This window comes from Psychrobacter sp. DAB_AL43B (genome assembly GCF_900168255.1).
GTDB lineage: Bacteria > Pseudomonadota > Gammaproteobacteria > Pseudomonadales > Moraxellaceae > Psychrobacter.
Window position 1 is genome coordinate 2478788 of sequence record NZ_LT799838.1, and the last position, 57671, is coordinate 2536458.

Annotated in this window: 49 protein-coding genes and 3 tRNA genes (2 of these 52 running past the window's edge); 21 read left to right on the forward strand and 31 right to left on the reverse strand. The window is 41.4% G+C overall.

The genetic code is table 11. The features are described 5' to 3' along the window. Positions 1–350 carry the 5' portion of a MarR family winged helix-turn-helix transcriptional regulator gene (locus DABAL43B_RS10510; protein WP_079692321.1) on the reverse strand. Its footprint begins 100 nt before the window's first position, so only the first 350 of its 450 coding nucleotides appear in the window; it begins with the start codon at positions 348–350; its stop codon lies off the left edge, out of view. Between the two features lie 290 nt (positions 351–640). Between DABAL43B_RS10510 and DABAL43B_RS10515 the strand changes: the two genes are divergently transcribed. Beyond that, entirely contained in the window at positions 641–1003 is a 363-nt protein-coding gene (locus DABAL43B_RS10515) for a DUF3817 domain-containing protein (RefSeq protein ID WP_079692322.1), read from the forward strand. Positions 1004–1469: 466 nt separating this feature from the next. Here the strand turns inward: DABAL43B_RS10515 and DABAL43B_RS10520 are convergent, their stop codons facing one another. The 3 genes from DABAL43B_RS10520 to DABAL43B_RS10530 form a co-directional block, all read right to left on the reverse strand. Further along, positions 1470–1964, reverse strand: coding sequence for a hypothetical protein (locus DABAL43B_RS10520; protein WP_079692323.1), 495 nt, complete (start codon positions 1962–1964; stop codon positions 1470–1472). A gap of 307 nt (positions 1965–2271) precedes the next feature. Further along, positions 2272–3216 carry a DMT family transporter gene (locus tag DABAL43B_RS10525; protein ID WP_079692324.1) on the reverse strand — a complete coding sequence of 315 codons (945 nt, stop codon included), beginning with the start codon at positions 3214–3216 and terminating at the stop codon, positions 2272–2274. A 47-nt stretch (positions 3217–3263) separates the two neighbouring features. Further along, the gene (locus tag DABAL43B_RS10530) at positions 3264–3752 is read right to left on the reverse strand and encodes a M48 family metallopeptidase (RefSeq protein WP_079692325.1); all 489 of its coding nucleotides are present in this window, start codon (positions 3750–3752) and stop codon (positions 3264–3266) included. 420 nt (positions 3753–4172) lie between these two features. Between DABAL43B_RS10530 and DABAL43B_RS10535 the strand changes: the two genes are divergently transcribed. From DABAL43B_RS10535 to DABAL43B_RS10545, 3 genes are all read left to right on the forward strand, one after another. Continuing rightward, a tRNA-Asn gene (locus tag DABAL43B_RS10535) sits at positions 4173–4248 on the forward strand. A 202-nt stretch (positions 4249–4450) separates the two neighbouring features. Continuing rightward, the gene (locus DABAL43B_RS10540) at positions 4451–4780 is read left to right on the forward strand and encodes a CopG family transcriptional regulator (protein ID WP_079692326.1); all 330 of its coding nucleotides are present in this window, start codon (positions 4451–4453) and stop codon (positions 4778–4780) included. A 312-nt stretch (positions 4781–5092) separates the two neighbouring features. Further along, positions 5093–5827 (forward strand): hypothetical protein, encoded by a 735-nt coding sequence (locus tag DABAL43B_RS10545; RefSeq protein ID WP_227516677.1) that lies wholly within the window; start codon positions 5093–5095, stop codon positions 5825–5827. A gap of 117 nt (positions 5828–5944) precedes the next feature. On the opposite strand, the gene DABAL43B_RS10550 is transcribed toward DABAL43B_RS10545, so the two are convergent. The 4 genes from DABAL43B_RS10550 to DABAL43B_RS10565 form a co-directional block, all read right to left on the reverse strand. Next, positions 5945–6733 (reverse strand): hypothetical protein, encoded by a 789-nt coding sequence (locus tag DABAL43B_RS10550; protein ID WP_079692327.1) that lies wholly within the window; start codon positions 6731–6733, stop codon positions 5945–5947. Between the two features lie 261 nt (positions 6734–6994). Continuing rightward, positions 6995–7085 (reverse strand) — tRNA-Ser (locus DABAL43B_RS10555). Positions 7086–7177: 92 nt separating this feature from the next. Continuing rightward, positions 7178–8353: a type I glyceraldehyde-3-phosphate dehydrogenase gene (locus tag DABAL43B_RS10560; RefSeq protein WP_079692328.1), complete on the reverse strand. Its 1176-nt coding sequence runs from the start codon at positions 8351–8353 to the stop codon at positions 7178–7180. Positions 8354–8476: 123 nt separating this feature from the next. Further along, a complete protein-coding gene (locus tag DABAL43B_RS10565) occupies positions 8477–10402 on the reverse strand; it encodes an AAA family ATPase (RefSeq protein WP_079693098.1) in 1926 nt (641 codons plus the stop codon). 299 nt (positions 10403–10701) lie between these two features. On the opposite strand from DABAL43B_RS10565, the gene DABAL43B_RS10570 reads away from it, so the two are divergent. The 4 genes from DABAL43B_RS10570 to DABAL43B_RS10585 all read left to right on the forward strand — a co-directional run bounded on the left by DABAL43B_RS10570 (position 10702) and on the right by DABAL43B_RS10585 (position 15722). Further along, positions 10702–12228, forward strand: a complete 1527-nt coding sequence (locus DABAL43B_RS10570; RefSeq protein ID WP_079692329.1) for an aldehyde dehydrogenase family protein — start codon at positions 10702–10704, stop codon at positions 12226–12228. Positions 12229–12326: 98 nt separating this feature from the next. Next, a complete protein-coding gene (gene adhP / locus DABAL43B_RS10575) occupies positions 12327–13355 on the forward strand; it encodes an alcohol dehydrogenase AdhP (protein WP_079692330.1) in 1029 nt (342 codons plus the stop codon). Positions 13356–13566: 211 nt separating this feature from the next. Next, a complete protein-coding gene (locus DABAL43B_RS10580) occupies positions 13567–13893 on the forward strand; it encodes a DUF779 domain-containing protein (RefSeq protein WP_079692331.1) in 327 nt (108 codons plus the stop codon). Between the two features lie 185 nt (positions 13894–14078). Beyond that, the gene (locus tag DABAL43B_RS10585; protein ID WP_079692332.1) at positions 14079–15722 is read left to right on the forward strand and encodes a GMC family oxidoreductase; all 1644 of its coding nucleotides are present in this window, start codon (positions 14079–14081) and stop codon (positions 15720–15722) included. 96 nt (positions 15723–15818) lie between these two features. Here the strand turns inward: DABAL43B_RS10585 and DABAL43B_RS10590 are convergent, their stop codons facing one another. Beyond that, entirely contained in the window at positions 15819–16841 is a 1023-nt protein-coding gene (locus DABAL43B_RS10590; protein ID WP_079692333.1) for an NERD domain-containing protein, read from the reverse strand. Between the two features lie 265 nt (positions 16842–17106). Here DABAL43B_RS10590 and DABAL43B_RS10595 point away from each other — a divergent pair, with 265 nt between their 5' ends. Next, positions 17107–17709 (forward strand): YceI family protein, encoded by a 603-nt coding sequence (locus DABAL43B_RS10595; protein WP_079692334.1) that lies wholly within the window; start codon positions 17107–17109, stop codon positions 17707–17709. Positions 17710–17933: 224 nt separating this feature from the next. Beyond that, positions 17934–18926: a DUF4424 family protein gene (locus tag DABAL43B_RS10600; protein ID WP_079692335.1), complete on the forward strand. Its 993-nt coding sequence runs from the start codon at positions 17934–17936 to the stop codon at positions 18924–18926. Positions 18927–18972: 46 nt separating this feature from the next. Here the strand turns inward: DABAL43B_RS10600 and DABAL43B_RS10605 are convergent, their stop codons facing one another. From DABAL43B_RS10605 to serS, 3 genes are all read right to left on the reverse strand, one after another. Beyond that, positions 18973–19593: a hypothetical protein gene (locus DABAL43B_RS10605; RefSeq protein WP_079692336.1), complete on the reverse strand. Its 621-nt coding sequence runs from the start codon at positions 19591–19593 to the stop codon at positions 18973–18975. A 159-nt stretch (positions 19594–19752) separates the two neighbouring features. Further along, on the reverse strand, positions 19753–21750 hold the full coding sequence (gene tkt / locus DABAL43B_RS10610) for a transketolase (protein ID WP_079692337.1): 1998 nt from the start codon (positions 21748–21750) through the stop codon (positions 19753–19755). Between the two features lie 278 nt (positions 21751–22028). Continuing rightward, a complete protein-coding gene (gene serS, locus DABAL43B_RS10615) occupies positions 22029–23315 on the reverse strand; it encodes a serine--tRNA ligase (RefSeq protein ID WP_079692338.1) in 1287 nt (428 codons plus the stop codon). A 436-nt stretch (positions 23316–23751) separates the two neighbouring features. Between serS and DABAL43B_RS10620 the strand changes: the two genes are divergently transcribed. Both DABAL43B_RS10620 and DABAL43B_RS10625 read left to right on the forward strand, forming a co-directional pair. After that, positions 23752–24411 carry a YcxB family protein gene (locus DABAL43B_RS10620; protein ID WP_079692339.1) on the forward strand — a complete coding sequence of 220 codons (660 nt, stop codon included), beginning with the start codon at positions 23752–23754 and terminating at the stop codon, positions 24409–24411. A gap of 352 nt (positions 24412–24763) precedes the next feature. After that, positions 24764–25249 (forward strand): Dps family protein, encoded by a 486-nt coding sequence (locus DABAL43B_RS10625; protein WP_079692340.1) that lies wholly within the window; start codon positions 24764–24766, stop codon positions 25247–25249. A gap of 98 nt (positions 25250–25347) precedes the next feature. Here the strand turns inward: DABAL43B_RS10625 and DABAL43B_RS10630 are convergent, their stop codons facing one another. The 3 genes from DABAL43B_RS10630 to DABAL43B_RS10640 all read right to left on the reverse strand — a co-directional run bounded on the left by DABAL43B_RS10630 (position 25348) and on the right by DABAL43B_RS10640 (position 28323). Next, positions 25348–26055, reverse strand: a complete 708-nt coding sequence (locus tag DABAL43B_RS10630; protein ID WP_079693099.1) for a DUF2057 family protein — start codon at positions 26053–26055, stop codon at positions 25348–25350. A gap of 55 nt (positions 26056–26110) precedes the next feature. After that, positions 26111–26923, reverse strand: a complete 813-nt coding sequence (hda, locus tag DABAL43B_RS10635; protein WP_079692341.1) for a DnaA regulatory inactivator Hda — start codon at positions 26921–26923, stop codon at positions 26111–26113. 293 nt (positions 26924–27216) lie between these two features. Continuing rightward, entirely contained in the window at positions 27217–28323 is a 1107-nt protein-coding gene (locus tag DABAL43B_RS10640) for an AI-2E family transporter (protein ID WP_079692342.1), read from the reverse strand. 373 nt (positions 28324–28696) lie between these two features. Between DABAL43B_RS10640 and purM the strand changes: the two genes are divergently transcribed. Further along, a complete protein-coding gene (gene purM, locus DABAL43B_RS10645) occupies positions 28697–29746 on the forward strand; it encodes a phosphoribosylformylglycinamidine cyclo-ligase (protein ID WP_079692343.1) in 1050 nt (349 codons plus the stop codon). Beyond that, a complete protein-coding gene (gene purN, locus DABAL43B_RS10650; protein ID WP_079692344.1) occupies positions 29746–30447 on the forward strand; it encodes a phosphoribosylglycinamide formyltransferase in 702 nt (233 codons plus the stop codon). The genes purM and purN overlap by 1 nt, the downstream gene beginning before the upstream one ends. A 165-nt stretch (positions 30448–30612) precedes the next feature. Here purN and DABAL43B_RS10655 read toward each other — a convergent pair whose 3' ends face one another. Both DABAL43B_RS10655 and DABAL43B_RS10660 read right to left on the reverse strand, forming a co-directional pair. Then, positions 30613–32001, reverse strand: a complete 1389-nt coding sequence (locus DABAL43B_RS10655; protein WP_079692345.1) for an NAD-dependent succinate-semialdehyde dehydrogenase — start codon at positions 31999–32001, stop codon at positions 30613–30615. 371 nt (positions 32002–32372) lie between these two features. After that, entirely contained in the window at positions 32373–33362 is a 990-nt protein-coding gene (locus DABAL43B_RS10660; protein ID WP_079692346.1) for a LysR family transcriptional regulator, read from the reverse strand. Between the two features lie 703 nt (positions 33363–34065). Here DABAL43B_RS10660 and DABAL43B_RS10665 point away from each other — a divergent pair. Then, positions 34066–35655, forward strand: a complete 1590-nt coding sequence (locus DABAL43B_RS10665; RefSeq protein WP_079692347.1) for an isocitrate lyase — start codon at positions 34066–34068, stop codon at positions 35653–35655. Positions 35656–35764: 109 nt separating this feature from the next. Here the strand turns inward: DABAL43B_RS10665 and DABAL43B_RS10670 are convergent, their stop codons facing one another. Then, a complete protein-coding gene (locus DABAL43B_RS10670; RefSeq protein WP_145952532.1) occupies positions 35765–37063 on the reverse strand; it encodes a DUF4349 domain-containing protein in 1299 nt (432 codons plus the stop codon). 182 nt (positions 37064–37245) lie between these two features. Between DABAL43B_RS10670 and DABAL43B_RS10675 the strand changes: the two genes are divergently transcribed. Then, positions 37246–38853 (forward strand): CYTH and CHAD domain-containing protein, encoded by a 1608-nt coding sequence (locus tag DABAL43B_RS10675; protein ID WP_079692349.1) that lies wholly within the window; start codon positions 37246–37248, stop codon positions 38851–38853. Positions 38854–38981: 128 nt separating this feature from the next. On the opposite strand, the gene DABAL43B_RS10680 is transcribed toward DABAL43B_RS10675, so the two are convergent. Beyond that, entirely contained in the window at positions 38982–39602 is a 621-nt protein-coding gene (locus tag DABAL43B_RS10680; protein ID WP_079692350.1) for a nitroreductase family protein, read from the reverse strand. 261 nt (positions 39603–39863) lie between these two features. Further along, positions 39864–40433: a L,D-transpeptidase gene (locus DABAL43B_RS10685; protein ID WP_079692351.1), complete on the reverse strand. Its 570-nt coding sequence runs from the start codon at positions 40431–40433 to the stop codon at positions 39864–39866. 144 nt (positions 40434–40577) lie between these two features. On the opposite strand from DABAL43B_RS10685, the gene DABAL43B_RS10690 reads away from it, so the two are divergent. After that, positions 40578–41849, forward strand: a complete 1272-nt coding sequence (locus DABAL43B_RS10690; protein ID WP_079692352.1) for a hypothetical protein — start codon at positions 40578–40580, stop codon at positions 41847–41849. Positions 41850–41987: 138 nt separating this feature from the next. On the opposite strand, the gene DABAL43B_RS10695 is transcribed toward DABAL43B_RS10690, so the two are convergent. Then, positions 41988–43226: an argininosuccinate synthase gene (locus DABAL43B_RS10695; protein WP_079692353.1), complete on the reverse strand. Its 1239-nt coding sequence runs from the start codon at positions 43224–43226 to the stop codon at positions 41988–41990. Positions 43227–43592: 366 nt separating this feature from the next. Here DABAL43B_RS10695 and pyrC point away from each other — a divergent pair, with 366 nt between their 5' ends. The 4 genes from pyrC (at position 43593) to DABAL43B_RS10710 (ending at position 46270) form a co-directional block, all read left to right on the forward strand. Further along, positions 43593–44663 carry a dihydroorotase gene (gene pyrC, locus DABAL43B_RS10700; protein WP_079692354.1) on the forward strand — a complete coding sequence of 357 codons (1071 nt, stop codon included), beginning with the start codon at positions 43593–43595 and terminating at the stop codon, positions 44661–44663. A gap of 183 nt (positions 44664–44846) precedes the next feature. Beyond that, complete coding sequence (gene rnt / locus DABAL43B_RS10705) at positions 44847–45632, forward strand: ribonuclease T (RefSeq protein ID WP_079692355.1); 786 nt, start codon at positions 44847–44849, stop codon at positions 45630–45632. Positions 45633–45945: 313 nt separating this feature from the next. Then, positions 45946–46143 carry a hypothetical protein gene (locus DABAL43B_RS14185; protein WP_145952533.1) on the forward strand — a complete coding sequence of 66 codons (198 nt, stop codon included), beginning with the start codon at positions 45946–45948 and terminating at the stop codon, positions 46141–46143. Between the two features lie 51 nt (positions 46144–46194). Further along, positions 46195–46270 (forward strand) — tRNA-Glu (locus DABAL43B_RS10710). A 451-nt stretch (positions 46271–46721) separates the two neighbouring features. Here DABAL43B_RS10710 and DABAL43B_RS10715 read toward each other — a convergent pair. From DABAL43B_RS10715 to DABAL43B_RS10760, 10 genes are all read right to left on the reverse strand, one after another. Beyond that, on the reverse strand, positions 46722–47354 hold the full coding sequence (locus tag DABAL43B_RS10715; protein ID WP_079692356.1) for a BLUF domain-containing protein: 633 nt from the start codon (positions 47352–47354) through the stop codon (positions 46722–46724). A 507-nt stretch (positions 47355–47861) separates the two neighbouring features. Beyond that, positions 47862–48686, reverse strand: coding sequence for an IspD/TarI family cytidylyltransferase (locus DABAL43B_RS10720; protein ID WP_227516678.1), 825 nt, complete (start codon positions 48684–48686; stop codon positions 47862–47864). A gap of 114 nt (positions 48687–48800) precedes the next feature. Then, positions 48801–49109 (reverse strand): FtsB family cell division protein, encoded by a 309-nt coding sequence (locus DABAL43B_RS10725; RefSeq protein WP_079692357.1) that lies wholly within the window; start codon positions 49107–49109, stop codon positions 48801–48803. A 111-nt stretch (positions 49110–49220) separates the two neighbouring features. After that, positions 49221–50537, reverse strand: a complete 1317-nt coding sequence (eno, locus tag DABAL43B_RS10730) for a phosphopyruvate hydratase (protein WP_079692358.1) — start codon at positions 50535–50537, stop codon at positions 49221–49223. A gap of 352 nt (positions 50538–50889) precedes the next feature. Continuing rightward, positions 50890–53268, reverse strand: a complete 2379-nt coding sequence (locus DABAL43B_RS10735; protein WP_079692359.1) for a heavy metal translocating P-type ATPase — start codon at positions 53266–53268, stop codon at positions 50890–50892. A gap of 351 nt (positions 53269–53619) precedes the next feature. Continuing rightward, a complete protein-coding gene (locus DABAL43B_RS10740) occupies positions 53620–53844 on the reverse strand; it encodes a heavy-metal-associated domain-containing protein (protein ID WP_011280902.1) in 225 nt (74 codons plus the stop codon). Positions 53845–53984: 140 nt separating this feature from the next. After that, positions 53985–54239: a cation transporter gene (locus DABAL43B_RS10745; RefSeq protein WP_079692360.1), complete on the reverse strand. Its 255-nt coding sequence runs from the start codon at positions 54237–54239 to the stop codon at positions 53985–53987. Positions 54240–54266: 27 nt separating this feature from the next. Continuing rightward, on the reverse strand, positions 54267–55142 hold the full coding sequence (gene kdsA / locus DABAL43B_RS10750) for a 3-deoxy-8-phosphooctulonate synthase (protein ID WP_079692361.1): 876 nt from the start codon (positions 55140–55142) through the stop codon (positions 54267–54269). Positions 55143–55413: 271 nt separating this feature from the next. Next, the gene (locus DABAL43B_RS10755) at positions 55414–57048 is read right to left on the reverse strand and encodes a CTP synthase (RefSeq protein ID WP_079692362.1); all 1635 of its coding nucleotides are present in this window, start codon (positions 57046–57048) and stop codon (positions 55414–55416) included. A gap of 212 nt (positions 57049–57260) precedes the next feature. Continuing rightward, positions 57261–57671, reverse strand: the 3' portion of a protein-coding gene (locus tag DABAL43B_RS10760; protein WP_079692363.1) for a porin. Its footprint extends 654 nt past the window's final position; 411 of the gene's 1065 nt are visible here — the last part of the coding sequence; its start codon lies off the right edge, out of view; it ends in the stop codon at positions 57261–57263.

Genomic DNA, 57671 nt, shown 5'->3' on the forward strand with positions numbered 1-57671 from the left:
GTAAGTTGCTTTCTAGCCCAATCTTCTGCTGCATCAAGCTTTACCATCACATCCTTACCTTTAGCCGTCGGCTGTAGCAACTGGCTACGACCATCTAATGGATTATCTGTCTTAAAGATTAAATCAGCTGCCAAAAGATCATTCAGCGCACGGGTAATTTGGGCTTTATCACGCTCTATTCGTTTAGCAATAGACTGTGCGGTACTTTGTAAATCATGACAGACGCATTTTAAGGTTCTAATGTGGGTGACTGATAATTCAAGTTCTTGGCGCCTGATACCTTCACGCAGTAGATTGGTATAGATGTGCATCAATTGATGTAATGTTTCACTTAATAAATTATCCAGCATAGAAATCTCTTTATTTAGTTGACACTATCAACTATACAAAAGATGATTGACTGTGTCAACTAGGTATTTGAATTGTTGGTAAGTAGCTATCTACGATTACTGCTAAATAAAAAAATATACGAGGATTGAGGCGGTTTTTCATCGTCTTCAAGAACTTAAATACGATAGACTGGCTTTTTTAAGAATAGCAGCTGACACAAACTAACGCTTCAAAGCACTGAGCAGAGCCAGTATCATAGCGACATTAAATGACCCTAAATTATTTATTGATACCATAAAAGGAAAATACCGTGTCTCAAGCTCAGCCAAATATCAAGCAAGTGCTCAATCTTAGAAAAGAACAAAACACCACGTTAAAAAACCTCACGATTATGGGTTACCTAGAAGGCACTTCTTTTTTATTATTGATCGGTATCGCCATGCCCCTAAAATACATGATGGGCATCTCAGAAGGGGTGAAATACATCGGTATGGCACACGGTATATTATTCATCGCCTACATCGTGGTACTTATGGGCGCTGCTATCAGAATAAAAATGCCTCTCTGGGCCATACCAGCGGGCGTACTTGGCTCATTCTTACCGTTTGGCCCGTTTATATTTGACCATTTTTTGAAAAAGAGCTTAAAGAAAAGCGTGAAGAAAGAAGCCTAAAACAAGCTCTGCTGCCGATGATATAAGCACACCTAATATAGGTGTGCTTACCTTGTTTAAAAAGCCGTGTCCATTAATCTGCTTGGTCAGTTTCATGCATATAAAAGCCTAACGTATTCATCAGGTTGGTTTTTTAAGATGAAATACCCCCACTACTTTTTTATTGTCATAATTTTAAATGATAGGAACAATCGAAGTTTTTTAGAGCATATCCAAAAAATGACAATAAAAAATCCAACTATAAACGCTTAATTTTAACGTCTAGAATTGGATTGATAACACAATGATATTTACTTGTTAAGCTAATAATCAGATTTCTGATTGGTCTGTCATGCGTTGGTAACTCTTCTTTATTGTCAGCGGTATTATTGCCGTTTTCTTTTACATTAGCTTCCGACTCTTTAGGGTTTTATCATCCAAGAACCTAATAAACATTACATTAATAGCTTTTTCACAGACTTCAGACTCATTTTTCATTCTTCTTTTTAGCTTGTTTTTTCTTGTCAGACTTATCTTTCTTGTCAGATTTATCTTTCTTGTCAGATTTATCTTTCTTGTCAGATTTATCTTTCTTGTCAGATTTATCTTTCTTGTCAGATTTATCTTTCTTGTCAGATTTATCTTTCTTGTCAGATTTATCTTTCTTGTCAGATTTATCTTTCTTGTCAGATTTATCCTTCTTATCAGACTTATCTTTCTTATCAGACTTATCTTTCTTATCAGACTTATCTTTCTTATCAGATTTATCTTTCTTGTCAGATTTATCTTTCTTGTCAGATTTGTCCTTCTTGTCAGATTTATCTTTCTTGTCAGATTTATCTTTCTTGTCAGACTTGTCCTTCTTGTCAGACTTGTCCTTCTTGTCAGACTTATCCTTCTTGTCAGAATCTAGAGTATTTTTCTTAGAAGATTCTAATAGATCACTATCCATATCTTTGTTATTTAAAGAATTATTTGACATAATTTTCACCCTTATTTATAACACTATGTAGAATATCTTGATACTCGATACTATGCCAGTGCTCTTATCTAGTCAATGTATCGATACAAATATACATCTTAAAGCGCTACTCTATTAACGTGATTTTTTATCTAACAAATAGACTTATGGTCAATCGACTGCTATTAAACAGCCTATTTCGAAGTCGTTGTTTCAACCAAATCCCATTAAGAAGATGAACGATATTTAATTTACCAAATATTAAACCATGTATGACATCGTCCATATTTTACCGAGTAGATTATTATTAATCTTCTCTATCATTATCTTATATTTCCTCTGTCGGTGATTCCGTCATTTTCACCCCACCATAGGTGACCAATATCACACCGAGCGCTATCAATGAAGCACCTAAAAACAGCCCTTCTGGTGGGGTTTCGCCTTGTAAGAAAATAGCGACAGGTACACCGACAACTGCTCCTACCGAGCCTAATAAGCTCAACAACACTGGACCACCCGTTTTTTGTAGTAAAAACAGTAGTAAAAACTGACCAGCAAAGACGAACGCTTGCACGATGATTAAACCAAGCGGTAAAAGCTCGGCTATCGGAACAGTAAGTGAGTAACTAGGAATGATACTGACTAGGCCAAGTAACCCTGAAGCGGCTATCAGCATACCGGGAGCGAGCGCGGTGGCAGAGAGATTCTTTGGCCAATACAACGTTCGATAGATATTGCCAATGGCCAGCAAAACAGGACCACAAAGAGTAAGAACAATCCAAAACACATTCGCATCTGATGCAGAAAACTTACGTGCCGCCAATACCCCTGCCCCAGCAAGAGCCGCGACCACGCCAAGCGCGCGAAGCTTGGTAAATTGCTCTATCCGAAGTACGATTGCTGCAAGATAAGTAAGGAGCGGCGGCAAGGAGATAATTAAAGCAACAAAACCTGCACCAACATGCGGAATCGCTGAGAAAAATATTAAGTTGGAAGCTGCAATACTGACTAATGCTGCAATCGAATAATACCTGAGAATGGGCTTATTTAAAGGTGGTAACTCGTGGCGTAGAAGCGCATAAGTGAACAAAATGAACGCAGCACCCGTGATCGACCAAAAGAGAAATGCCAGTGGCGTCAAACCAATCTCGCCTGCATATTTTGCTAAATTGGTAGAAATGCCGATTAAGGCGCCGCCTGCCAATAAACAAAGCAAAGGAATAATCCATGCTTTCTTACTGCCAAAACCCTCTTGCTGTGCTGACGCACTCATAGCTTATCCTACTTTTAAAACCGTCTTATTATGATAAACAAGCTAAATTACTGCTCACGCCAATGTAACCACAAACGCGTATCCAGCTCCAACTGATGATAGTCCGGTTCCATATGACAGCACAGCTGATAAAAAGCCTTGTTATGCTCTTGCTCTTTAAAATGTGCTAACTCATGCACGACAATCATACGCAAAAACTCAGGCGGCGCTTCTTTGAACAAGCTTGCCACCGTGATGCTATTATGTGATTTGAGTTTACTGCCTTGCACGCGAGACTGATAAGTATGAATACCCAGTGCATGTTTGAGCACGGTAAGCTTACTATTATAAGTCACTTGGGTCAGCGAGTTACTTTTACGCATATACTGACTTTTTATATCATTAATATACTGGTATAGCGCTTTGTCGCTTTGTATCTGGTGTCTATCTGGATAATTTTTATCCAGATAATCGCCTAATCTGCCACTACTAATGAGCATAGCGGCTTGGCTTTGAATTTGCTCAGAATAATGAGCAATATATTTTAATGTGGTCACTTTTTTATCCTTTACGTTCTACCTTTTACATTGTACGTTATTAATATTTTTTTGCTCTGATAGATAATGCCCGTTCTATTATGCAGCGATGGTTTTTATTTTCAAATAAACGATATAGTCGATACACTCTCAAAAGGATAGCAGTAGCAGGTGATTATCGGCATATTAATTTTATTTTGTATTGTCTGTCTGTCTGTCTGTGGCATTGCTGGCGTATTTCATAAAACCATGCAATAGGATACCGACTTTCAACGCCATAACCGCTGATTTTGGATGGATTACGACTATATTTATAATTAATCTCATAATAAGGTTGACAGCCTGTAGCTACTTGGCTAAAATGTGCCCCACATAACGCAAACAAGACAAGCAATTGTGCTTATTAAAGCCTTTGTAAAACTTGTCGTTATGACCATCTATTCTCCAATAGCTCAGTTGGTAGAGCAACGGACTGTTAATCCGTGTGTCCCTGGTTCGAGCCCAGGTTGGAGAGCCATATACTAAAAACCTTCATCATTCATTTGATGGAGGTTTTTTTATGGTTGACATTTTTGGCTTTTACCGTTGCACGATTAATATGGTTATTAATGCGGCTACGGTGTCCTTTTAGCTACTTTTGTTGTATGGTAAAGGCAGATGTAACCAAGTCGGCTTTGCTTGAGTGCTTTATCCCTACTCACTAATAGTAATGGTTTATTATGATACCTGTACGTATAAAAAATAAGTTTTCTGATCATCCGCAAAAAATCATGCGCCCTGTCAGCATTCGCCTATCTGAAGAGATGATTGAGCTTTTAACAGCAACTGCATCAGAGCTCGGCTTTAAGCGTATTCAAGGTTTGATTCGACTGTATATTCGTCAAGGTCTCGATCGCGATCATCAAGATTATACGCTCGCACATGATGAGGTTTTTATTGAGACATTGCGCAAAAAAGGTGTGAGCCAACGCATTATTGATGAGGCGATTGTCGTCACCCATAATAACAATATCACCCATCCATTGTCTGAGCTACAAGACAATAAGTAGCTTTTAAACGTTTAAGCAATCAATGCTGTCAATATTAATAAAGACTAAGTTAGCCTAACGGCGCTTGGTCTTTTTTTTGCAACCCGCAATAATATCTTGGACTTGATTCACTTGCGAAACCCGCTGCTCTTTTTTAAAAAATTCATTTGTCACTATCCTAAGTGATTCTACTTCAAAACTTCTTACCTCACAAAGCCGCATCTCAAAAACCTAAGATTATATTTATCGATAAATAAACATACACAACCCTTAGACGCGATAGATTAAGATAGCAGACATTACTCTCTATACAGGTTTACAAGGAGGTATCAGATGATTGGTTTATATAAACGTTTAAATAAAGCTATGTTCTTGACGCTAACTTTAGCGATGCTGCCTGTCATCAATGGCTGCTCACAGCCGCAAACTGACCCCACTAAGCAGACCATACCGACCAACTCTGATCAATGGCAAAAGAAACTGGGAGCTACGTTTGAGCGTTTACCTGAAGGTGATAGGCAGCTTTTAAGCCGCTATATGCTGCGTATGAAACTCAGCGGTGCTTATGAATCAGGTGCTATGCCGCGTATCACCATTAAGCAAGCTTTGGTACAACAGCGCGAATATGAGCGCCGACATCCAAACAATCCAACGGGTAAAAAAAGTTCGATTGTGACCAGTCAACATGCTGAAAGTGCTAATGTCCAAAATTATCCAATCGCCCTACTGCCGGTCAAAACTAGCGATAGCGATAGCTTAAACCAAGTGAAGCTCCACTTTATGCTTTCAAATCATGGCAAAGTGGCTATCGAAAGCTTCAAAGGCACACTGACCATGAAAGAAAAACGGCTGACCAAAAGCAAAAGCTTTAATGTGCCATTGACGCAGTTCGATCCACCAATCGCACCAGAACAATCTGGTAAAATAATAATCGACAGTAGTATTGAAGATATCAATGTCATGCGTGCCATTAAAAACAACACAGGGTTAAGTATCGTTATTAGTGAAGGTAAGCTGGTTTTAGCAGATGGACAGGAAATTGAGTTTGATGAGTCGTTAATAAAATAAGAAATATGATTCAGAGGATTTATAAAAAGCATCATAAAAAAAGCCCCAATCATTGCTGATTGGGGCTTTTTGCTAAGCTGACAAAGCTCTCAAATTACATCTTAGTATTTAATCACGCTAACTACCGAAAAACATACCTCTACCAGTATTATTAGTCGCACTAAGGGCTAGATTGTCGTCGCTATCGTCCAGTATTGATACTCCTGTCAAAGTTTCACCCGCAGCAGCGCAGTTAATTTGACCAAAAACAACAGTGCTTATGTAGTATCGTCCTGAAGCAGCTGGGGTAAATTTGCCTGTTATAGTACAACCTTGGCTATCACTACCCGTAAAACTACCATTATTCGTAAAGATAAGCGTTGCCGCAGTCGTCCCTGTACTACTAGTCACATTTAAAGGACCTGTAAATGTTTTATTATCAATCTGAGTAAAGGTATGTTTTTTAAAGGCTGAGGTATCGAATTTTAGATTATAGCTTATGGGATTTGAGGGCTGCTCGAAAAACGTACCGCTAATAGCGCTTGCTTTATAATTACCTGTAATCGTAATATCGCTTGAACTGCGAGAATTGCTACCATCATAGGAATAATTTTTTCCTAATGCTGTAAATTTATCATTATTAAGTAATACTGACTCATTAGTCTTCATGAAACCAGCAAGATTCTCATCACCACTTGGTTGAAGAATTTCTATATAGGTAATCCATAACTTCCTATCATCATCCACTAGACCATATAAAAGCTCATCTTCATCGTCAGTACCTTCATAGAAACCTGGCATTAGTGTAACAGTCTGTGTCGGGTCAGGATTAGGGTTAGGGTTAGTAGTAGAGTTGGAATCTGAATCGTCGCCGCCACAACCTAAAAGGACAGTGCCAGCTAATAAATACAGCGCTATTTTCTTCATTGGAGTATCCTCAGGTTATTTAACGACAAGGTAATATTAAATATATTAAACGACAATCTCATTATATTCATATAAGTACATATATACTAACTATTTAATTCTTGATTCTCACAATTTTTGTAACACCCAAGTTTTTTATAAATATAATCAGCTCATCCAAAAAAACATGAAACCAATGACTATAAATATTCACTCTATATAAATACCATTTTTAAAACATAAAAAAAGCCCCAATCATTGCTGATTGGGGCTTTTCGAATTTGGCGGAGACGGAGAGATTCGAACTCTCGAAGGGCTATGAACCCTTGTCGGTTTTCAAGACCGGTGCATTCAACCGCTCTGCCACGTCTCCATTTGTGCATCATTATAGCGATCTGAAATGAGAATGCAAGCAGTAATCTTAAAAAAGTTAAATTAATTTATTAATAGCTTTTAATTTCTTGTCTAAGACTTGCTTGAGGCAAGATGCAAGCACATATCTAGCATGCGATTGGCATAGCCCCATTCATTGTCATACCAAGCAAAAACCTTATGCTGTTCACCTACTTGCATCAGCTGTTGACCATCAATGATGAGCGATTCAGTCTGATGAATAAAGTCACTTGAAACCAATGGCTCATCGGTATAAGCCATAATATTTATCAAACTACCCTCAGTGGCAGTTTTTAATGCGTCTCTAATAGCCTCAATACTAACGTTTGGCGTATCGAACACGAAAGTCACATCAATGGCCGCCACATCAATGGTTGGCACGCGGATAGAGTGACCATTTATCTTACCTACCATATTAGGCAGCACGCGCTCCGTAGCAGCGATACTGCTTGAAGTCGTAGGAATAATATTATAACCGGAGGCTCGCGCACGCCTTAAGTCACGATGCGCTTGATCTAGCACAGTTTGATCAGCAGTCACTGCATGAATTTCAGTCATCATCGCGGACTTGACGCCAAACGCCTTCTCAAGGGTATCAATCAGCGGTACCAATGCTTGCGTGGTACAAGAGACGCTCGATATAATCGGCAAATCACGCGTCAATGTGTCGCTATTGACGCCCATCACGATACAAGCATCGACATGGTCAAAGGGAGCCGCACCGATAATTACTTGTTTAGCACCCGCCTCTATGTGCAAACTTGCCTGCTCGTATGAGCGATAATGTCCGGTACACTCAAGCACCACATCGACCTGCAAATCTTTCCATGGCAGTGTTGTCGGGTTTTCTCTTGATAATAAACGGATGCAGTAAGTGAGGTTGTTTTTGGTCAAGCACAGCTGAATGTCGTTTTCTGCCGCTGCACAGGGTTTTTGCTGACGATCGGTGATGCCATCTTGTACGATATCAGCAGTAACGCCCAATCGACTCAAGCGTCCATGTGTACTATCAAACCTGAGTAGATGCAATAACGTCTCAGCCGGCGCCAAATCATTAATCGCCACCACATGAATGGCACGTCCTAGTACCTCAAAGCGCTCTAATAACGCGCGCAATACATTACGTCCAATGCGACCAAAACCATTGATAGCCACTCGTAAAGGCTGAGTCTGGTCACTGGTCGTATGAAACCCTGCTGTAGCAGGGTTAGATGTCAAACGGTAAGTAGCACTAGAAAAATCAGGCATAACAAATTATCGCTATAAGATATAAAAAAGAATTGAGCGCTGCAAGTTCAACGCTAAAATGGAGTACAACCAATAGAATACTAACGGAACTTAAGACTTCTTATACAAATGATTTGTTAAATGCTATGGCGTAATAAAAATCAGTGCCAAGCGAATCGTATTATAGTCAATACTCTGCTTTAGATGATCATATATCGGACGCAGCTTAATACTGCCATCATCATTAAAGTCGTTTGGATTATTAGCGACTTTAATTGCCACATAGGCATTGCCAACCGCCGTCATTACCTCGTCCTCTGGACGCAGATGATCACAAGCCAAGCTTGGATCTTGAGATTTTAAGTCACCAATATGGCGCATAATCGTTGATTGTGAAAGCTGCCGTGCTTGAGAAATTTCCGCAATAGACAAGCTTTCCTCTAATAACAGCCGCGTCGCTAATAATGTACTGTCCGACTTATCAGAAACTTGATTGCCCAATTTCTGTTTTTTATCTATTTGAGCTTGCTGCTGTTCGCGGCGCTTTTTTTGTAGGTTAGCGTAGGCATCAATTATTGACTTGCTTAATGTACCGCCTGATTTAAGAATGAATTTCTCATGTGATTGCGTCATGCTCTCTTCATCAAGCATCGCATAATTTGCATCCGCTTCATCAGACAGCGCTAAAAAGCGCTTATCCGCACCGCGCGCTAGTGGATCAAGCTGCAAGCTCATGTCATTCATACCGAGCAGCTGTAAGCCTGCCAGCGACTTAAGTCGTGATAATGCCACATAACCCTGCCCAAGCTCAAAGGTACGTGACAAGTCAATTTCAGCGGCATCAAGCGTCATACCTTGCGACTTATGAATGGTAATTGCCCAAGCCAGACATAATGGCACTTGCTCATAGCTCGCCAGCACTTCACCCGTTTCATCTTCGATGATCCACTCTTCAGGCTCAGCAATAACCTCGCGTCCTGAATTGAGCCTAACCACTGGCATTTTTTGTGTCGTTGGCTTTTTAGCTTTTGGCTTCTCTTTATCTTTTTTGGCTTTTTCTTTTGCGCTTTTATTATCTTTAACTGTATCAGTACTGTCATCATCGTCTTCAATTAAATCATCACTATTGTCTTTACTGTCATCAACTTTGACGGCAGCAAAACCAATCAACTCACCCATGGTGCCGTTGGACACGCCAAGTTCGGTATTGTTTTTAATAAACATCACCTTTGAGCCAACTTTGAGAGTCAAGTCATCTTGAGTACGTACGGTCTTTTTTAGTGTCTCAACCAGCTTAGTGTCACCAACAGACGTGGCTTCAAAGCGCATCATCTCACCAGATAACGCCGCCAACTCTTTATCATTAATTTTATTAACGTTGAGATTATGTGTGTATAGCCGTGTGCGTTTGATATCAACATCTTGATCGTAAGTAGCTTCTAGAGCAGCTATCGCTTCAAAGGTCACTTCTTGACGGCGGATTTGATTCAGAATATCGTCCAAATCAAGCCCGCCATTGGCCGCTTCGCTCACTTGACGATGTTGCTCGGATAAATAGCAAATATGAAACTTGGCATCGAGCCACGCCTCAGACATAAAGGCAAACTTCTCACGATTGCTCTCGCCCTTACTACCAATCGGTGGTAACTGAAAAAAGTCCCCTGCCACCACCACTTGAATCCCACCAAAGGCTTTATCATTCTTACGCACATGCTTAAGCACTTGGCTGACCAGATTAATCTGCTTGGCATGCAGCATCGATATCTCATCGATGATAAGTACTGCCGTATCTTTTAATCGGTCCGCCAAAAACTGCTTACGCGATAAATTGCTCAAATCACGGTCAGACAGCTCATCTTTGATACCGATACCCGACCAGCTATGAATGGTGGTGCCGTTCATATGCGTCGCGGCGATTCCAGTACTGGCGGTGACGGCAACAGGCACACGGCGTGCGCGCAGGTAATCAATATATTGGTTGAGAGTATAAGTCTTACCTGAACCTGCTGAGCCAGTCAAAAAGACATTTTGACCCGTTTTTAAGATATCAAGAGCAGAAGATTGACGCATATATCCAAACCAACCAATAGTATAAGAAAAGAAAGCTGCCATGATTAAAAAGATAACCATAACGAGCTAAAAGTATTTGACCACAATTATAGCAGCTACATCCGTTTTGCAAACCACTTTAACCACAACACCTCACATAACTTTAAGTTATGTGATACAAAATATATCATTATAAAAAGTCATTATCACTCTGCCTTAAAGCTCAGTACGATAGAGTGGTAGCTTGGTCAGGACGACCAGACATTTATTCTTAAGTCATTTATTCTTAAATAGCCATAATACACAACAAGGAGTCGTTAATGTTATACGCCTATCCCAATACTGAAAACAGTCCCGTCCAATTCCGCAAAAAATATGATAACTTTATCAATGGTGAGTGGGTTGCGCCAATCGATGGTGAGTACTTTGATAACTCGAGTCCAATCGACGGTAAAGTATTCTGTCAAGTTGCGCGCTCTAAAGCTGCTGATATCGAAGCAGCGCTAGATGCCGCTCATGCCGCCAAAGACGCTTGGGGCAAAACCAGTGTCGCCGAACGCTCCAAGATGTTGCTCAAGCTTGCCGATGGTATCGAAGCCAATTTAGAGGCAATCGCTATCGCCGAGAGCTATGAAAACGGTAAACCTGTACGTGAAACCCTTGCCGCTGATATTCCAATCGCAATTGACCATTTACGTTACTTCGCTGGCGTTATCCGCGCGCAAGAAGGTGGCATCAGCCAAATTGATGAAGATACGGTTGCCTATCATTTTCATGAACCTCTAGGTGTCGTCGGTCAAATCATTCCTTGGAACTTCCCTATTTTAATGGCGATTTGGAAAATTGCTCCTGCCCTTGCAGCTGGTAACTGTGTCGTCCTCAAGCCTGCCGAGCAAACCCCTGCTTCTATTTTGTACATGCTTGACTTAATAGGCACCGCGGACATTCTACCTAAAGGCGTACTGAACGTCGTTAACGGCTTCGGTGTTGAAGCCGGTAAGCCAATCGCTTCCAACCCTCGTATCGATAAAGTTTCCTTTACTGGTGAGACCACCACTGGCCGCTTAATTATGCAATACGCCAGTGAAAATATCATTCCAGTAACGCTAGAGCTTGGTGGGAAGAGTCCAAACATTTTCTTTGCCGACATCATGGATGAAGACGATGACTTCTTAGATAAAGCGGTTGAAGGCTTGGTTATGTTTGCGCTGAACCAAGGTGAGGTATGTACTTGCCCGTCACGCGCCCTCGTTCACGAAAGCATCTATGATGAATTTATGAAACGCTGTATCGCCCGCGTTAAAGCCATAAAAATGGGTAATCCGCTCGATACAGAAACCATGATCGGTGCCCAAGCCAGCTCTGATCAGCTAGAAAAAATCCTATCTTATCTGGATATTGGTAAAAAAGAAGGTGCAAAAGTCCTAGTAGGTGGTGAGCTCGCCAAACATGATGGGGATATGGCAAACGGTTATTATGTACAGCCAACCATCTTTGAAGGCACCAATGATATGCGTGTATTCCAAGAAGAAATCTTTGGTCCTGTGCTTGCCGTCACTACTTTTAAAGACGATGAAGAAGCAATGGCTATCGCTAATGACACCTTGTATGGTCTTGGTGCTGGCGTATGGACACGTAACGGCACTCGCGCTTATCGTTTCGGTCGTGGCATTAAAGCCGGTCGCGTTTGGACCAACTGCTATCACCTCTATCCTGCGCATTCAGCGTTTGGCGGTTATAAGCAGTCTGGTATTGGTCGCGAGAACCATCTAATGATGCTTGATCATTATCAGCAAACCAAAAACATGCTGGTCTCTTATAGTCCTAAAGCGATGGGGTTCTTTTAAGCCTCTTTTTGAAAGCACTTTATGGCAAAACTATAAAGTGCTCAATTGGTGTTTGCATAGCGTTATAACTTAAGCAACAGTAATGAGGAAAAAGTAAAATGAGTGATAAAATGAAAGCGGCCGTTTTACATGAGTTCGGACAACCATTACAGATTGAAGAAGTAGATATTCCGACACCAGGTGCTGGTGAAATTGTGGTCAAGATGCAAGCATCAGGCGTTTGTCATACTGACTTACATGCCATTGAAGGAGACTGGCCAGTAAAACCTAGCCCACCATTTATTCCTGGACATGAAGGCGTAGGCTTGATAACCGCTGTTGGCGAAGGCGTTACCCACGTCAAAGAAGGCGACCGCGTCGGGGTTCCTTGGTTGTACTCTGCCTGTGGCCACTGTACGCATTGTCTAGGCGGCTGGGAAACCTTATGCGAGAAGCAGCAAAATTCTGGCTATTCGATTAACGGTAGTTTTGCAGAATATGTTCTAGCCAATGCAAACTATGTCGGCATTATTCCTGAAAGCGTTGACTCTGTTGAGATTGCACCCGTTTTATGTGCAGGTGTCACTGTCTATAAAGGTCTTAAAATGACCGACACCAAGCCAGGCGATTGGGTCGTCATTTCCGGTATCGGCGGACTAGGTCATATGGCAGTTCAATATGCCATCGCGATGGGTCTCAACGTGGCTGCGGTCGATATTGATGATGATAAACTTGCATTTGCTAAAAAACTGGGCGCAAAAGTCACTGTTAATGCAAAAAACACTGACCCTGCTGAGTATCTACAAAAAGAAATAGGCGGTGCTCATGGTGCACTAGTGACAGCAGTATCTGCAAAAGCTTTTGATCAAGCGCTTGGCATGTTACGACGCGGCGGTACTTTGGTTTGTAATGGTCTACCAACCGGTGAGTTCCCAGTATCAATTTTTGATACTGTTTTGAACGGGATTACTATTCGTGGCTCGATCGTTGGTACTCGTCTCGACTTACAAGAGTCGCTAGATATGGCGGCGGCAGGCAAGGTAAAAGCCACAGTTGCCGCTGAACCACTTGAGAATATCAATGATATCTTTGAACGTATGCGTAATGGTAAAATTGAAGGTCGCATCGTCATTGACTATAGCATGTAGTTTTTTCTTATGACCTTGGCTTAAGCCAACATTATCTTAGGCCACACTAAGTACAAACCATAAGTCGTATCGTTTTCACTCACATGTTATAAATGATGTGAATGAAAATTATACGGCTTTTTCTATTCTTATTTAGTGTAGCCGTAAGCTATGCTAATTATTTTAAGTAAAAAACCTTCTACAGCTATATTTTAATGATAAGGAAATCATTATGAAAGTCACTGCGACAGAATCTTGTAAAGAGCTCATTGAATTATTAAAATCCAAGCATGGGGAGTTGATGTTTCACCTATCAGGTGGCTGCTGCGATGGTAGCTCGCCGATGTGTTATCCATTAGGCGAGTTTAAAGTGGGCGGTCAAGACGTGCTCATTGGTGAGCTCGCTGGCTGTCCGTTTTATATGGGTAAGCCGCAGTATAAACTATGGCAACATACCGATTTAACCATCGATGTAGTCAACGGACGCGGTGCGAGCTTCTCACTTGAGATACCAGAAGGAAAACGATTTATTGTGCGCTCAGAAGTCTGTGCGGTATAACATCATATTAAATAACGACAAACGTAAACCTAGCTTCGCCGCACTGTTCTGCTATATTATGTTTTGATAAAGACACGCTCTAGTCATTTTTATTTTGTTATTTCAGCAAAATAATAGATACTGTAGAGCGTACCCTATTTTAACAAGCGCGTTTTAATAAGCATGGATGCTACAAGGAATATAAAATGGAATTTGAAGCAAGTTTTGATTACGTCATCGTTGGCGGTGGTTCTGCAGGTTGTGTGCTTGCCAGCCGCCTTACAGAAAACCCAGATATCAGCGTTTGTTTATTAGAATACGGTGGCGACGGTAAAGATCTTGCTATTCGTGTCCCTGCCGGGCTGATTTTGATGGTACCGGGAAAACCGCTTAAATTAAACAATTGGTGTTTTCATACCACGCCGCAAACGCATCTCAATAACCGCCGCGGCTTTCAACCACGTGGGCAATGCTTGGGCGGCTCATCCGCCATTAACGCGATGATTTATACGCGCGGCAGTGCGCTAGACTATGAACACTGGGTTGAACAAGGCTGTAGCGGTTGGGGTTTTGATGATGTGCTACCCTATTTTATCAAAGCAGAAAACAATATCCATGGTGGCGATGACCTGCATGGTGATAGTGGACCGCTGCATGTTAGCGACTTACTCAGTCCACGCGACATCTCAAAAGCATTTGTAGAAGCGGCCGTTGCCAATGGTCTTGACCGTAATGAGGATTTTAATGGCAAAAAACAAGACGGTGCAGGATTGTATCAAGTCACGCATTTTCATGGAGAAAAGCAAGGTCAACGCTGCTCTGCCGCTGCCGCTTACCTGCATCCGGTACAAAGCCGACCAAATCTAACCGTTATTACCCACGCACAAGCTAACCGCGTTATCCTTGAAGACAAACAAGCGACTGGTGTCGTCTATGAAAAAGATGGCGTTGAACATACCATTATGGCACGTCATGAAGTAATATTATCAGGCGGTGCTTTTGGCTCGCCTAAAGTCCTAATGTTATCAGGTATTGGTCCTGCTGAGCATTTGCAGTCTCACGGCATCGATGTGGTGGTAGATGCACCCGAAGTTGGGGGTAATCTACAAGATCATCTGGACGTCGTATTTGATTACGAGGTGAATACCACCGATGTCATCGGGGTCGGCATGGCGACTATTCCAACCCTAACCAAAAGCATTCGACAGTGGAGAAAGGATGGTACAGGCCTCTTGTCTACCAACTATGCGGAAGCGGGCGCATTCTATAGCGTCGGTGATGATCCAAAAGAATGGCCAAATACTCAGCTACACTTTGTCATCTCTCGTGTCATTAATCATGGTCGTGATATCAAACGCGGCTTCGCTGTTTCTTGTCACACCTGTTACCTACGCCCTGAAAGTCGCGGTACGGTCAGACTAGACTCTGCCAATCCCTCTGACGCCGTATTGATAGATCCAAACTATCTTTCTAACCCCAAAGATGTAGAGTATATGGTAGCAGGCGCGGAGCGTGCGCGAGCCATCATGCAAGAATCGCCAATGGCCAAATATATTACCGAGGATTACCCTGCTCCTTATATCGAAAAAGACGGCATGCTGGGTTATATTCGTAATAGATCAGATACTATCTATCATCCTGTCGGAACTTGCCGTATGGGTTCAGATAACGATTCAGTGGTCGATTTAGAATTAAAGGTGCGAGGCGTCAGTGGATTACGAGTGATTGATGCGTCAATAATGCCGACATTAATCAGTGCCAATACCAATGCACCGACTATCATGATTGCCGAAAAAATAGCAGACCTTATCAAGGCAAACCACATGAATAAAGAGCCAGTGTCTGCTTAAAATACGTTGCTTCCAAGATTAAGGTTGCTTACATTGTTAAAATGCGCGGTTAATGAAAAAAATTCAGCTAATATAGCTGAACATGGTGATTTAGTGTTAATCGATGTTCATCACACCGCGACATTTTGGAAATTGACGACAACCATAAAAGCGCTGACCGTGGCGCTGACCTTTTTTCGTGACGCGTTTTACCATCTCACCGCTACATTTTGGGCAAGCAGGTGTCTCAGGCGATACAGCGGGATTATCAACCTGCTTAATGACAGAGTGTTCAGTAATTTTAGGCTCAGGTTCTAAAACAGCGAATGGTGTGAGAAAAATCATATCCTCATTGGTCAGCTGAATGTTGGCAAGATTAGTAGAATTGATAGGCTGATCATGGCTAGCCGAAGCAATCGGTGCATCAACGTGCTCAACCGCCGTTTGACCAGACCATCGAAATACTTCTCTACTTTTAACAATTTCTGTGTTTGTTGGCTCAGGTGTAGGCTTAGTAACTGACTTATTACTTGAATTAATATTTGGGTTCTTACTTGAAGTCTTATTTGAATGGCTATGCTTGTCTTTTAAATAGGCTTTATGCTGCCTATTGGTTTTCCAAGATTTGTTAAATCTATTGCTTTCAATCTGCTCAACGATAGCCTCGACTGCTTCGTCGGTTAATAACTTATCTTGTTTTTTCTTCACATAAGATGCTATGCCACTCGTCAATACGTGCTCAGGTAACTCATCACGAGTCTTAAGCTCACACTCACCAATGAAAGCAATCATCGAATGGAAGTAGTTTAACTCCAGCTCTAGCAAATCTGCTAGCGTCTTAATATGTAAATAATTCTGGTGTAATGGGTTTTGGAATTTATACTTACGACCCATAATAACTTGCGTCCACTGCCTCTGCTTCTCATTGCCAAATATCCAGCCTTTATAGTTTTTGGTTTCAATCACAAAAATACCATACACGGAGACGATGACATGATCAATCTGGGTACTACCGCCATTAGCTAATGGTAAGGTAATATTGTTTAGGCGATGATAGACGTCTTTTTCAAGCTTTAGCCACATGGCAACATTGATAACTGTTTCGCCTAAAACGCCTTTGAAGCTGGACATAAGGGACATGATTTCTTCCAATTTACAGGGGATAAAAACACCTATTCTAAGCGGTAAATAACTATTGATGCTTACTTATTTAATGGCTTATAACTTTAATAATACATTGCAACAGCCTAGTTGTAGTACGCTATCGAATTATTACTAATCACATAAACCACCAAAAATTGCATAGATTAGCGCAAAGCCTCATAAAGTATTTTAATTAAAAAGTATCTTTAGTAAAATTATCTTAAGTAACGATAATTTTTATATTACCCTCTGGATTATACCTATGAATACACATGTCACTTCTTTGCTGAAAATTACACTAAGCACCTGTCTATTAGTATCATTACCAGCAATGGCGCTGGCCGCGACCATTCCACAAAAATGGAAACTGGATGTACCAAAAACCAATGTGGACTTTGAGGTTAAGTATTTGGGTAAGGCAACCACCGATGGTAAGTTTAATAAAGTGAATGGCGCTATTAATTATGATGTAAAAAACCCAACAAGTACGACTATTAATTTTACCGTTTATACCGACAGTATTGACACTGATCGCGGTTTTAGAGATTCATTTTTACGTCGAAAAGAGCTGCTTAATACCAAGCAACACCCAACCATGACTTTTGTATCAAAAAAAGTAAGTATGATTAACCCTAAAGAAGCCCATGTAACTGGTGACTTTACAGTGCTGGGTCAAACCAAACCATTAACCGTTAGAGTAAAACTATCAGACGTCGAAAATGATCCTGTCACCTCTAAACCTACTTTGAAGTTTCGTGCGACGGGTTTGGTAGATCGTTATAGCTATGGTGTCACGGCTTTTCCAAAAATGATTAGTAATATCATCCCGCTTGAGATATCAGGAAAATTAATTGCTGCTAATTAATAATAAACAGACGTAAAAAAGAGTGGCTAGGATATGGTTATATACTATAGTTAGTTCTAAATAAAAAGAGTACAGCCATTACAGCGTGCTACTGGTATAAATTCTCCTTGCGTGCTGCGTTCCCAGAGGCTGCACAAAATTCACCCCAGTAGCACTGTATTTATTTTATAGTGGATTGACTATACTCAATAGCATAACTATAAGAGTAAGTAAGGAAGCCTGCTATGATCAATTACAAAAATAATGTAATTAAGCTATGCCCCATATTTAGCATTAAGGTAGCTTGCATCGCTATACTAGCCATAACTAATGTCCAAGCTAACGACTCTACTGGATATATCGGTACGGGCGGTGTTGCGTATCTGAAAAATAAGAATATCAGCATGCATAGCGAAGATTTATATATCTCAAAAGATAAAATTCGCGTCAATTATGAATTTAAAAATCTAAGTAATAAGGATATTACCGAGACCGTCTTATTTCCTATGCCAGCTGTACCTAGTTTTACAGACTCAGATTACGCTGATACAAATGCCACTTATGATAACTTTAAAGTTTGGGTCAATGGTCAAACTATCAATCCTGACTTGCATGTCCGCACTTTTATGCACCCGATTATCGTCAAAGATGGCGATAGAACCTATGCGGAAGAGTCTATTGATACGACTGAAATATTCAAATCCTGCGGTCTTAACGAGGCTGATATGATGGGACCTTGGACCTATCAAGTTGATACTGAATACGTCAATCAACAGCTTTTAGATTGTGATAGTAAGGCATTAGATAAATTCATCTATGATAAAGAAAGTCTTTATATACCTTGGGACTCGCAGGTGATTTATAGTTGGGAGCAAAAATTCAAAGCTAATACTACTACCAAGATTAAGCATGCTTATACCCCTTTAGTAGGAGGTTCGGTGCACTTAGGTACAGAGCAGTTTAAAGATTTTTGTGTAGATGATGCAACTCAGCGAGGATTTAACAAGAATGGCGGTCGTCCCTATCATGCTTTAAGCTATATCCTGACTACAGGCGCAAACTGGGCCAAGCCTATTGCTAATTTTAAACTTACCGTAGAACGCGACTCTAATGAATTAGTATCGTTTTGCTGGAAGGGTAAGGGTAAAATCAAAAAGGTAAGCCCGACGACGTTTGAGATTAAAGAATCTAATTTTATTCCAACGCACGATTTCGATGTGGCTTTTATTATGAAGTAAGGGTTAGTTTGTAGGGTGCATTTAGCGCAACCTACCTTCGTTATTCTTATTTATTAACAAAAATTTTAAACTCGTCATCATTTTCAATTTTTATCATCTCTAATTTTTCGTTAGTTAGCTTTTCGATATAATCGTATAGCATTTCGTTTGGAAATACTCCATTACTTGCTTTTAAATCTAGTTGTGTAATTAGATCACAACTTTTTGTGGCTTCTTCAATTTCAAATGTATGGCAAATTCCTCCTACAAAGCTCTCTCGAATAGATACTAGGTAGCTAATAGCCTCCTCTAGATCATGACTATTATTTTCTAAAAAGTTTTTAAAAGATTTATCTCTAATTTTAATAGCTTCTGAGGATAACTTTTTACAGACCCAGTAACTTCCAAATCCTGCTTTCTCAGACTCATCTATGACCTTTTCAATCTTTGAATGTTTTGCCTTATTGATATAAACCTCATCTACCGATAAACCAGTCTTCCAAACTCCACCTTGAGAATATTTAGCCAAAGCAAAACTTGCATACTCAATATCTTTATAGTTATTTGTTAAAAAGATATTAAAATTTATCTTCGCTTTTTTCTCAGCTGCTACTTTCATGCTATTTTCATAAGCGTGATATAAAAAAAGTAATAAAATAATTATACCAATAGAAATAAGCCAAATCATAATACACCCAATAATTTAAGATTTAAGGTATGTTAACTATAATTGATTTTATATCTATAATAAAACAATATCAGATCCAAAATCAAAAATTAAACCATAAAAAAAGAGCTACCAGATTAATCTAGCAGCTCTTTTTTAAACTCAAAAACTAAGTCTTCATTAAACCAAACTATTCACCGCCTCAACGACTGCTTCAGTGGTGATACCAAACTCTTTATATAGCTCATCTGCTGGCGCTGATTCACCATAAGTGGTCATGCCGATGACTTTGCCATCAAGGCCAACGAACTTAAACCAGTAGTCTACATGCGCCGCTTCTACCGCCACACGAGCACGGATATTGGCAGGTAATACCGCTTCACGGTAGTTGGCATCTTGCTCACTAAAGATTTCAGCACATGGCATAGAGACTACACGCACACCAACGCCATTTGTGCTCAATGTTTCGTACGCTTGCATCGCAAGACCAACTTCTGAACCAGTAGCAATGATAATTGCTTGTAGCTCGCTCTGCTCTTTGGCAAGTACATAACCACCTTTGGTAATGTTAGCGACTTGCTCGCTTTCACGTGCTTGGTGTGGCAAACTTTGACGGCTAAAGATCAATGCTGATGGATTATTTTCCGACTTGATTGCTTCAACCCAAGCGCTGGCAGATTCCGTCGCATCACAAGGACGCCATGTACGTAGATTCGGCGTGGTACGTAAGCTAGTTAATTGCTCAACGGGCTGATGGGTTGGACCATCTTCACCTAAGCCAATAGAATCATGAGTATAAACGTGGATGACACGCTGCTTCATGAGTGCGCCCATACGGACGGCGTTACGCGCGTATTCCATAAACATAAGGAAGGTTGCGACGTAAGGGATAAAGCCGCCATGTAGTGCGATACCATTAGCAATCGCGGTCATACCAAATTCACGTACGCCATAATAGATATAATTGCCAGCGTCGTCGTCTTGAATGCCTTTAGCGTCTTTAAATAACGTAAGGTTCGAGCCAGCAAGATCCGCTGAACCGCCTAACAACTCTGGCAATAATGGTTGCAAGGTATTAATTGCGTTTTGACTGGCTTTACGGCTAGCAACATCACCGCCCTGCTCTTGGGTTTGCTGAATATAGGCTTGCGCTTGCTGCTCAAAATCAGCTGGCAGGTCACCATTTAAACGACGTAATAACTCAGTAGCAAGCTCTGGATAAGCTTTTTTATAGGCTGCAAAATTCGCATCCCAGTTCCTTTGTAATACATCGCCTTTGACTTTACCATCCCACGCTTCATAGATTTCATCATCTAATTCAAATGGTGCATGCTTCCAAGATAAGGCATCACGTGTTAAAGCAATTTCGTCATCACCCAACGGCGCGCCATGACTAGACGCTAAGCCTTGTTTATTCGGGCTTCCCGCACCAATCGTGGTTTTGCAAATAACTAAGCTTGGCTTAGTAGTTTCTTTAATCGCTTGATCAGTCGCTTTAGTAATCGCATCAGCATCATGACCGTCGACCTTGATAACTTGCCAGCCATACGCTTCAAAACGCGCTTGCGTATCGTCAGTGAACCAACCGTCGACATTGCCATCGATTGAAATACCATTGTCATCATAAAAGAATACCAGCTTGCCTAATGCTAACGTGCCAGCTAATGAGCAAACTTCATGGCTGATACCTTCCATCAAGCAACCATCGCCTAGAAAAGCATAAGTATGATGATCGACGACGTTATGTCCGTCACGGTTAAACTGTGCCGCTAGTGTCTTTTCTGCAATTGCAAAACCGACGGCATTAGCAATACCTTGGCCTAATGGGCCAGTCGTGGTTTCAATACCCGGTGTATAACCAAGTTCAGGATGACCAGGGGTTTTTGAATGTAGTTGGCGGAAGCCTTTTAGGTCATCAACGCTAACGTCATAACCTGATAAATGTAGCAATGAATAAATCAGCATTGAGCCATGACCGTTTGACAATACAAAGCGATCACGGTTATGCCACTGCGGGTCAGCAGGATTGTGCTTTAAAAATTTGCGCCACAAAACTTCGGCAATATCAGCCATGCCCATTGGCGCGCCCGGATGTCCGGAGTTGGCTTTTTGAACTGCATCAAACGACAGTACACGGATGGCATTGGCTAATTTACGTTCGCTAATTGGAGCTGGCATAGAGTGTCCTAATATTCGGATAAGAAGTATGGAGGATAAGAGGAAAACCAATTGAACAGTAGAATAAGAGCGCGATAAACGCTCTTGAGAATAAGGTATTTAATTAAACGGCAATATTAACATATTTGCTATCAGCCAAGCCAAAAATGCGTTGGCAGGATGGTTTGTATTTAACAATCACTGGTATCAGTTTTGTTAAATAATCAACAATAATAGATTGCTAATAATAAGCTGCGAGCCAGCATAATGACTCACAGCTCATGCGGTAAATTTTGTTATTAAGCTAAAATCAACTCAGCACCGCCCATAAACGGACGCAATACTTCTGGAATCGTAACACTGCCATCGGCGTTTTGATGATTTTCCATAACTGCCAATAAAGTACGACCTACCGCTAAACCGGAACCATTTAACGTATGTGCCAAACTGGTTTGTTTGCCATCTTTAACTCGCGTGCCCATACGGCGTGCTTGGAAGTCGCCGCAGTTTGAGCAGCTTGAGATTTCACGATAAGTATCTTGGCTTGGTAACCATACTTCGATGTCATAAGTCTTTTGTGCGGCAAAGCCCATATCACCCGTACATAGCTGTACCACACGATACGGCAAATTTAATTGCTGCAATATATATTCGGCTTGCCCAGTCATAGCTTCTAGCAAATCATCTGACTGCTCAGCGCTGGCAATATTGACCATCTCAACTTTTTCAAACTGGTGCTGACGAATCAGACCGCGAGTATCACGACCGTGCGAACCGGCTTCACTACGGAAACATGGCGTATGCGCAGTGAACTTCAATGGCAGCTCTTTGATATCCAAACGCTCGCCACGTACCAAGTTAGTCATCGGTACTTCAGCGGTCGGAATCAGATAAAAATCTGTGCCATCATTATTGGTATGATTGGTTAATTTAAACAAATCATCTTCAAACTTTGGCAATTGACCCGTACCTTTTAAACTTTCAGAATTAACGATATAAGGAACATAGGTTTCTGTATAGCCATATTTGATGGTATGGGTATTCAGCATAAATTGAATCAAGGCGCGGTGCATCTGCGCGAGCTGCCCTTTTAAGACATTAAATCGACTACCCGTCAGCTTGGCAGCGGCTTCAAAGTCAAGCATCCCCAGCGTTTCACCAATATGAGTATGATCTTGAATCTCAAAGTCAAACTCACGTGGCGTACCCCATTTGCGCATCTCTACATTATCATCTTCTGAAGTGCCGACTGGCGTGTCTGCTGCGGGAATATTTGGTATCTGTAATGCCGCTTGATTAATACGCTCTTGCAAAGTACGCAGCTCGTCTTCGGCTGTTTTAATCTCACCGCTGACACTTTGCATTTCAGTAAGCAGCTCACTGGCATCTTCACCAGATTTTTTTAGTGCGCCCACTTGTTTAGCACCTGCATTACGGCGCGACTGCAACTCTTCGGTTTTGACCTGCAGAGACTTACGGTCGGATTCAATACTTTGCCAGAACTCAATATCAAGCGTATAACCACGGCTGGCCAATTGCTGCTGTAAATCTGTCAAATCACCGCGTAAGAGTTTTGGGTCAATCATAATAGGTGCCTGTAGCGCTAAAAGTGGATAAAAGGTTTAAAAAGAAAACAAAAAATTGGCTATGACGCCGTGTTGTTCGTAAAAATATATGGTAGCCACTATGATACCAAGACCCAGCAGATTTAACCATGTTTTGGCTGTTTTTTAGTTGTTTTTCGGCTGGGTTTTTAGCCGTTACTCATGATTTATAATCGGTTAGTTTTAGCTTAATGATAGGCTTTAAGGTTCATAAACCCTCATAAGCGGCGCCTATCTTTACTAATACCTTTAATATGGCGTCTATTAGTGAACAGACAGCCATATATGTTTCATTTAAGAGCAGTTTTCGGTAAGATAAGCGCATATCTTTATTCTATTTCCAGCCAAGTATTGCATCGCTGTTTACATTTGGCGCTTTTAATCCAACGCTTTTAATATAAGTATTTGAGAAACCTTTATGGCCCTGTACCCCTACACGCTACAACCTGTCGCCTTAAATATAACCGAGGCCGAATTTCACCAAGCACAGTATGAGCTATTTGCCAGTGCCAGTCCCTCATTTGGTCTGTCGAGTATTAAGACTAAAGAATGGGTGATTATGGCAGTTGTTGTGGTATTAGCCATTGCTGGTCTGGTTTTTTTGACCGGTTATTCGACCATTATTTTTTGGCTTATGCTAGCGTCTGTCGTTATTTATCTACTGGTTCGTACCCTTGGTTTCAAGTGGTATGTCAAAAGAGAGTTTGAAAAACAAGTCGCTGACCAAGAAATGCCAGATGAGATGCGCCAGATGAAACTGGGGGTGCAAAAGCACGGTCTAGTGATGGCAATGCCGGTCAATCAGCCTGATATGTTTAAAAGCAATCAGATGCGTGGCATGCAAATGCGTGCAGGTAACATGCAACAAGCCGTGATTCCTTGGAGCGCTGTTAAAAGTTGGGATGAAACAGATGACTATATCTTTATGATGTTTGAGATGAAGGGTCAGCAAGGTAGCCAAATCATCCCTAAGCGCCTACAAGCTCAAAAATTTCCCATCGATACCGTACGCCAACATTTACAAGAAGTCGTTCCAGCGAAAGGTTTGAATCCTGAAAGCCTACAACCACCAGCATAAACTTGATAGCTTAGATATGAGTAGTTTTGATAAATAAATCATAGAATTAAATTCATTGAATTTAACTTATTAATAATACTTTGCTATTATAATAAGCATCAACAGAGAAAGTATTGAGTACTGAAGATACAAGGCAATTAAAATAAAAAGCACTGAAATAAAAGTAGAGTGTGTAAAAACTAAGCCTATTTTAAGCATCATCAATTTATTTATAATTTTATGATGCTTAAAGACTCCTTTATACCAATTTACATAGTAATGAAGGATATGACTTGCTACACTCATAATCTTCTATATTTAGTCTTCCGTACTTAATTTATGAAATCAACACTCACATTATAAGGATAATATTATGAGTAATACTAATAATACTACTAACCAAATCGGTCTAGAAAAAGCAGATATGAGCGAAGTTATTGCCAAGCTCAATAGCTTATTATCAAGCTACCATATGTTCTATATCAACGTCCGTGGTTATCATTGGAACGTAAAAGGCGAGCATTTTTTTACCTTACATCCAAAGTTTGAAGAGCTATATACAGCCCTACAATTACAAATTGATGAAATTGCTGAACGTATCCTAACTTTAGGCGGCACGCCATTGCATGCCTATAGCGATTTTGCTCAGCATACGAGCATTAGCGAAGACAAAAACGTTAAAGACGGTACGACTTGCGTCAACGGTGTGGTTAGTGGTCTGCAAGCGCTGATCGCAGAGCAACGTCAAGTATCAGCGCTCGCGGTAGAAAGCGACGACCAAGGTACCGCTGATTTGGTTGATGCCTATGTGCAAGAGCAAGAAAAGCTTATTTGGATGTATAACGCCTTTTTGGGCTAATGATTCTATTGAAATCCAATAAGAATAATGACATTTAAAGCAATAAAAAAGCACCTAATATAGGTGCTTTTTTATTGGGCTTTTATAAATAAAAGCCTCTATTTTTGTATCCATTGACGCATTTTTTCACGTTCAGCAGGCGTTGCTTGTAGCCAAATTTGCATAAATTGATCCAGCGTATTGGTCGACGAACTAACGCTTGTGGTTTGAGTAGTTGTGGATAATACCCCAGTATTAACATTGCTTTGAGTAGTGACAGTCGGTTGATCTAGTGCTGCAATCGCACGCTGGTTTTGTAGTTCAGCATCACCGCTACCGCCAAATACTCCGCCCAGTGCTTTACCCAACCCTGAGAATAAGCTACCGTTATTGCCGCTGACACTTTGTTGACTGGCAACAACAGTATTGTTCTGTTGTATTGCCAACGTTGGACGCTCAGCATATTTCTTGGCCGCTGCATAGTCTTCTGGTTGGCTTGGCATGGTTAAGCGATAGGTTTGATTGTCTGCCATTTCGGCTGCGACACTGATATTCCCTGAGCGCAAATAGTCATGCTCATCACGGCGCAAGTTATATAGTCGATCATACTTAGCCGTAATCACATGTTTACCAGGCTGCAATGTGAATGATTTGGTTAAAGGCTGAAAGACACTCTGTGTGAGCTCTTGTCCGTTAATCGCAGTCACTTTGATATTGTCATCAACCAGCAAAGTCACTGCTGCTTGTGACAACATCGAGACAGAGCCAGCCCCAATAAGTAAAGCACTGATGGACAGTTTTTTGAGCAAAGACGCATTCGATTTCATAAGTTTTCCAGTAATAGTAAAAGCGTTTTGGATAGAAAGATTGGTGTTTTTCATGCTAGAAATCAAGTGGCATTGTATGCTGGGTATGCTGATCTTGATCGGCGGCATCATTATCTACTTGCGTCTCCTGCGCGATATCGGCAAGCTCTGCGGCAAGCGTCTGCTCATCGATAGTCCGTAGTGCATCACTGATAACCGCTTTGGATATATTACTACGGCCAAGATTAGAGAACATTGGCTGAATGTAGTTCAGCACCTCCATCATTGCCCCGATACGATGCGGTCCTTCGGTAAGCAGATGATTGATAATCCGCTCATCAAACTGCCAACCACGCCGACGTAAGATAGACTGCAATAATGCTTGACGGTCTGCTAGGTCATGACCAGTAGGTACTTTGAACGCAGGTGCTTGTGCTAAACGGGTGAGCAGATCTCTCAACTGAAAAGGCAATTCAGTCGCCGGTTTATTGGAGGCAAATAATAGCTGACGCTGTCCTTCACGGCTACGATTGATCAAATGAAATAAGGCTTCTTGCCATTGGCTACTTTGTTCAAGCACTTCTAAATCATCAATAGCAATCAGTGAAAAGTTCTCTAGTGATGACAACACATTGACATCGGTATGAATCAATTCATTCAATGACAAGCAAATCGCTGACTTGTCCATCTCAATAAATGACTCACAAATAGCGGATAATAAGTGCGATTTGCCAGTAGCAGGACTGCCAAATAGGTACAGCTGACCAATCAGGCCAACATGTAGCTGCCGCACTGCATCGATAATAGACATCCAACCCGGACCGGCAAAGTCGCTAAGACTTGCATCGTGCTTAATGTCCAGATTGAGACTTAGCTGCGCTTCTGCCATGAATCATCAACTCGGTTTGCGTAGCACAATCAATAAAAAGGCTAAACGACTAATATTTTTTAAACTGGCTTTAGTAAAATTCACTTTAACCAAAGCCAACCTAGTAACGGCTAATACCGTTAATACTGCGCCTATATATAACATATTTGCAAAATGACTGACAAGTCTTTTACTCATTAAGCCCAATCAATCGTCATTTATCAAATTTACAACTGCCTTTGACAGGTTATGCAACCTATTGGCTTCGGATCGATTCTACATTAACTGTAAACTAACTTTAAATATAGCGTCGCTCATTTTCTGTCAAATAAAGCCAACTGCTTGCGTCCTTTATAAAAATCAGTCGATTGATAATAACTATATAAATGACGGAATAAAACATTGAGAACAGCAGACACAGGCAGTGCAATCAGCATACCGACGAAGCCTAATAAACTTGCGCCCGCCAATACGGCAAAGATAACCCATAATGGTGATAGACCAATTTTGTCACCTAATAGCAGAGGCTGCAAGATATAGCCCTCCGCAGCTTGCCCGACCAAAAATGCACCAACAATCAATGATAGATACGTCCAATTTAAGCCAAACTGGAACAGACAGGCGATAATCGCCGCAATAAAGCCGATACCAAAGCCCAAATACGGCACAAAGCTGGCAACACCGGCAACCATACCAATAATCAGTCCAAGCTCAAGCCCGATAAGCTGCAGCTGCACGGCATAAATGGCGCCTAGTAACACCATCACCAGTAGCTGACCTTTAATAAAAGCCATCAGCGCACGATCACACTCTTGCGCAATCTGAATGACTGCTTTGCTATAATTAGCGGGGATGGCCATCTTCCATGTCTGTAAGCGCTGATCCCAATTAAACAAGAAATAAAAGGTCAAAATTGGTACCAATACTATGAGTCCCGCATTATTGATAAAGTTCATACTTGAGGCGAGTATTTGACTCATCATGGTACTGGCATCTTCAAACTTATAATTGGTTTGCATGTATTCAACCAATGTCTCAGAGAAACCTTTGGATTCCAACTCTGGCAAGCGTATGCGACCATGGCTAGCGAACCATTCACGTACCACTTCATTATACCAAGTTAAAACCTTGGGCAAATACTCCCATGCTGCTTGCAGCTGATGCCACAATGTCGGTATCAACCACCAAAGCAGCAGCACCATTCCCAAAGTAATCGTAGAATAAACAATAATAATCGCAATCCAGCGTTTGATATACTTTGATAAACGCTTTACCAGCGGATTAAATAAGTAAGCCAGCACAAAAGCAAAGATAAACGGTACGATGACCGGCATCATCAAATACAATAAAACCACCGCCACAACAATAGCAACGACAATAAATAAGCGTCGAAAAAAAGGGTCTATTGGTTGGTTTATCATGAAAAGTAATCCTAAGATTGGCTGATTTAAGTTAGTGGCTTGATCAAGATTGATTATATCTCTTATTAAACAATAACACCCTAATAGCAAACAGTTATTGACAATAAATTTAGCGTTCTATTATCGCAGAGTACAGTAAAAAAGCAGTCATTTTTTGTTTCTTAGTTTCCATGTTAGTTTTTATGCCAGCCTTATTATCAGTCTTTATTAAATATTAGCCAAGTTCAGTCAAATATAGGTCAAATAAAAGCAAGTTGCTTTGCGAGTAAGGGTCGTTTTTGGGTATAATGCGCGCATTATCTATAAAATTCACACGATCGACTCGCTTTGCTACTGACTGACCTTCATTCCCTATAAAATTTGTGAGATGACCATGAGTAATAAGCCTTCTTTAAGCTACAAAGATGCTGGCGTTGATATTGATGCTGGCGATGCGTTAGTTCAACGTATTAAATCCGTGGCAAAAGCCACCTCACGCCCTGAAGTTGTGGGCGGACTTGGCGGTTTTGGAGCGCTTTGTCGTATTCCGACTGGTTATACCTCACCTTTATTGGTTTCAGGTACTGACGGCGTGGGTACCAAGCTCAAACTGGCATTACAGCTGAATCGTCATGACACGATCGGTATCGACTTGGTCGCCATGTGTGTCAATGACTTATTGGTTTGTGGTGCTGAGCCGTTGTTCTTTTTAGATTACTATGCAACGGGCAAGCTTGATGTCGATGTCGCGGCTACTGTCGTTACTGGTATTGGCGAAGGCTGTAAGCTGTCAAATTGTGCGCTTATCGGTGGTGAGACCGCTGAGATGCCAGGTATGTATCAAGATGATGACTATGACTTGGCTGGATTCTGTGTCGGCGTGGTTGAAGAAACCGAAGTTATCACTGGTGAAAATGTCGCCGAAGGTGATGTGCTAATCGCCCTTGCTTCAAGTGGTGCGCATTCAAATGGTTATTCATTAGTACGTAAAGTTATCGAAGTCAGCGGTATTGACGTGACGAGCAGCGACGAGCAGCTAGATGGTCAGTCTATCCAAGACGCGCTGATGGCCCCTACTCGCATCTATGTTAAAGCGATTAAAGCCTTACAAGATACCCTTGGTAGCTCAGCTCTACATGCAATGTCACATATCACCGGTGGTGGCTTAACGGATAACTTACCACGTGTATTGCCGGATGATTTAGCGGCTAGCATTGATACCAATAGCTGGCAGTTCTCAGAACTATTCACTTGGTTACAAACCCAAGGCAATATCGCGCAAAGTGAGATGTACCGTACCTTTAACTGCGGTGTTGGTTTTGTCATCGTGGTTCCTAAAGACAAAGCTGAAGCGGCTATAAAAACTCTGAACGATGCTGGTGAAAAAGCGTGGCAAATCGGCGAAATGGTTAGCCGTGAAGCGGATGCTGTGGTGTACCGTTAATGTCAGATAGTCATGCAACTAGCCACGTAATAGTTAATAACAAGCCTTTGCGCATTGCCGTTTTGGTGTCTGGTAGTGGTAGCAACCTGCAAGTATTAATCAATGCGATGCAAGCAGCTGAATTACCGATTGAAATAGTAGGTGTCATCAGCAATCGTGAAGATGCTTATGCTATCACACGCGCTAAAGATGCCTCTATTCCTGTGGCGGTGCTATCTCACGTGGCAAGTGGCAAACGCATGGGGATCAAAACCTTTGAAAGTCATGCTAGTGAACAACTAAACGCTTGGCAGCCTGATTTGATTGTCTTAGCTGGTTTCATGCGTGTATTGAGTGGTTCATTTATCGATAGCGCGCCAGCGCCGATGATCAATTTGCACCCTGCTCTACTACCTGCTTATAAAGGTCTTGATACGCACCACCGTGCTATACAAGCTGGTGAACGTCATCATGGCTGTAGCATTCATGTGGTCACCGCAGAGCTCGATGCGGGTGCTGTTTTGACCCAAGCTCTGCTAGAAGTAAATCAGAAAGATAGTGCCGATAGCTTACAAGCATGCGTGCAGAAGCTTGAGCATCAATTGTTACCGTGGACGATATTGCTTATCGCTAAAGGTGTCATCAATTTAAGCAATCAAGGTAATGAGAATAAGGCTACTTATTTACCAGCCTTACCTTTAAAACTATGGTTAGATAAGTAGACATTAAATACGGTTAATCGATTTATTAAAAAAGCAGAACAATGATTAATTGTTCTGCTTTTTTATGTCTGCTTTAATCGCTATTTTTTATAGAAAAAAACACCCCGCTACTCAGTAACGGGGTATTTAAAATGCCATAAATGCCATAGCTAAAGAGATTTAAAATTAAGCAGGTTTTTTACCAACCACATGGACTGCTTTGATATTTACAAACTCTTTTATACCAAAGCCACCATGTTCACGGCCATAGCCTGAGTCCTTAACACCGCCAAATGGCAGTCCTGGATTGACCAAATCGTAGCCATTGATATAAACCATACCGGTATCAAAGTGTTTCTTAGCCAATTCAATCGCTTTTTCTTCATCTTTAGAGAAAATAGCGCCACCTAACCCATAACGGCTATCGTTAGCAATTCGGAACGCATCGTCTTGATCTTTAGCACGAATCAGCGCCGCAACGGGACCAAATAGCTCATCTTTATAAGCGGGCTGTTCTGGGGTGATGTTCTCTAGAATAGTTGGTGGATAAAACGCACCTGCCTTATCAGAGACTTCCCCACCTAGAGTAATGGTTGCGCCTTTTTTTACACTCTCTTGAACTTGTTTATGCAAGTTGTCACGCTGCTTACTACTTGACATCGGACCCACATCAGTAGAGTCCTCCATTGGATCACCTACCTTGTAGTTATTGAATTTCTCAATAACAAGGTCGCGGAACTTATCATAGACACTATCGACGACGATAAAACGTTTGGCAGCAATACAAGTTTCACCGTTATTGTATAAGCGTGCATGAGCACAGGTTGCCGCGGCTAAATCTAAATCGGCATCTTCTAATACAATAAATGCATCATTAGAACCAAGCTCCATGACGGTCTTCTTCAGTACTTTAGCTGCTTGTTGTGCTACAACACGACCCGCTACGTCACTACCCGTTAATGTGACACCGCGTACTTTCTCATGTTCAATCACTTTTCCAGATTGATCATGACTGATAATTAATGCTCGGAACAAATCATTTGGTAGATCAGATTCATGCATGATTTTTTCAATCAATAAGCCTGAACCTGTGACGTTAGAGGCATGTTTAAGTAAAATACTGTTACCTGCCATTAGATTGGCAATGGTATAGCGGAATACTTGGTAGGCTGGAAAGTTCCATGGCTGGATACCATAGATAATACCGATAGGATCATAGCTAATTAAACCCTGCTTAAGGCCTTCGATATCGCGCTTATCATCGGCTAGAGCGGCTGCACCTTCACTGGCGGTAAAATCACAAATACCTTTACATAAATCAACTTCGCCTAAGCTGGCTGCTAATGTTTTGCCACGCTCTTCGGTCATCAGTTTTGCCAATTCTTCTTTATACTTCATCAACGTATCGCCAATAGAATTAATCACTTTGGCACGCTCTTCATGGCTAACCAAACGCCAGTCCGAAAACGCCTTATGCGAAGCCTCGATAATTTTATTTACTTCATCATCGCTCATATAAGTATAGTCTTTAATGTCTTCACCCGTCGTCGGGTTCACAGTGGTAATATCTGCCATGATAATTATCCTTATTTATTTGTTTGTTCTAACATAGTTAAAATCATATTAACTAAGCACTGTTTATTAAGGTTAATAAAAATCTCGATATTGTTGCTTACCTTAATAATGACTGCTCTGCTTATCTTTTTTCTTAATAGACAATTATCATAACAAAGCATAGGGGTTGAAATTTTACAATTTATGAAGAAGTGTGCGTAAGATGTTAAGAATGTGACTGTACTAGTATTCATCACGATGAGATGTCGAGCAAAAAATCAGACAAATAAAAAACCAGCACAATGGCTGGTTTAAGAAATAACCTGGATAGATTATGGATAAAAGCTACTTAAGCTTGTGCTAAGTTATTTAATAACCTAGCAGCAGTACCACTAAAATAAGTGGTTAATAATCGGAATCTCTTGTGGTGGATTCTCTTCATCATCGACGATTTGACGTGCTACATGCATGATAAGCTGGCGCAACCAGCGATGCGCCGGATGATGCTGTAATAACGGTGACCACGCCATGGTCAGCTCAAATTCAGGGATAAAAAATGGTGGCTCGACCATCATAATGCTGTCGTTATTTGCCTGCATTTTTGCCACTCGAGTGGGTAAGGTTGCAACCAAATCTTTATTTGCCGCGAGCATTGCTGGCATTTGATAGTGACGGGTAAAGACACTGATTTGGCGTTTTTGTCCTAAACGCTGCAGCGCTTGATCGATAGAACCTAAGCCACCAGATTTCTCTGGATTGACACCGAATCCCACGCCCATACCAGTTTTAGAGACCCAGACGTGCTGCGCTTTAAGATAATTTTTAAGATTAAAGCGATGAGCATAAGGACTGTCAGAGGACAGTAGGCAGCTAAAGGTATCGCGCCATACCAACACTTGATGAAAACTTTGCGGTATTTCATTAAAACGGTTAATGGCCAAATCGACTCGCCCCTGCTCCATATCACGATATGAGACGTCCGATGGTGTCAAGAAATCCAAAATGACATTGGGTGCCTCTGATCGTAGCGCTTTTACCAATTTCGGTACCAAGGTCGCCTCAGCATAATCTGAAGTCATAATACGAAAAACACGCGAGGTACTATAAGGACGGAATTCGGTGCGCGGCTCTAACACTTGTGTCAAATCAGCCAATATCTCACGGATACGTGGCTGCAGCTCAAGGGCGCGTTCGGTCGGCGTCATACCTTCAGATGAGCGTACCAACAATGGATCATTAAACAGTTTTCGCAGACGCCGCAAAATATTACTCATAGCAGGCTGGGTAATACCAAGCTGCTCAGCGGCGCGCGTTACGTTTTTTTCTCGCAATAACACATCCAAATGTACCAGTAAATTTAAATCAACCCGCTGCAAATTCATATATTCGTCTCTTTACCTTAGAATAAATACTATTACAAACGCGGCAGATTTTGCCCTGCTATGTGGCAAAAAATTCTCTATAACAGTATGATTTAAGGATATTTTTGTGTTAATTATTTTGGAATATTCTTATTATAACTGAATTCACCCATCACAAGCCATTGTTTTACCTATACTATAACTAAATAAAATACCCAAGATAATAATCATAAACTAGATAAATCAAGGTAACCTAGCTATAGTGGCTAGCAAGCGCTTAGGGGGCAGTTGCTAAACGTTAGACCGTTAGCCTGCGTTTTAATGAATAAGCTACCAACTATATTTTATCGTATTTTTATGCATAAATACGGACATAAAATTTACTATATAACCTTACGCAAACTTAATTTTGTGCTCTGATTTGTCTTTAAGCTTGAATCAACACCTTATATCGTTTAGGGTAATAAGCACTTTGGTAGACGAATAAGTCTTATAAAATAACCATTTACCTCTGAAATAACAGTCCAAATAATACACCAAATAATAAAAGCTGACCAAAGCGACAGGTTTTTATTGCTTTTATGACGATTTTCTTATAGTTTAGTAGAGATTGCTAACGTAAGAGGTTTAAATTCTTACCTCTGCCAGCATCTTTATATATATACGGAAGTTATTTAAATTATTTTAACTTACTAATTTATACACCACCAATGGAGAAGTTTAGATGTCAACTGCATATAAATCAGCGATCGATTTAGTACGTGAACTAAAACAAAAGCACGGCAACTGGCAGAATATCAGTGAAGTCGATGCGGCACGTATGATGTCACAAAACCGTTTCAAAACGGGCTTAGATATCGCAAAATATACTGCAAAAATCATGCGTCAAGACATGGAAGAGTATGATAACGATAGCTCACAATACACCCAGTCTTTAGGTGCTTGGCATGGTTTTGTTGCACAGCAAACGATGTACGCTAAGAAAAAATACTTCGGTACGACGTCTAAAACTTACATCTACCTATCAGGTTGGATGGTTGCAGCACTTCGCTCTGAGTTTGGTCCATTACCTGACCAATCTATGCATGAGAAAACTTCAGTTGCTAAGCTAGTTGAAGAAATCTACACTTTCTTACGTCAAGCTGATGCAAAAGTATTGAACGATTACTTCCGTGAGCTAAACGCTGCTGAAGAAGCGGGTCAAGATACTGCTGCTATTTTAGAAAAAATCGAGAACTTTGATTCACACGTTGTGCCAATCATTGCTGATATCGATGCCGGTTTTGGTAACGAAGAAGCGACTTATTTACTAGCTAAACAGATCATCGAAGCGGGTGCTTGTGCACTACAAATCGAAAACCAAGTATCTGACGCTAAGCAATGTGGTCACCAAGCGGGTAAAGTTACTGTACCGCATGAAGACTATATCGCAAAAATAAACGCACTTCGTTATGCATTCCTAGAGCTTGGTGTTGAAGACGGCGTGATCGTTGCCCGTACTGACTCTGAAGGCGCATCACTAACACAAAAAATCCCAGTATCAAATGAACCAGGTGATTTGGCTTCTAAATACATCGATTTTATCGAAATGGAAGAAGTAACACTAGAAAATGCAAAAGAGAACGACAGCTTGCTTAAGCATAACGGCAAACTAGTACGTCCAGTGCGCCTACCTAACGGTCTTTACTCTTTCCGTGAAGAAACCAATATCGACCGTGTGGTACTTGACTGTGTTACTGCGCTTGAAAACGGTGCTGATCTACTATGGATCGAGACACCAACGCCAAACGTTGAACACATCAAAATGATGGTTGATCGTATTAAAGAGCAACAGCCAAAAGCCAAGCTTGTTTATAACAACAGCCCATCATTCAACTGGACGCTTAACTTCCGTAAGCAAATCATCGCTGAGTGGGAAAAAGCAGGTAAAGATATCTCTGCCTACAACAAAGATGACTTGATGAGTGCGGATTACGACGGTACTGAGCTTGATACCGCAGCTGACGAAGCAGCTAGAAACTTCCAACGTGATGCGTCACGTGAAGCGGGTGTATTCCATCACTTAATCACCCTACCGACTTATCACACTACTGCACTTAGCGTGCATGAGCTTGCTAAAGGCTACTTCGGTGAAGACGGTATGCTTGCTTATGCTGCTGGCGTACAACGTAAAGAAATCCGTGAAGGCATCGCTTGTGTCAAGCACCAAGCAATGGCTGGTTCTGACATCGGTGATGATCACAAAGAAATCTTCTCTGGTGACAACGCGCTAAAAGCTGGCGGCGGTAAAAACACAATGGATCAGTTCAAATAAGAACTAATCTATAAGCACTTTATAGCAGTAACATAAAAAGCCGCCTTACATCATGTAAGGCGGCTTTTTTATGCGTGTTCATTAGGTATTTCATTTAAGAACTTAGCTTTTAGTTAGAAGGCTTATTGTCGCCGCTATTATTATCATCTGTCTGATTCTTATTTAACTCTGCTGAGTATTTACGTACATGGTTTTTATCCATCAACTCACGCTTACGGTTTATTAGGTGTGCATCATTTTTGAATAATTTACGATAGAGGGCTTTTACCATTCTATAAATTAAATACAGAACACCAGCAAGTACGACTAACCACCACAATTGTATTAAGCCCAGTACAAAAGATCTCAGCATCTCCCAGCCATGTTTAAATGCTTGCTTCACTTGTGCACCAAAACTTGGACGCTCAGCATCTAATAGCACATCTAGATTTTGCGTGATTTCTTTATAACTGATATCCGGCTGCATAAAGGTCAAGCGGATGGTGCTGTATTTAACTTTGTCAATGATATCCATCTGCTCAAGCTTAGCCAGATCTTGCTGACGACGCGCGGCATAAGTGGCAGTGATAGCATCGACATTACTGCTTTGATCTTTATTGTTCTTACTATCTAGTCGCTCTTGGCTAAGCTCACTTGCCATATCGCTACCCAGCTGACTTGCCAGCTTTTCGCGATAAATATCTAAGGTAACGTCCTCAGCAGTAAATTCCTGCCCATTTAAAAAAGCCACTTGCGGTTGTAATTGTGCTAAAAACTTATTGATGTTGACACGCGGAACCCGAACCGTCATTTCAGCTTGACGAGTATAAGTGGTGATCGTAATATTTTTATCATCTTGTACAAAGGTACGGCTATCATTTGGATGGTTGCTAATATTACTGAGCGCCACATAACCACCCTGTTGCCGCGTTAAGTTCTCAATGGCAGCGCTACTCTTGACGACGTCTTTGACTTTGAAATTTGCACTTGCCGTTATTAACAGCTCTTTGCCAGCGATTTGAATATCCGCCACTTGGCTGCCAAGTGTTTGTTCACTGTCACCTGATAGATTATCAATACTTAAATCGTTAGAAGTAGGCTTAGCATTTGATGTATTATCAGCTGAATCAGATGAATCAGCTGCCACATCGGACATAATGCCATTTATCTCACTATTATCAGTAGCCTCCTCCGTTACAGACTGAACCGATTCCATATCAGCACTGCTCTCTGCATATTCAGAAGAGTCGCTACAACCGCCTATGAATATCAGTGAGCCTAATATTGTCGGCAGCGCTATTGGTAATACCAAGGTTTTAAAACTCACTACTTTGTAAGAGTCACTGGCGTCACACTTATTTTGTTCACATAGCTTCATTACTTTAATCTCCAAACCATTTTTGCATGTATCAGCTGTAGGTTTCATCATTTGATCAATCACCTATATTCCACTTTTGTTTGATGAATCATTCTAATTATAGTGATTGCTTATTAAAAGTATATCTTTAATGTTTGGACTTTTTATTTATAAAAAAATCTTTACTTGTCATTAATGGATAGCTTTCATACGATGGTAGTTACTTAAACTTATTAGAGTCATTAGGAGCCGTCATGCAAGAGATAGAGCTAAAGTTTTTGGTGCCAGAGTTGCGATTAAAAGGTTTGATGCGTCAAGCGAAAGTCAAATCTTCACAGGTGACGCAAATGGCTGCTCATTATTATGATACACCTGATCAGCAGCTTGCACAGGCCGGTATTGGCTTGCGTATTCGTCGTGAGGGTAATACTTGGGTACAGACCATCAAAGCTGGCGGTGACGGTATTGCAGCACGTTTAGAGCACAATTTAACGTTGGACAATGAGCAGGTGCAAGCGATGCTCGACAATAACGACCTAATGCCTGATTTAAGCATTTATAAAGACACCGCTATTGCCCCAGCGTTAGCAGATTTTAAGCTCAAAAAACTGGCTAAAAAATTAACACGGCTTTATGTAACTGATGTAGAGCGCACCACTAGATTACTCATAGAGGCCGGCAGCAATGAAATTGATGTTAGCGATAATAGCATTGAGGTGGCATATGACCATGGAGAAATAATCCATGGTTGTGACGATACTCAGCGAAACGTCATTCAAGAGATAGAGTTTGAGCTCGTATCAGGAGATTTGGATTTTTTATTTGCGACAGCTAAAGTATGGTGTAAGCGCTATAAATTATGCTTATCCACCGTGACCAAAGCTGAACGTGGGGGCTTACTTATCAAAGGACAACACCACAGCCCTGCTATTAGCGCTAACCTTAGTGAGCTTAATATAAATAAAGACAGTAGTATGCCCACTTTTTTACGCGCAGTCGTCCATAACTGTCTATTACAAATACTACCGAACAGCAGTGCTATCGTGGATGGCAGCACTGACCATGAACACGTTTTGCAACTGTATATCGGACTTTGCCGCTTACGTACTGCGCTAAGCGCATTTGCCAGCTTCTCTGATGAAGTCAATCCTGATTGGTTGCTCATAATCAAACAAACAGCGACTTTACTCAGCGACTATTACGATCTTAGTTATCTTGCTACCCATATTGAGCCAATGCTACAACAGCATGGCGCACCAATGGTAGATTGGACGACAGATGTTGAAGCTATAAAAACAACACCTATCGATGCGGTCAGCGCCAATGACTTTCAGCTAACTTTACTGGAGCTGATTGCCTTTACCATGAGCGACCCTAGCCTTGAGCCACAAGCAGATAAGACTGCCTTAGGTCATCTCACAAAAATACTGTCTAAACAGCAGGCAAAGTTTCTTAAAACCGAGGAAAGACTGAATGATGTAATCAATGCTAATTCTGATAGTGACAGCCTTGATTCAACCAGTGCTGATTCAAAAAACCTCAGTTTGAAAAACAATGATAAATATCAAGCGCAGCAGCAATTACACTATCAGCTTAACAACCTACGTTATATTGGTGAGCTTTCCGCACCTTTATATGGCAAGAAGAAAACCAAACGCTGGCTAAAACGCGTGGTAAAAGCACAAAAATTACTCGGTAAACAAGTCGATATGACTTATTATCAGCAGTGCTATCAATACAAGGCAATCACTGACCCTAATGCTTTATATGGTACAGGATGGTTTGCTGCTAATTTAAAAGATGACTCTAAACGCTTGCAAAAGCGCCTAGGTCGTATTCAAGATTGTGCGACGTTTTGGTAAAAAAAATAGTATAGCTTTGAATTGCCCTGATTAACCTTGTGGGCTATTAAGTTGGTATAAACATAAAAAAGACAGCATCATAAATATGAGCTGTCTTTTTTATGTTTTTTTACTTTATTAATAACTGATCAATCATTTAATCCAAATACTTTCATACGCTCATTAAGCGGCTGATAAGTTTTTTTACCAGCAGGTTCAAGGATATTGCCGAATGGCATTTGCGCGATTAGATCCCAATTTTTAGGAACTGAAAATGCCACTGCGACATCCTCATCAATCAGCGGATTGTAGTGCTGGAGACTCGCACCAACATCTAACGTACGTAACTCTGTCCACATAGCATACTGATGCATTGCTGAGGTCTGATGCGCCCACAGAGGGAATTTATCAGCATATAAGGCAAAATTATCTTGCAACGATTTTGTGACTTCTTTGTCTTCATAAAAAAGAACCGTGCCTGCCCCTGCTCGAAAGCTATCCATCTTTTGTTTGCTACTTACAAAATCACCATCGCCTACTTCCTGACGTAACTTATCTTCGGCAATATCCCACACCTGTTTATGTTGCTCGCCAAATAACACGATTAGCCTAGATGACTGGGAATTAAAGGCAGATGGTGTATGTAGCAGCACGCGCTCGGCAATATTAACAATCGCTCTTGGATCTACTGGCAGATTATTACCCAAAGCATAAATGGTACGGCGTTCATCAAAAGCTTGTTGTAGACTCACTAGACTGGCGGTAGTCATTATTATTTTCCTCGTTGTTATTATTAATACACTTAAGAGAGTAGGATTATATATTCTTGATAGTTAGCAACTATTTTCAATAGATTCACAATATCGGTAAGTATTGTAGCAAATAACTTAATATCCGTTCGTTATTGTTAATTTTATTTTATAAATAACCTTGTAAGTGACTGTTGTAAACTCGTCTGCTATAAAGTCATCTTTTATAACTGTAAGACTATTAATAAATTTTATAACGCCGCATATGATTACTGTTTTAGACTATTCATAAATATCAGTGATGTGAGCAATGCCACTAATGTCATTGATATCATAAACATCATTAATAATAGAAACGGGCGTGCCTTCATCTACCTGCGCGAACAATTCAATAATATCCTGATTACGCATACGTATACAGCCATGCGATAGCGGTACACCCATAGGTTCACTGTCTGGTGTGCCATGAATATAAATATAGCGCTGATAAGTATCGCAGCCGCCTTGGCAATTGCTACCTTTATTAAATCCTTCCTCAATACCGCTTAACCATAAAATGCGGCTCAATATCCAATCGCGTTCAGGATATAACGCACCAAAAGCTTCATCATATATCTCGCCAGTAGCTACACGACCAATAAATACGGCATTACTAGGCGCGCTTAAACCTATTTTTTCTGCGATCACATGTTTGCCGAGTGGCGTACAGCCACTGTCTTGTTGGCTGCCTATGCCGTTTTTAGCGGTAGATACGGTGTATTGAGCAACAACTTTTTTCTGTTTGTATAGCGTCAAAGTTTGCTGAGCAATGTTAATGACTAGCTGCGTCAAAAGGTTTTCGTTATTTGTCATAGCTGTATTCCATCTGTCATGCAGTTCATATATATCATTACTAACAGCATTATAAAAAATGAATGAAGTTTTCTATTATTAAGGGATTGTATCAAGACATTTGGCACCGTAATATAGGGGCACACTTTTTGATGCTAGCAGATTATGACGACAATTTCACCGACACGTGTGTCGATGTATGATTTTCTATATCAAGATACCAAGCCTATGGTGTCATTATTGGCAGATGCCGCTCAGCTTTCATTACCGCAGGCGCGTTTAGCCATGGACGCCAGCTTGCAAGCGATCATCAGTGCCCTTCTCGCTTATCAGCAGCGTCACCAAGGACAAACTGTTAGCAAAAAACTGTTTGGGCGTCATGCGGTCAAAGAGCTACGGCAGTATAACTCTATGAACTTTGCGACCCTCAATGCAACGTTATACCATCGTCATGATGCAGCCGATGCGATATTCCATGATAGTGCACGCGTGATCAAAGCCAGCGACCATATTGCCGCACAGATTGACGCGACAACGCCACAAGTGCAAATTTTACTTACCTCTCTATGCGTTATCGTGCTGCGTGAGCTGGCTATTCTAGTGGAATATAGCCAACTTGATAATGATGAAATTAATAAATGGTTTGCTTTACAACCACAGTTTTTATCCACAGCACGTTTTGCGGCCAACCAGCCAACGCCAGCATCTGTCGCATTAGCTGATACTAACGATGACAAAGAACTTATTTCACCAGCAAAAAACTCTTTAGAAGTAGAGTCCGAAGGTAGCTCAGAGCGGCGTTTATTAAATGCTGAGCAGCTGTCAGGCATCCCGCCACCTTTTGATTCTTATTGGCACGAGCTGACAGCATTCCAACCCGAGCATTATGAGCCTGTGCAAGACATGCAACTGGCCACAGGGAATTATTTAAAAGTGATTGGCCGCTCATCTGAAAACATCCAGCAAGGCAAACATAATGATTTATTGGTGTTTGCAGAGATGACTGCTATCACCTTGCCACACCAGCGCTGGTTGCTACAATTGGCCAAGATTTCAGAAATATACTTGCAGCGCAATCGATTACGTATCACCTCTGAACCTGCCAGCCCACCAAAGCCACCGCTGGTCAGCTTAGGATTAATCGGTGGCAATAATGACAATACGCCGACAACAACCAGCGAAAAGCCGATTGAGTACGAGGCATCAATACCCCTCTGGAAAAACCCTGTTATTTTGATTATCATTCTTGTTATCGGTTTGCTTGGTGGACTAGCAACCCTCAAATACTACAAGCAAAAATCTGACAGTATCAGGCTTGCCAAAGAACAACTGTTAGAGCAGAAGCCTAGTGCGGAAGAGCGTCAGCAGCAAGATGTGGCTATCGTAATGGTAGACGAAGATGAGCCTAATGATGAAAAAGCGGAAAAAACTAAGTAGAAAAACCGCTCTCAAAAACTAGTATTTAAAAAGTGTATTAATAAAAACATATCAGCAATAAAAAAACAGAGGCGCTATATAAATAGCGCCTCTGTTTTTTATGTGTGATTTAACTGAAAAGCTTTCAGCTAAAAAAAATTATTTAGATAAATCGCGACCACGGCTGGCTTCAATCGCCAAACGTAGACCATTTAAACGAATGAAGCCTTCTGCGTCTTTTTGATCATAAGCGCCTGCATCATCTTCGAAAGTCGCAATTTTTTCATCAAATAATGAATCATCTGATTTACGACCCACGACGCTAACAGCACCTTTATATAACTTTAAGCGTACCGTACCATTGACATATTCTTGTGATTTATCAATCAAGGCCTGTAGCATCATACGCTCAGGGCTGAACCAATAGCCGTTATAGATAATCTTAGCGTAACGTGGCATCAGCTCATCTTTTAGATGCGCCGCTTCACGGTCAAGCGTCAATGATTCAATACCGCGATGCGCTTTTAGCATAATAGTACCAGCTGGCGTTTCGTAACAGCCACGTGACTTCATACCAACATAACGGTTTTCAACGATATCTAAGCGTCCAATACCATGCTTACCACCAATATCATTAAGCTTAATCATAATCTCGTATGGCTTAAGCTTTTCGCCATCGATAGCAACGATGTCGCCTTTTTCATACTCTAACTCTAGATATTGCGGCACGTCCGGTGCTTCTTCAGGGCTGACTGACCAGCGCCACATATCGTCTTCTGCTTCAGCATACGGATCTTCTAAGATGCCGCCTTCATAAGAGATATGTAATAAGTTAGCGTCCATTGAGTAAGGAGATTTGGTCTTATTACCGGCATAATCAATGGCAATATTATGCTCTTTCGCATATTCCATCAAGCTTTCACGGCTAGACAAATCCCATTCACGCCACGGCGCAATGGTGACCACATCAGGAGACAAAGCAACAGCACCGAGCTCAAACCGGACTTGGTCATTACCTTTACCGGTCGCACCATGACTGATCGCATCAGCGTTATGTTCTTTTGCAATTTCAACCAAACGCTTGGCGATTAGTGGACGCGCGATAGAAGTGCCTAGTAAATATTCGCCTTCATAGATGGCATTGGCGCGGAACATTGGGAATACATAATCACGGGCAAACTCTTCGCGCAAGTCTTCGATATGGATATGTTTGATACCCATTGCTTCAGCTTTTGCACGTGCAGGCTCAACTTCTTCACCTTGACCAATGTCAGCGGTGAAAGTAATCACTTCCGCATCATAGGTTTCTTGTAGCCATCTGGCGATGATTGAGGTGTCAAGACCACCTGAATATGCCAACACGATTTTATTAATAGTTTTCGGATCAAGCTGAGCCATGAATAACTCCTAATATAAGAATTTATTGTCGAATAAATTTAATGGGAAGTAAAAATACTAATGATAAGTCGAAATTAAAGAAAAATAGGTTGCCTGCTCAGTGTACATCATATTTACTACCGGCAAAAGTAGCACTGCCATTAGCTACGCGGTTTTCGCTTATATTTAGAAGTTAGTTAATCAATAATTACATTTTTTACAGTAGACTTAACACACTATCAAACCCTGATATATTAAAAAATCGCCTATAATTTATGTATAGATATCTAGCCACATATTTAGTCAAGTAGGCAAATCTGTTATGATAGCAGCACAGCAAGACTCCCTTTTACTCCCATATATGACGATATAGAGCGCGATGTTACTATGACTGATTCGATTAGAGAATTAACCATCCTTCAGCCAGATGATTGGCATATTCATTTGCGTGACGATAAAGCGTTGGCAACCACAGTCCCTCATGCAGCAGAAAGCTTTAACCGTGTTATCTGTATGCCAAATCTGGTGCCGCCTGTCAAGAATGTCGATGATGCCCATGCCTATCGTGCGCGTATCATGCAACATCTAGAAGCCAGTGATTTGACTGCTGAGCGTAAGGCTGCTTTTGACCCGCGCATGACTCTGTATCTCACCGATACAACCACCGCGCAAGATATCGAGATGGCCGCAAAATCAGGTATTGTACAAGCGGTCAAACTTTATCCTGCTGGTGCAACAACCAACTCTGCTGATGGCGTCACCGACATCAACGCCTGCGTGGATATATTTGAGGCATTAGAAAAATATAATCTTCCACTGCTGCTACATGGTGAAGTGACTCACGATCATGTCGATATTTTTGACCGTGAAAAGCGCTTTTTAGACGAGGTATTGGCACAAATTATCACAAAATTCCCCACCATGAAAATTGTGATGGAGCATATCACCACCAGTGATGCAGCTGACTTTGTCTTGTCACAAGGTAACCAAATTGCCGCCACTATTACGCCGCAGCATTTGATGTTTAACCGCAATCATTTATTGCTTGGTGGTATCAAACCACACTTTTATTGCCTGCCTATCTTAAAGCGCGAGAGTCATCAAAAAGTATTATTAGATGTGGCGACCAGTGGCAATCCAAAATTCTTTTTAGGCACTGATTCTGCTCCCCATGCGACCGATAAAAAAGAAGCTGCTTGTGGCTGTGCTGGCTGTTATAGCTCAGCGACTGCGCTACCGCTATACGCTACAGCGTTCGATAGTGTTGGTAAAATCGACAAGCTAGAAGGGTTTACTAGCCGATTTGGCGCGCAATTCTACGGTCTACCCATCAATGAGAGCACTATCACTCTCATCAACGTACCTATGCAAGTGCCGACAGCCTACCCTTATTTCGATGGTAGCTCATTAACACCGCTAATGGCAGGCGAAACCTTACCTTGGTCTATTAAAGGCTAACGTTTACTAAGTATGGCCCAGCGCACTCTATTTTTATAGATTAGAGTTACCTCTATTTTATCCTACAATATCAATGCCGCCCTTATATTAAAAGGGTACATTTATATCGTAGGATGTTTGTTTTTTAACTCAACTCTTTCATTAAATACCACAGCTCGACTGATAAAAGCGATTTAACCTGATATGACCACTCAAAATGATGCCGCCTTACCTAAAGATAATTTATCCAACAATGTAGAAGACCACCTCGATGTTGCGCCAAGTATTTCTACTGAAAACACCGCAACAAAAGAACCAGCGCCCATGAGCTTAAAAGATCGTTTTCGTAAGTTTCTACCTGTCGTCGTTGATGTTGAAACCGCAGGCTTTAACGCGCAAACCGATGCGTTATTAGAAATTGCTTGTATTCCTGTGCTACTTAATGAGCAAGGCGTATTTTATCCAGGTGAGGCTTTCAATGCGCATATCGAACCTTTTGAAGGCGCAAATCTTGAGCCAAGCGCGCTGGCTTTTACCGGTATAGATCCAAACAATCCACTACGTAAAGCGATTGCTGAAGATGAGAAAACCGCCCTTCGCCGTATTTTTAAAGGTTTAAAAGAAGTACGCCGTGCTGAAGACTGCCGTCAATGTGTTTTAATTGGACATAATGCGCACTTCGATTTGGCATTCTTAAATGCCGCGGTCTTACGTACCAATAATAAAACCCACAATCCTTTTCATAACTTCTCAGTCTTTGATACCGTGACCTTATCAGCACTCGCATTTGGACAGACGGTGCTTGCACGCGCCTGTAAAGCGGCAGGGCTTGATTTTGATGGCAATGACGCTCACTCAGCGCTATATGACACACAAAAGACTGCTGAGCTGTTTTGTCACATTCTTAACTCTTATCCTATGCTGAGCAATGCTTTACATGCACCGGCCGTTGAAGAAGCATCGAATGAAGACACATTAAACAATAACTAAACAATAGATAGTTATTTTTAAATTATACTTATTATTAAGTATTAGAAAAAAAATAATACTGACTTGTTAACTTTATGACTTATTAAATTTATAACTTTGTTATCTAGATTTTTAATCAATATGGATATGGTTAATGCAATAATAAGTAGGTCAACTGTCAGCCCAGCTGGTTATTGTCTAAGTGGAATTGATAGCTCACTTATCAATTCTTGTTTTTGTCTTTGAGGACACCCTAATATCCTATAGATGGTTTAAGTAGTTCACACTAACTTGATAGCAATTGTTCTCAGGGCTTAATAGGAGGGACTTTATTATGGATCCACAACTCAAGTTATGGGGAACCATTATCGGTTATATGCTGCTTGCTTTAACCATTAGCGCATGTACCTCCTTATGGATTCGCTATCATTTAAAGCGTAATGACCTACATCCGCGCCGAGCCCTCAAAAAAAGATATTTAATTTTAAAAAGACGAAGAAAAAGGCTTGACAGAAAACGCAGAGGCTATTAGAATACGCACCACTTCAACATAAATGGTGAAAGCAGTTGAAGCGTTGTACTAGTCCCCATCGTCTAGAGGCCTAGGACACCGCCCTTTCACGGCGGTAACGGGGGTTCGAATCCCCCTGGGGACGCCACTAACTGGCGTCACTTGTTAGCAAGTTTGCTGCAAAGCATTCAATAAGACTGATAAGCGTACCACCGAAAAGCCCCCTCATAATTTATTATGAGGGGGCTTTTTTTATGTCTATTGCTTTCTTTAAAGCTGAATATCGTCAAAGCTGAATATCGTCGATTCACTTTAAAAACGAGAACGTGTTGCTGAGATTAGTTTTTCACAGTCTCTGCCACGCTTGTAAGTAGCAAGCTAAAATAATTTATAGCAGTAACACATGGCTATCAAAGCACTGATTCACAGTATCGACTTTACCTTGATAGCTATACTATTTCACTTCTCAACTACTCGTAATTATCTATGCACTGTGATTTTACTTCTAACCGTTAAGTTAGCTTTCATATTTTTATGAAAATAAAAAGCCAGCAATTTATGCTGGCTTATTACTTAATGAGCGAATGAACGCTGTATATCTAGAAACCCCACCAAATTTTATCTGCTAATATCAACCATAATAGTGCCAATACAATTAGCCCACCCAATACGGTCTGAATTAAGAAGAAGGCTTGGTGCTGCCCCACTACTTTTCCTAACGTCAAACCTAAGGTACTATACTTTATAGGATGGGTATCAATATCGACGTTTTCTTGCTGCTCTTCGTAGTGCTGTTGCAAAATATTTAAAAACTGCTGCCATTCATTAGGCTGCCAGCTATCGGGCTTAAATGGCATAAAGGCTTTAAGCTTGGGCTCATTAACCATCCAGCGCTCAAGCGTAATAGAGCGTAATGACCAATTAGAAAAATGACGCTCGGAAAGTACTGAAAAATCCAATATTTTTAGGTCTTTGTGGCGATCATCTACCAATAAGCGATTTTTGAGATTGGTCAATGCTTGCTCAGAACCTTCTACATATTGGAAAAAGTAGCCGTTGCCGTAGCAAAGAATACCTGTAATATTATCGACTTTGTTGTGCTTAATCGCGATTTCTGCAATGTCGTTAAGCGTGCTGGCATTTGAAAGCCCAGTTGCAGTAATATGGCTCAGATATACAAGCTGGCAGAGATCTGGCGTTACTGGATTGGTCGAATCATTGACCGTTGACAATCAGCTTCTCCCTATTATTAGGTAAATATAGCTAAGACAACCATACTCATTTTAGAAAAAACATAGAGACAAGACCTTAAAAAACAATCATTCGGCTTGGTATATTATTGATTTTATAAATGTTTATATTAATTGTATTAAGTTGGTTACATCATAGGTTAGTTTAGTCATCAAAGCAATATATCTTTATCTTGGGTAACAACTTATTAACTTCCAACAATGTTTTAGAAATATTCTTATTAGGGTTTTTAAATATGTTTTTAGAGAGGTTATAGAATAAAGGACTAATACTTTATCGTAGGAAGGAAAAATCTGTAGGATTACTTAGACAATATCGAACTGATTTTGGTTAGCTATAATCGATAAACTTTAAAAGAATAGAGTGGTGATGAGATAAGTTTTTCAAGGCCTCTAAGATGCAAATAGCACAGCACGCGAAAGAGCCTGATGCTAGAAAAAGGCTATTGGGGGTATATTTCTTATATATTAAGTTGACTATAGTGATGGTTATTGTGATTGAGCAGTAACAATCGCTGCGAGCAATATCGCATCGTCAGGATAAGTTAGCTTAATATTTTGGCGACTGCCTGTGACTAGACGAATCGGCAATTTCAAGTATTCAAAAGCACTGGCTTCATCGGTGATAGCAAGCTTATGCTCAGAGACATAGGCCAATACTTGTTTCAATTGACCGAGTCGAAATACTTGCGGCGTTTGTGCTTGCCACATATTACTGCGATCAATCGTTTTTTGGGCATAAGCGTGCGGGATATGATGGTCGCTACAGCCATTGATAAGCTCAGCCTTAGCGCTAGGCTCCTTGCAAAGTAATGCTGTGTCAGACGATGAATACGCCTGCTTTAGAGTGTCAGCGACCGGTGTCGCTAAGATGGCACCGTAAGGCTCTAGCATTGCCGCCTTAATGACTTGATCGATATCATGGCTGGGCACAGCGGGACGCGCTGCATCATGGATTACAACTAAATCCGTTGTAGCAGCGCCTGCATTGATAATCGCCTCTACTCCTGCCTGTACCGATTGCCAACGTTCAGCACCGCCAATAGCATAATAAATAGGAAGCGCAAAATTTAGTGTCTGTGCAATGCTGTCATCTGCTGCCACGACCAATAAGCAGCTATCGATATAAGCACTATCAGCAAGTCGTGCCACACTGTGCTGTAGCAATGTTTGCCCTTGAAGCATCGTATATTGCTTGGCAATAGAGGCGCCAAAACGACTACCACGACCAGCAGCGACAATCATAGCGTGTATATTAGGGGTGGTATTCATAAGACGGGGTTCATAAGGCGGCGTTCGTAAAATAGTATTCATGGGTTGATTCCATGACTATATGATTGGAGCTGAATAAATACTAATAAGAACATAGGCTTAAAGTTGCGCGAAACCATCATTATTAATAACGGCTCATTGCGATGGGTGCAAAAATTAATAACGACTGTGTGTGGTTGGTGCCGTTGATACTTGTACAAAGGTTTCATTTGGCTTAATCAAGCCTAAATCTAAACGAGCATGTTCTTCTACAGCCTCAAGACCTGTCTTTAAATCATTTACGTCCGTACGCAATAAGTTATTTGCTAATACTTGGTTGTCATTTAAGCGTTGCTGCTCTTCAACCTGAGTCAGGAGCTTATTATGCTCAAATCGACCATTTTCACCCAGCCAATATTGATATTGCAGTCCTAACAGCACGGCAACGGCTAAAGCAAGTAGTATAAATTGGCTAAAGTATTTCATAAGCTGATAACGCCAAACGATATAGAGATAATAGAATAAAAACTGGCTAATCTTGCTAAGCGATATATAAGCAATTATATATCGCCCAGCTTTAGCTATAAGTTCAGCTCATTAGCCACGTAGACCGATAAACTCTTCACGGCCACGATAGCTTGCGCGTACTTGCTGCTCAATACGTAGTAGCTGATTGTATTTTGCAACACGGTCTGAGCGGCACAGTGAGCCGGTCTTAATTTGACCAGCAGCAGTACCAACCGCTAAATCAGCAATGGTGCTGTCTTCGGTTTCACCTGAACGATGTGAAATGATGGTTGCATAGCCATTTTTCTTCGCCAGATAAATAGCATCTAGCGTTTCTGATAAGGTGCCGATTTGGTTAAATTTAATCAAAATAGCATTGGCAATATGTTTATCAATACCTTCTTGCAAGATAGCAGGATTGGTCACAAATAAATCATCACCGACCAATTGGACTTTATCGCCAATTTGCTCAGTCAAATACTTCCAGCCATCCCAATCTGACTCATCAAGACCGTCTTCGATAGAGATAATAGGATATTGACGTGCTAATCCTACCAGATAGTCTGAGAACCCTTGGCTATCAAAGGCTTTATTACCTTCGCCTGCCAAGATATATTTACCATCTTTGTAGAACTCAGTAGCAGCGCAATCTAAGGCTAGATGAATGTCTTCACCTGCTTTATAACCGACTTGCTCAATCGCTTGCATGATAACCGTAATAGCTTCTTCATTGCTACGTAAGTTAGGAGCAAAGCCGCCTTCATCACCCACTGAAGTACTTAAACCTTGTGATTTTAGAACAGACTTTAAGCTGTGAAAAATCTCAGTACCGGCACGTAGCGCTTCTGAAAAGCTGGTAAAACCAACCGGCTCAATCATAAACTCTTGAATATCAACCGTGTTATCCGCATGCTCGCCACCATTTAAGATGTTCATCATTGGCACAGGCATCGTCAACGAAGTCTGATTACGCAAATTGGCAATATATTGATGCAGCGGTAAGCTTTGCGACTGCGCGGCAGCTTTTGCGGCAGCAAGTGAGACCGCAAGTATGGCATTGGCACCAAGGTTATCTTTGTTGTCCGTACCATCCAACGCAATCATAGTGTCATCGATGTTCTGCTGCTCACTAACGTCCTTATCCATTAAAGCGCTACGGATTTGGCTATTGACATTGGCAACTGCTTTTCTGACGCCTTTACCCATATAGCGATCTTTGTCACCATCACGGATCTCAACGGCTTCGCGTGAGCCAGTTGATGCGCCACTTGGTACGGCGGCACGTCCAATAGTGCCATCCGCTAAGATAACATCGGCTTCAATCGTTGGGTTACCGCGCGAGTCTAAAATCTCACGAGCGCGAATGTCTTTAATTGCGGTGACGTTGTTGGTTTCTTCAGCGTACATAATGTCTGTTAATTCCTTTGGTCATGCCAAGTTTAGGGGGTAAATAACGGCAGCTAGAATACAAAAAAGATAAAGCAAAATATCGTATAGCATATGCGCCCAAAACAGCTTTGCATATTGGTATAATCGGCTGATTTTGAGCACTATTTTTGAGCTATATTAAAGGTTTATTTAGTGTATTAACAGCCGGCTATAATGTTTGGCATCATAGCATATATTTTGCCAAACTTCCTTTATCTTACCCCAACTTGCGAGCATAAAATAAAACATAAATAGCAAGATTGGCAATTATCGGTATGCTCAAGTAAAGGTGATATCGCAAATACTAGACTTTTATAATTGTAAAAAAAACCTAAGCTTTCACTGGACGCTTTTTATCCTTATTAGAGTTAGATACCGTATTGTCTAGCTCAACCTCGGTTTTAAACCGCGTTAAGCGTAGCGCATTCATCAATACCGAAATGGAGCTTAGCGCCATAGCAGCAGCAGCAATCATAGGATTTAAAAAACCAAAAGCGGCAAGCGGAATACCAATGCAATTATAGATAAAGGCAAAAAACAGGTTTTGCTTGATATTGCGTAGCGTTGCTTGGGCAATTTTTTGTGCCGCATCAATATGCATGAGCGACTCACCCATCAAGCGTGCAGAGGCGCTATGCTGTGCGACATCGGTACCTTCAAACATCGCAAAGCTAGCATCAGCGGTCGCCATCGCTGGCGCGTCGTTAACACCATCCCCTGCCATAGCAACCTTATGTCCAGCCGTTTGCAATAAAGCAATTTGGCTGGCTTTGTCACGCGGGCTCATCTTACCATAAGCTTGTTCAATACCCAGTTGTCCTGCCACATGGTCGACGACAGATTGTTTATCACCGCTCATCAAAATCACATTGATGCCAGCATCTTGTAGCGCAGTAATTGCTCGTGGCGTATCCGCTTTTAAATCATCAGCTAAGGCAAAAGCACCCAGCGGCTCATCGTTAATACTAATCGCCACGGTACTAGCAATTTGCCATACTTTTGGCATCAACTTAGGTAAAGTGAGGTTAGCAAACTCTGCGGTACCGACCTTTATAACCCCAAGCCCTTCAATTTGTGCCTGTATACCCGCACCCTTTACTACGCTAATATCATTAACGGTCAATAATGGCAAATGACGCTCTGCGGCAGCATTGATCAGCGCAGTAGCGAGCGGATGACTGGCATGCGCTTCAACGCTCGCTGCTATTTGTAATACATCATCAACAGCAAGTGACTTATCAACCATCACTTCATCAACGATAGTAGGCTTACCAATGGTTAATGTACCTGTCTTATCCAAGACAACGGTATCAATACTACCTGCAGCCTCAAGACTTTGGGCATCTTTAAACCAAACACCATGCCGAGCAGCGACACCCATTCCAGCCATGATAGCCGCTGGCGTTGCCAAACCAAGCGCACACGGACAAGCAATCACTAATACTGATACTGCATGCATCAAGGCGGTATCGACCATACCTGTCAGCCACCACGTCAACGCAAAGGTAACCAAGGCAATGGTCACAACAACTGGCACAAAGATCGCCGTTACTCTATCGGCAAGACGAGCCAAATTGGCTTTTGAGCCTTGTGCGTCGCTGAGCGCTTGTACCATGTCACCCAGCTTAGTATCGCTGCCTTTGGCACGTACACGGTATAGTAAGCTACCGTTTTCGACCAAGGCACCTGCCAGCAGCTCGCTACCAGCTTCTTTTTTAAGGGGTACGGACTCTCCCGTTAAATGGCTTTCCACACACCAACCACTACCATCGATAACGGTTCCATCGGTTGCGACTCGGCTACCTTGCTTAGCGCGTAAGATATCACCCACTTGTACTTCTTTAAGAGCCACATTATGGAAGTCACCATTTGGCTGCTGCTGCTCGACTTCGTCTGGTGTCAGCGATAATAGTAAATCAATGCTGTTTAAACTGTGCTTTTTGGTACGCTCTTCAAGATATTTACCTGTCCGTACAAAAGCAATGACCATCACGCCTGCTTCAAAATAAACGGCAGGGCCATTATGAACGCCATGACCGCCATGACCGCCATGACCGCCAGCGTGACTACTCTGCAATAGGCTGTTCAAAGTGCCATCGCCATGCGTCAGCCATAGATAAGTCGAATACGCCCAAATAGTCACCGTGCCGATGACGACTAGGACGTCCATATTGGCAAGACCGCCCTTGATTGACGCCCAAGCACTCTTATAAAACGGTAATGCGAAACCAAATTGCACAATCGTCGCTAGTATGAACTGAATCCAAACCGGTGGCATCCATGCCATACCTTGACCAACAAGCATGCCTGCCATACCCACCAAAAATGGCAGCAAACAAACCCACAATCCAATCAAGCGCCACGGATACTGAGTTGCTGTATCCTCATCCGTCTGTGAAAACAAACTATCAGCTGCCTGTAAATTGGCCACAAAGCCGGTCTTATTGACCCACTCCGTCACCTGCTCTGGCGTTGTCTGCGTCGGATCATAATCTACATTGGCGGTCTCGCCTGCAAAGTTCACACTGACTTCATATACCGAAGGCTTTTTATTAAGTACCTTCTCGATTCGTGAGGCACAGGCCTGACACGTCATTCCCTCAATTGCCAGTTGCAAATGCGCACGATGCGGCGCAAGCGTCGTATTGGCCTGAATATCAGTCTCAACATCGTAAGAATTATGGGTATCGGTACGGGTATAATCATTCATAAATAGAACTCGTCATGGCGTTTATAAATTGGTATAAGCTATAAAAGTATATCAATGGAAGAATAAAAATCTAAATCAAACAAGCAGTGCTCTCTAAAGGCAAATATCAGACTGCCTTTCAGAGCATTCGAATAGCAACCTTCTTACTATAGCAACATATATATTAAATGGTCATGACTAGCACCAATTCAACTATTTCAGCTGAACAACTATCTCAGCTGAACAACTATCTCAGCTTAAGCATACGTGTTACAGCAATAAGAAAGCTTATAGTTCTACTTTAATATTAATAGTTTTTAACCATTAAAAAACCAGCCATGATAGCTGGTTCGTTTATAACAACGAATAAAATTAAGCGTTGGCAACGGTGGCATCGAAGCCCGCATCATCAATAGCAGCAGCAATCGTCTCTACACTGGTCTTGCTATCATCAAAGGTTACTGTTGCTTGATTATCAGCAAGCTCGATACTAATATCGTCTAAACCATCGATATCTGCGGTTGCGTTATGGACACTTGCCACACAGCCGCCACAAGTCATGCCGTCAATTTTAATAATACGTGTTTGGTTTGCCATGTTAGGCTCCTTATTTTTATCTGTGAATGAATGGTTTTTATACTTTAATTGTATAAGGCTTTATGAAGATACCCAAGACTAGCATAAGAGGTATTGGCGTTGACCACAAGTCAGTTTGGTTATCCTCTTATAAACCAAACCTAATCATGATAACGCGGATTTTGCGGGGCATCGATAGGAAATGGCTGTGTGACATAATCGACCATGCTGATTGCCGCTGTAAAAGCATGGATACTAGTTTCTGTATCATCGTAACGTACAAACGCAGTATGGCTATCAGTATCCAGCTCAATTTCAGTAACGCCTGTGATGTTTTTTAATGCCGTCATCACGCTATCTAAGCCTTCGGCGTCATCGATATTTTCGATACTTACCTGTGCAACTTTAATCGCCATTGTCTTATCCTCTTATGATCTACTTTATTAATGAGTATCTAATACTTCAAAGCCTTTGACCAAATCATCAATCTGTTTAAGCTGACGTAAAAACGGCTCTAGTTGGTTCATACGTAGCGCACAAGGACCATCACACTTTGCCGTTTCTGGGCTTGGATGCGCTTCTAAAAACAGCCCTGCCAATCCTGTTGCCATACCTGCGCGGGCAAGCGTTGTGATCTGCTCACGGCGTCCGCCAGCACTATCGCTACGCGCACCCGGCTGCTGCAAGCTATGCGTCACATCAAAAAATACCGGAATATCCATTTGCTTCATGGTATCAAAACCCAGCATATCGACCACCAGATTATTATAACCAAAGGCGCTACCACGCTCACAGAGGATAAGCTTATCGTTACCGCCCTCAAGACACTTATTAACGATATGACGCATCTCATGTGGTGCTAAAAACTGGGCTTTTTTAATATTAATAATCGCATCTGTCTTCGCCATCGCGTGTACCAAATCAGTCTGACGCGATAAAAACGCAGGCAGCTGAATAATATCAGCAACTTCAGCGACTGGTGCCGCTTGATACGGCTCGTGCACATCGGTAATAATAGGTACTTGGTATTTTTCTTTGATTTGCCCAAGCCAGTCGATGCCCTTCTCTAGTCCAGGGCCGCGATACGAATGCAGGCTGGAGCGATTGGCTTTATCAAAGCTGGCTTTAAAAACATAGCCAATCCCTAAGCGCTGGCATATCTCAACGTACTGCTCAGCAATCTCAAATGCCAATTCTTTAGATTCTAAAACATTCATCCCACCAAATAAGACAAACGGCTGATCATTACCGATGTTGATAGTATTGTTATTAGGGGTATTAAGTTGAATATGTGATTGTGCGGTTAATAAATTTTCCATAAATTATTGTCCTCTTTATTATTATCAGAATCTCTATTCCATATTGTAACCGATAGACCAATTAAAAAAAGTGTACAAGCGTAATTACATGCAATTCATCATTAGAGACCTAGAATTATGAGAAGTATCGAATCATGAAAGACATCTATCTTTGCCTTAGATAAAATAAAATAGCCGCTATCATTAAAATCAGGCTCAAAAAAAAGACCAATCCGAAGATTAGTCTTTTAAGTCGTCTTATAATTACAAGAATAGTTATAAGGATTAAATGTTATTTACTATCGCTATAAGTTCTTGCTGCTTTGACAAAGCTATTGAACAATGGATGACCACCACGCGGTGAGCTGGTAAATTCCGGATGGAACTGTACGGCGATAAACCAAGGATGATCCGCCAATTCGACCGACTCTACCAGATGTTGCTTGGCAGAATAACCAGATACCGTCATACCTGCTTGTTCTAATGGTTCGATGTAGCGGTTATTCATCTCATAACGATGGCGATGACGCTCAGTGATATTGGTTGAGCCATAGATTTGGGCAAGCTTACTACCAGCAACCAATTCGGCTTGCTGAGCACCTAAACGCATCGTACCGCCAAGGTCGGAGTCATCACTACGAATCTGCAATTCGCCACGCTCATCTAACCATTCAGTAATCAAGCCAATGATAGGCTCAGCCGCCGTGCGATGGAACTCAGAAGAGTTGGCATCGATATGTAGTACATTACGGGCGTATTCAATCACTGCCAGCTGCATACCAAGACAGATGCCTAGATATGGCACTTTATTTTCGCGCGCATAAGTAATGGCCTTCATCTTGCCCAGCGTACCGCGCTCACCGAAACCGCCTGGCACCAAAATAGCATCAGCATCATTAAGACGTGCAAATAAATTATCATCACTCTCTAAAATCTCAGCATCGATATAGTCGATTTTGACGTCGGCTTTATGAGTGATACCAGCATGAAGCAAGGCTTCGTTGATAGACTTATACGCATCAGGTAGCTCGACGTATTTACCAACCATCGCAACCGTCACGGTCGCTTCAGGATTCAACTGCGCTTCGACCACTTTATCCCAATCGCTCAAGTCAGCTTCTGGTAAATCAAGACCAAAACGCTCACAGATTAAATCATCAAGATCTTGCTCATGCAAGGTACGCGGTATCTGATAAATGCTTTGGGCATCTTCACACATAATGACTGCACGCTCTTCGACGTTGGTAAATAGCGCGATCTTACGGCGGTTGTCTTGGGAGATATGATGATCAGAGCGGCAAATTAAGATATCAGGCTGCAAGCCGATAGACCGCAGCTCTTTTACTGAGTGCTGGGTAGGCTTAGTTTTTGTTTCACCCGCACTAGCGATATAAGGCACTAGCGTTAAATGCATCAGCATGGCTCTATTGCGGCCTAGCTCTACTTGCATTTGACGTACCGCTTCCATAAATGGTAACGACTCGATATCACCAACCGTACCACCAATCTCGATAATGGCAACATCATAGCCTTCGCCACTGGCAAGAATTTTACTCTTAATCTCATCAGTGATGTGTGGAATTACCTGCACCGTACCACCGAGATATTCGCCGCGACGCTCTTTGTTCAAGACGTTCTGATAAATACGACCACTGGTGAAGTTGTTACTCTTGCTCATTTTTGAATGGCGTAAAAAACGCTCATAATAACCCAAGTCCAAATCGGTCTCCGCGCCATCTTCGGTCACGAATACTTCACCATGCTGGAACGGGCTCATTGTACCTGGATCGACGTTGATATACGGATCCATTTTGGTCATCGTCACGTTTACGCCACGGGCTTCTAAGACGGCAGCAAGAGAAGCAGCGGTGATACCTTTTCCTAGTGAGGACACTACCCCACCGGTCACAAATATAAACTTGGTCATAGCACTCTGTCGGTAATTGGTAAAGAAGGATTTTACTAAAAATACGCCACAAAATATAGGGCAAAAGCATAAACTCTTTAAAACATTCAGTTTTTAGCGTATGTCTGTTATAAGCGCGTAGCTATTATAACCCACTAAGTCTTTAAAAAGACCATAACAAAAAAACTCACCCCGAAGGATGAGTTTTTTATAATCAAATTCTAATATTTAAATTAGAATTTGTATTCGATACCACCACCAAGACCAAAGCCATCAAACTCGTTCTCAACTTTTACACGAGTTGCCGTTACTGTAGACTCTGAGCTTAAATAGGCGCCGTATAGGTGACCAGTCGTTGCTTTGTTGATAGCGTATTTGCCACCTACAACAGCACGGAAAGCTTCAGCGTCGTCAGCACCACCAACGTTGTTTACGAAATCACCTTGGGCATAGGCAGTCCAAGGAGTAGCAGTTGCCATTTCACCACTGATAGTAAATGCATTTTCGTTATCATCACTATCAAAGTCAGTATTTTGATACAAAGCACCTAATGTGATAGCTGGGTTAATTGCATAGTTACCACTTACACGAGCCACTTTAAAGTCACCAGCTTGGATATATGTAGCACCAACATTCATTGGACC

What these genes read in the sequence shown, in the direction of transcription:
- DABAL43B_RS10520 (WP_079692323.1), bottom strand. Translation starts at nt 1,964, where the DNA reads ATGTCAAATAATTCTTTAAATAACAAAGATATGGATAGTGATCTATTA.
- DABAL43B_RS10525 (WP_079692324.1), bottom strand. Translation starts at nt 3,216, where the DNA reads ATGAGTGCGTCAGCACAGCAAGAGGGTTTTGGCAGTAAGAAAGCATGG.
- DABAL43B_RS10540 (WP_079692326.1), top strand. Translation starts at nt 4,451, where the DNA reads ATGATACCTGTACGTATAAAAAATAAGTTTTCTGATCATCCGCAAAAA.
- DABAL43B_RS10545 (WP_227516677.1), top strand. Translation starts at nt 5,093, where the DNA reads ATGATTGGTTTATATAAACGTTTAAATAAAGCTATGTTCTTGACGCTA.
- DABAL43B_RS10550 (WP_079692327.1), bottom strand. Translation starts at nt 6,733, where the DNA reads ATGAAGAAAATAGCGCTGTATTTATTAGCTGGCACTGTCCTTTTAGGT.
- DABAL43B_RS10560 (WP_079692328.1), bottom strand. Translation starts at nt 8,353, where the DNA reads ATGCCTGATTTTTCTAGTGCTACTTACCGTTTGACATCTAACCCTGCT.
- DABAL43B_RS10565 (WP_079693098.1), bottom strand. Translation starts at nt 10,402, where the DNA reads ATGCGTCAATCTTCTGCTCTTGATATCTTAAAAACGGGTCAAAATGTC.
- DABAL43B_RS10570 (WP_079692329.1), top strand. Translation starts at nt 10,702, where the DNA reads ATGTTATACGCCTATCCCAATACTGAAAACAGTCCCGTCCAATTCCGC.
- adhP (WP_079692330.1), top strand. Translation starts at nt 12,327, where the DNA reads ATGAGTGATAAAATGAAAGCGGCCGTTTTACATGAGTTCGGACAACCA.
- DABAL43B_RS10580 (WP_079692331.1), top strand. Translation starts at nt 13,567, where the DNA reads ATGAAAGTCACTGCGACAGAATCTTGTAAAGAGCTCATTGAATTATTA.
- DABAL43B_RS10585 (WP_079692332.1), top strand. Translation starts at nt 14,079, where the DNA reads ATGGAATTTGAAGCAAGTTTTGATTACGTCATCGTTGGCGGTGGTTCT.
- DABAL43B_RS10590 (WP_079692333.1), bottom strand. Translation starts at nt 16,841, where the DNA reads ATGTCCCTTATGTCCAGCTTCAAAGGCGTTTTAGGCGAAACAGTTATC.
- DABAL43B_RS10595 (WP_079692334.1), top strand. Translation starts at nt 17,107, where the DNA reads ATGAATACACATGTCACTTCTTTGCTGAAAATTACACTAAGCACCTGT.
- DABAL43B_RS10600 (WP_079692335.1), top strand. Translation starts at nt 17,934, where the DNA reads ATGATCAATTACAAAAATAATGTAATTAAGCTATGCCCCATATTTAGC.
- DABAL43B_RS10605 (WP_079692336.1), bottom strand. Translation starts at nt 19,593, where the DNA reads ATGATTTGGCTTATTTCTATTGGTATAATTATTTTATTACTTTTTTTA.
- tkt (WP_079692337.1), bottom strand. Translation starts at nt 21,750, where the DNA reads ATGCCAGCTCCAATTAGCGAACGTAAATTAGCCAATGCCATCCGTGTA.
- serS (WP_079692338.1), bottom strand. Translation starts at nt 23,315, where the DNA reads ATGATTGACCCAAAACTCTTACGCGGTGATTTGACAGATTTACAGCAG.
- DABAL43B_RS10620 (WP_079692339.1), top strand. Translation starts at nt 23,752, where the DNA reads ATGGCCCTGTACCCCTACACGCTACAACCTGTCGCCTTAAATATAACC.
- DABAL43B_RS10625 (WP_079692340.1), top strand. Translation starts at nt 24,764, where the DNA reads ATGAGTAATACTAATAATACTACTAACCAAATCGGTCTAGAAAAAGCA.
- DABAL43B_RS10630 (WP_079693099.1), bottom strand. Translation starts at nt 26,055, where the DNA reads ATGAAATCGAATGCGTCTTTGCTCAAAAAACTGTCCATCAGTGCTTTA.
- hda (WP_079692341.1), bottom strand. Translation starts at nt 26,923, where the DNA reads ATGGCAGAAGCGCAGCTAAGTCTCAATCTGGACATTAAGCACGATGCA.
- DABAL43B_RS10640 (WP_079692342.1), bottom strand. Translation starts at nt 28,323, where the DNA reads ATGATAAACCAACCAATAGACCCTTTTTTTCGACGCTTATTTATTGTC.
- purM (WP_079692343.1), top strand. Translation starts at nt 28,697, where the DNA reads ATGAGTAATAAGCCTTCTTTAAGCTACAAAGATGCTGGCGTTGATATT.
- purN (WP_079692344.1), top strand. Translation starts at nt 29,746, where the DNA reads ATGTCAGATAGTCATGCAACTAGCCACGTAATAGTTAATAACAAGCCT.
- DABAL43B_RS10655 (WP_079692345.1), bottom strand. Translation starts at nt 32,001, where the DNA reads ATGGCAGATATTACCACTGTGAACCCGACGACGGGTGAAGACATTAAA.
- DABAL43B_RS10660 (WP_079692346.1), bottom strand. Translation starts at nt 33,362, where the DNA reads ATGAATTTGCAGCGGGTTGATTTAAATTTACTGGTACATTTGGATGTG.
- DABAL43B_RS10665 (WP_079692347.1), top strand. Translation starts at nt 34,066, where the DNA reads ATGTCAACTGCATATAAATCAGCGATCGATTTAGTACGTGAACTAAAA.
- DABAL43B_RS10670 (WP_145952532.1), bottom strand. Translation starts at nt 37,063, where the DNA reads ATGATGAAACCTACAGCTGATACATGCAAAAATGGTTTGGAGATTAAA.
- DABAL43B_RS10675 (WP_079692349.1), top strand. Translation starts at nt 37,246, where the DNA reads ATGCAAGAGATAGAGCTAAAGTTTTTGGTGCCAGAGTTGCGATTAAAA.
- DABAL43B_RS10680 (WP_079692350.1), bottom strand. Translation starts at nt 39,602, where the DNA reads ATGACTACCGCCAGTCTAGTGAGTCTACAACAAGCTTTTGATGAACGC.
- DABAL43B_RS10685 (WP_079692351.1), bottom strand. Translation starts at nt 40,433, where the DNA reads ATGACAAATAACGAAAACCTTTTGACGCAGCTAGTCATTAACATTGCT.
- DABAL43B_RS10690 (WP_079692352.1), top strand. Translation starts at nt 40,578, where the DNA reads ATGACGACAATTTCACCGACACGTGTGTCGATGTATGATTTTCTATAT.
- DABAL43B_RS10695 (WP_079692353.1), bottom strand. Translation starts at nt 43,226, where the DNA reads ATGGCTCAGCTTGATCCGAAAACTATTAATAAAATCGTGTTGGCATAT.
- pyrC (WP_079692354.1), top strand. Translation starts at nt 43,593, where the DNA reads ATGACTGATTCGATTAGAGAATTAACCATCCTTCAGCCAGATGATTGG.
- rnt (WP_079692355.1), top strand. Translation starts at nt 44,847, where the DNA reads ATGACCACTCAAAATGATGCCGCCTTACCTAAAGATAATTTATCCAAC.
- DABAL43B_RS14185 (WP_145952533.1), top strand. Translation starts at nt 45,946, where the DNA reads ATGGATCCACAACTCAAGTTATGGGGAACCATTATCGGTTATATGCTG.
- DABAL43B_RS10720 (WP_227516678.1), bottom strand. Translation starts at nt 48,686, where the DNA reads ATGAATACTATTTTACGAACGCCGCCTTATGAACCCCGTCTTATGAAT.
- DABAL43B_RS10725 (WP_079692357.1), bottom strand. Translation starts at nt 49,109, where the DNA reads ATGAAATACTTTAGCCAATTTATACTACTTGCTTTAGCCGTTGCCGTG.
- eno (WP_079692358.1), bottom strand. Translation starts at nt 50,537, where the DNA reads ATGTACGCTGAAGAAACCAACAACGTCACCGCAATTAAAGACATTCGC.
- DABAL43B_RS10735 (WP_079692359.1), bottom strand. Translation starts at nt 53,268, where the DNA reads ATGAATGATTATACCCGTACCGATACCCATAATTCTTACGATGTTGAG.
- DABAL43B_RS10740 (WP_011280902.1), bottom strand. Translation starts at nt 53,844, where the DNA reads ATGGCAAACCAAACACGTATTATTAAAATTGACGGCATGACTTGTGGC.
- DABAL43B_RS10745 (WP_079692360.1), bottom strand. Translation starts at nt 54,239, where the DNA reads ATGGCGATTAAAGTTGCACAGGTAAGTATCGAAAATATCGATGACGCC.
- kdsA (WP_079692361.1), bottom strand. Translation starts at nt 55,142, where the DNA reads ATGGAAAATTTATTAACCGCACAATCACATATTCAACTTAATACCCCT.
- DABAL43B_RS10755 (WP_079692362.1), bottom strand. Translation starts at nt 57,048, where the DNA reads ATGACCAAGTTTATATTTGTGACCGGTGGGGTAGTGTCCTCACTAGGA.